We start from the raw sequence: 56,263 nt of genomic DNA, 5'->3' as shown, positions 1-56,263 counted from the left end.
GCCGTACGGCCAACTGGTCGTCGAGCTGGAAGGCGATGTCCGTCAAAACGAAAAAACCATCGAGACGTTGCGTCAGCGTGGCTTGGAAGTAGAGGTGATATAGATGGACTGGACTTTGGAAAATGTGGATTGGTCGGAGATCGCCGAGGGAACAATAGATACGCTGACGATGCTTGGCTTCTCGACACTGTTTACCATCCTGATTGGTTTGCCGCTGGGGATTATTTTGTTCCTGACTTCTCGCGGACAGCTTTTGCAAAACCAGGTGTTTTATGCGATTGCCTCATTCGTTGTCAATATACTGCGTTCTGTACCGTTTATCATTTTGATGATCTTGCTGATTCCTGTGACAAAAGTAATTGTGGGTACTTCACTCGGGGTACTCGGAGCGATTCCGCCGCTCGTCATCGGTGCAGCCCCGTTTTTTGCGCGGCTGGTGGAAACCTCGCTGAGAGAGGTGGATCGAGGAGTCATCGAAGCCGCTCAGTCGATGGGAGCCTCCAACTGGCAAATCATCTGGAACGTGCTGCTTCCTGAATCGCGTCCAGGTCTGGTGGCCGGGATTACGATCACGACAGTTGCCCTTGTCTCTTACACCGCGATGTCCGGCGTAATCGGCGGCGGCGGGCTGGGAGATTTGGCAATCCGCTACGGCTACCAACGCTTCCAGACAGATGTCATGATTGTTACAGTGATTATTTTGCTCGTGTTGGTCCAGATCTTGCAGTCGCTGGGGGATCGCCTGGTTATGCGATTCAGCCGCAAGTAAGGTCTTTCCATATAAGCTTTGCAGAACACAGACCAAAAAATAGGGGGAAATCATTTATGAAAAAATTAGTCGTATCTGTACTTTCTACCGTATTGGCATTTTCCTTGGCAGCGTGCGGAAGCAAAACGGAAACAGCTCCAACTCCAACTGAAGGCGGCGCACAAGGCGGACAACAGCAAGAAGTAACGTTGAAAGTAGGCGCTTCTCCGGTTCCACACGCAGCCATTTTGAAGTTCATCGCTCCAAAGCTGAAAGAACAAGGTGTTAACCTGGAAGTGAAAGAGTTTACCGATTACGTACAACCAAACGTACAGCTGAATGAAAAGCAACTGGACGCAAACTTCTTCCAGCACAAGCCTTACCTGGAAGAGTTCAATAAAGGTCAAAACATGGACTTGCAGCCAGTAATCGCCGTGCACATCGAGCCTTTCGGTGCTTACAGCAAAAAAGTAAAATCCGTTGACGAGCTGGCAGAAGGCGCAACCATTGCTTTGCCAAACGACCCGACCAATAGCGGACGCGCGCTCGCTCTGTTGGAGAAAAACGGCGTGATCAAGCTCAAAGAAGGCGCTGGCATCAGCGGAACGGTAAAAGACGTTGTAGAAAACAAGAAAAACCTGAAGTTCAAAGAAGTAGAAGCTGCTATGCTGCCACGCGTCCTGGAAGAAGTTGACCTGGCGCTGATCAACACCAACTACGCACTCGAAGCAAAACTGGTGCCGACAAAAGACGCTCTCTTCCTTGAAGACAAAGAGTCTCCATATGCGAACTTCCTGGTAGCTCGTCCAGACAACAAAGATTCCGAAGCGATCCAAAAGCTGGCGAAAGAACTGAACAGCCCAGAAGTGAAAAAGTTCATTGAAGATGAATACAAAGGTTCCATCGTTCCTGCATTCTAAGGAACAGCTAATTGATGAATCAACAAATAAACCCAATTTGGCCCGTGTGGCTGGTTGGGTTTATTTTCATTTATAAAAGTATAAATATTCGTAAAATTTAATTAAATCTCACCGAACCCCATTCTCAAGACGATTTTTGTCGAGTATATTGTGGTGGCGATAGAAAAAAATTGATAAGGGGGAAAATTCAGATGAACAAAACATTCAAACTACTTTTCGGCGTGTCGCTTGTGGCTGGAAGTATTTTGGCAGGATGTTCCGGGAACCAGGCCGCCGCTCCGCCTTCTGCACCTGCCGAGCAAAAAGCAGGAGAAGCCAAGCAGACGGCGAGCGCTGGCAAGCCGCAAGTGTTCAGGGCCAACCTGACAAGCGAGCCTTCGACGGCGGACCCTGGGCTTGCCAAGGATGCTACGTCAGGCGCGGTCGTTCGTGCTACTTTTGACGGCTTGACCAGATTAGACAAAGACGCCAAGCCGATGAACTCGGTTGCGTCGGACGTGAAAATATCCGACGACAAACGCGTGTACACGTTTACGATTCGCGACTCGAAGTGGAGTAACGGCGATCCGGTGACAGCGCACGACTTCGAGTATGCCTGGAAGCGTGTGCTCAATCCGAAGCTGGGTGCCGAATATGCGTACCAGCTATACTACATCAAAAATGCGGAAAAGGTGCATACGGGCAAGGCGCAAGCAACCGAGCTGGGGGTAAAAGCTCTTGATGACAAAACGCTTGAAGTCACGCTAGAAAACCCGACACCATTTTTCCTGGAATTGACGGCCTTTTACACCTATTATCCTGTAGACAAAAAAGTGGCAGAAGCCAATCCGAACTGGGCGAATGAAGCAGCAACACACGTTAGCAACGGTCCGTTCAAAATGACGGGCTGGGAGCACAAGAGCAAGATTGTATTGGAAAAGAACGAAAACTACTGGGATAAAGATGCTGTCAAACTCGACCGAATCGAATTTGCCATGATCGAGGATGACAATACAGCGCTGTCCATGTTCGACAACAACGAGCTGGACTGGGCTGGTCAACCGCTTGGCGGTTTGCCGACTGATGCGATCCCGTCTTTGAAGGAAGCCGGCAAGCTGGTCGTTCATCCGAAAGCGACGATGTATTGGTACAAAATCAATACGACCAAAGGGCCGCTGAAAAATGCGAAAATCCGCAAAGCGTTGGCCTATGCGGTCGATCGCCAAAGCATCGTGGACAACATCACGCAGGTTGGACAAGTGCCGACGATGGGAATGCTGCCTCAATCGATGATTATCAAACCGGAAGGCTACTTCCGCGACAACGATGTCGAGACAGCGAAAAAGCTGTTGGCGGAAGGCATGCAAGAGCTGGGTGTGACCACCTTGCCCACGATTACGATGTCCTACAACCCGACAGACAGACACAAAAAAATCGCGGAAGCCATGCAGGATCAGTGGAAACGCAATCTCGGCATCGACGTGAAGCTGGCGATCAAAGAATTTAAGGTTCACTTGCAAGATTTGCATGAACTGAATTACGAGATTGGCCGCTTGGGCTGGAATGCCGATTTCAACGATCCGATCAACTATTTGGAAATGTTCCGCGACGCGAAGACCGGAAACAACGATACGGGCTGGGAAGACGAGCGCTACAAAGAGCTTTTGAAACAGTCCGCCTTGGAGAGTGACCCGGAGAAGCGCAAGCAGCTGTTTGCGGAAGCCGAGCAAATTTTCATGGATGCCATGCCAGTCATTCCGCTCTTTACGGATGTCGACGTGTGGGTGCAAAGCGACAAGGTAAAAGGCGTACAGGTAGACGGATTGGGCTTTATCGATCTGAAGTGGGCAGAGATGGTCGAGTAGCAGGCCAAAAACCCCGGTAGCGAGAGTGCCAAGGCATGCCGCTTCCGGGGTTTCCTTTTCAAATTGTCCGGCTTAGTAGCCGAAATCCAACGTTTTTCCTGTTTCTGCATACGTCTTGATGTTGGAGAGAATCATCGGCCAATCTTGACTCGCGTTGGCGTTGGAAGGATGATTTTCGGTCCATTGGTCGTTGATCAAGGTCAGTCGTGTACATCCGCCGACAGGCTCCAGCTTGAAGGTCACGCGGCTCTGCAGTTCAGCGTGGTTGGGCCGGTAAGACGGGCCAGGATGCTCCAGGAAGCTGAAGACTTGCTGCGGCTCGAATGCCAGAACCTTTCCGTACACATGGACTGTCTCAGGGCCATCATTTCCTGGCCCGACATAAGCCAGATCGTCACCGACTTGAAAAGTGGAGCGGATGACGGAGTTGAAAAACGTGCTTTTGACTCCCTCTTCCGAAGTGAGAACGTGCCATACGCGTTCCGGGGTAGCTCCGATGTAAAAATTGAAAATATGATCCATGTCGTGCCTCCTGTTATCAATAAATTTTGAAATTGTAATCCCCAGCTGCAACTACTACTCTTAGTATAGACAGACAAAACAGGGGTGTATTGTAAAAACGCGACAGGAGGCGGACTAAATGGAAAAAAATCCGGATATGCTGCGGTAAAATACATTGATGCTTACGATGAGTTGTATGGTAGAAATTTATAATCGGTGGCCACAACTATCAAAATGAAAATGGAAGCAAATCGAAGCTAACGTAAGATCGAGGAATTTCGAGGGAAAGGCTGTTTTGTCCATGAGTGGTGGACAAATGACGGGTGTCAGTTTTGTGCTAATCGCTGAAAATGGCGAAAAACGCCCGAATTTGGACTTTCGGACGCTTGTTTACATAAAACACATTATCGGGACCCAATTTAATACAAGCAACATTTTATTGATAAATGCGTCTTATACTAATAAGGACTAATAAGGAGGGATTTAAAATGCCAATGTGGGTCTTCCTGTTAATCATCTTTGGAGGCATATTGCTTTTTGGAGTTGTGTATGATCGTATAACGAAAAGAAAAATAACAGCAAAAGATATACAAACAGGTATCAAAAACTCAAGCGCTTCTAATATGGTGTACAAGGAAACTTTTTTAAATGAACAACGAAATGACATTCACGATAACCAACAGTATTAAATTTAAGAAGCCCCTATAAGGGGCTTCTTAAATTTAATTAATAGATTCAGCAAACTTCAATACCTCTTCTTTTGTTAATTTGTCAGTAGTTTTAGCTACCATCCAGTAACTAACTTTATTGGCTTTCCAGGACAAGGTAATGTACTCATCACTTTCCTGAATTTCACCTTTTCTACCGTTGATTTCGATTTCTTCGCTTTCTCCCAATATTCCATTACCACCTTTGGTAATCATCAAATTAATAAACGAGTCATCAACTGTACTTTTATATCTAATTTCCCATTGGTTAAGTTTATCTTTTAATTTTTCATCTTCGATGACTGATGGTGGCTCAATCATTATTACATCATCGCTAACGGTCATAAACTCTGGGACATATTGAGGTTCAGCATAGTTTATGCTTTTTTTGACTTCTTTCATATTCACTTTTTTTGCTTTTGTATGTTCTTCTATTACTTCATATGTCTGAGATTCGTCCGAGGAAGATTTTGATTTGGATAGAGTTGAGGGGGCTTTATAGATCCACGTATCATACACATAATTATTTTGCCCTCCAGCACATCCACTAGGGTCTGCACATACTAGAGCACGAGTCATAGCTGCTTTTGTAGGGGTAGAATAAAGAGTTACGCCTGTTGTCAAGGTAAAACCAGATGCTACTGACTTTCCAAGATATTGAGTCTTTGTGCCTGCTCCGTTTCCATAAACATCAACGACTTGGTAGTTATAAAATTCAGAACCAGATGGACTGGAGGAACCAGCATAAGCTTCTGCCCTTTCAAATTTAATCTTATTAGATCCGTATTCATAAATTTTATCACTATGCATGTAGCTGTAATCTGCAGCATAGCTGCTGTCACTCACCGTACTATGGTAAGTAGTAGAGGTTCCAGCAATACCAGAAAGGGTATGCTCAACTGAATCAGCAAACGCTGATGTACCTCCTGCTAACGAAAGAGTGAGCAAAGTAAAAATAGTCTTTTTAAAGTGTTTCAAGAATTACAACTCCCTTATTAAATATTTTTCCAATCTAGTAATATAATATCGCAATCCCTTATGGATGGAACTGTCCATAAGACCTAAAAATTACCAAAATTTTGGGCGAAAATGGTATAATAGTTTGAAGGGGACCCAACCAACATCCTATTCAGGACGCTCAGGAAGCTCTGTAATCCACTCTATGATCTTGTCTGTGAGTCCCTCCGCGTCACCGTAAACCAGCGGACGTTCCAGCGATTTGCGTAGCCTTTCCATCCAGCGCTTCAAGCTCTGCTGAGCTGTTCGCGCCTTCCTCGTCTGGAATGATTGTACTCCCACTCTAATTCTGGAATAGCGACGAGATCGGCTTTCCCTACTCGTTCGATGTAAACAACCAGACGCACATTGTTCGTGACTCCCAGGGTTATCTCTCTGGTTTTCATGTTCGTTCCCGCCTCCAAGCGATTTTATCAATTACTTTAAATGGACAGTCTGATCGGAAGCATAGTAAAATATTGGACAAGTACATGACACGGCTTCTCTCAGGGTGGTCTGCTCATCTTCCCATGTCGCAAACAGGGGGAGGTGAGAATATGGCAATTACGCACGAAACACTGACCTTTTTGATTCAGTTTGGTGGATTTATTGTCACTTCGCTGAGTCTCGTCGTCACAATCGTCATTGCCTTGACCCCAAAAAAGAAGTGACCGCCCTGTGAGTTGGTAGCTCTGGCGGTCACTTCTGCCAAAAGGCGTGCTGCATGCCGTGCTCGGCGGCAAAAAGTTTTCGCTACAACGGTATGAGCCAAGCAAGGAAATCGGATACTTTGTTCAGCACTATTGGGTAGTCAGATGGGATTTGCGCGGACAAGCTCCTTATTCGCAAACAGTGTTGGCCCACCCCAACGTCAATCTCGTTTTTGAACAGGGGGCATCGGGAATTTTCGGAGTCGCTCCGTCCACGTCCTCCCATATGCTTGCGGGTCAAGGTCATGTATTCGGTGTAAAATTCAAGCCAGGGGGATTCTTTCCGTTTTGGCAAAAACCTGTTTCGGAGCTATACGGTACATCTACTACTATAGAAGAAGTGTTCCAGGTGGACACGGCTGCACTGGAAGCAGAAATACTCCAGTTGCCGGACGATCAGGCAATGGTTGACCGATTCGAGCAGTTTCTGATTGAACGGCTGCCCCAGCAAGATCCGAATGTAGAAAAAATTTCTCAGTTGGTCGCAAGGATTCAGGCGGATCGGAATGTGCTGAAGGTAGAGGATGCTGTTCGACTGTCCGACATGACGTTGCGGACGATGCAGCGACTGTTTGACCGTTATGTTGGCGTCAGCCCGAAATCAGTGATTCAGCGGTATCGGCTGCACGAAGCGGCGCAACTGATTGATCAGGGAGTAGTGAGCGACTGGTTGGAGATGTCCATAGCGCTTGGCTATTACGACCACTCGCATTTCATCCGGGACTTCCGTTCCATTGTCGGAGTATCTCCACAACAATATCGACAAATCCAAAGTTTATAATTTTGAAGAAAGCCTTCCCGGCGTCGTTTGCCAAGACGGGAAGGCTTCTTTGTTTTTGCATGGGAAGAATGGCGAAAATTCCGCGGTTCGCATAGTTTTTCCGTCGCGAGGCATACTTCATTTAATGAAGAATGTGAATTTATTTCCGTTAATACAATTTGATCTTTGAATAAAACATAATTAAACTTGCTTAAAATGTCTTCAATATTACTAAAAATGCAGTATATTTGTTGAAGTAGCTTTTCCATGAGTGTTACACATACAAAAGGGGGTCAACACCAATGAAAAAAAGCGTATTCGCAGCGATGAGTTCCATCCTGGTTCTGAGTGCGGCGCTGGCTGGCTGTGGCGGCGGCGAGAAAGCAGCAGAGCAAGGAAATTCTGCTAATAGTGAAAAAACAAGCGGTCCAAAAGTTCTGCGCATGAACATGAAGAGTGAGCCACCAACGGCTGACCCTGGCCTGGCTGAGGATTCCACTTCCGGTGCTGTTTTGCGTGCGACCTTTGACGGTTTGACTCGTATTGGTGAAGATGGCAAACCACATGAATCCGTAGCGGAAAAAATTGACGTTTCTGAAGATGGACTTACTTATACATTCCACCTGCGTGACAGCAAATGGAGCAACGGCGATGCTGTTACAGCAAAAGACTTTGAATACGCTTGGAAGCGAGCGCTCGATCCGAAACTCGGTTCTACCTACGCTTACCAACTGTACTACCTGAAAAACGCGGAAGAGTACAACACAGGCAAAGCGAAAGCTGAAGACGTGGGCGTAAAAGCAAGTGACGACAAAACACTTGTTGTTACTTTGAAAAACCCGACTCCGTTCTTCCTGGAGCTGACAGCTTTCTACACGTACTTCCCAGTGAACCAAAAAGTGGTTGAAGGAACGCAAAACTGGGCAGGCGACGCGAAAACTCACGTAGGTAACGGTCCGTTCAAGATCGATACTTGGGAGCACAAAAGCAAGCTGATTCTCGCGAAAAACGAGAACTACTGGGATAAAGATGCTGTAAAACTGGACAAGATCGATTTCTCCATGGTTGAGGATGAAAACACGGAGCTGTCCATGTTTGACAACGGCGATCTGGATTGGGCAGGTGCTCCAACTTCCGCACTGCCAACAGACGCGATTCCGGCTCTGAAAGACTCCGGAAAAATGCAAACGCATGCGATTGCGGGCACGTACCTGTACAAATTCAATACAGAGAAACCGCCGTTCAACAATGCGAAAATCCGTAAAGCGTTCGCTTATGCGATCGACCGTCAAACAATCATCGACAACGTAACACAAGCAAACCAAGAACCGGCAATGGGTCTGGTGCCTCCAACGATGGCAGTAGCATCTAGCCCGTACTTCAAAGATAACGATGTAGAAACAGCGAAAAAATTGCTGGAAGAAGGTATGAAAGAGGAAGGCATCACCAAGCTGCCAACTCTGACTCTTTCCTATAATACATCCGAAGGTCACAAGAAAATTGCCGAAGCAATCCAGGACCAATGGAAAAAAGCTCTTGGCGTAGAAGTGAAGCTGGAGAACAAAGAGTGGAAAGTATTCCTGGATGACCTGCACCAAGGTAAATTCCAAATCGCTCGTTCCAGCTGGACTGGCGACTACAACGATCCGTACACATTCCTGGATCTGTTCAAGCTGAAAAAAGGCAGCAACAACGATACCAACTGGGAAAGTCCGAAGTATCAAGAGCTGCTGAACAAATCTGCGGTTGAAAAAGACCCTGAGAAGCGCAAACAAATCTTGGCAGAAGCAGAAGCATTGTTCATGGACGAAATGCCAGCTGCGCCAATCTACTACTACACTCATTCCTACGTGAAGAGCGACAAGGTAAAAGGTGTTGTTCTGGACGGTCTGGGCTTCGTAGACTGGAAATGGGCAGACATTCAATAATAGCAAAGAATGAAAGAGGAGCGATCAGCTCCTCTTTTTTTGTTGAATGCGGAGGGAAATCGCCGTCAAAGCTTGTCGAGTTTGTTCATCCATAAAGAAAACAGAATAGAGGGCAATGAGAAAAATAAAAATTTGTAAAATTCCAAATAAAAAATGAGTTTGATAGCGACACGCATCAATAAGCCATTTTGGGCAGGATCGCCAAGAGTGTTGTGAGAAGAAGTGCGACAAAACCGCGCCAAATCAACGTTTTCCAGATGAGAATAAAGACGTCGAGCACTTGCTATTATATTTTTCCAATAAATTATTTTTTATAAAAGATTAAACATCTTTATAAATAAATAAAAATTTATTAAATCATTCTAAAACATATTTAAAAATAATATAAAACCATGTATATTGATAAAAGATTTAGAAAAGGGGGATTACTTGTATGAAAAAGAATGTTTTCGTAGCAATGAGTTCTATCCTCGTTCTTGGTGCGGCACTTGCAGGATGCGGTGGCGGTAACCAAGCAGCGCCAGCAGATAATAATGCAGCAGCAGGTAACAAAACGGAAACTCCTGCTCCAGCAGCTGGACCAAAAGTACTGAAATTGAACCTGCACTCCGAGCCGCCAACAGCTGACCCTGGTATTGCGGAAGATACAACTTCCAGCACGATCATCACAGCTACTTTTGAAGGTTTGACTCGTGTAGGTAAAGATAACAAAGTACATGAAGCAGCAGCTGAAAAAATTGAGATTTCTCCAGACGGTAAAAAATATACATTCAAAATCCGCGATGCTAAATGGAGCAACGGCGATGCCGTATCCGCAAAAGACTTCGAATTTGCTTGGAAACGCGCGCTCGATCCGAAAACAGCTTCCAACTACGCTTACCAACTGTACTATGTGAAGGGTGCTGAAGCCTTCAACAAAGGTACTGGTAAAGTAGAAGATGTAGGCGTAAAAGCAATTGATGACAAAACACTGGAAGTTGAACTGACTAACCCAACTCCATTCTTCCTGGAACTGGTAGCGTTCAAAACATACTTCCCAGTTCACCAAAAAACAGTTGAAGGCAACGACAAATGGGCTACTGACGCGAAAACAATCGTTGGTAACGGTCCATTCAAAATGGAAACTTGGGAACACAAGAGCAAACTGGTTGTTGTGAAAAACGACAACTACTGGGATAAAGACAACGTAAAACTGGACAAAATCGAGTTCTCCATGGTAGAAGATGAGAACACTGAGCTGTCCATGTATGAAAATGGCGAACTGGATTGGGCAGGTGCTCCAACTTCCGCATTGCCAACAGACGCAATTCCGGCTCTGAAAGATTCCGGAAAAATGACAACTCAACCGATCGCAGGTACTTATTTCTACCGTTTCAACACAGAAAAAGCACCTTTCAACAACGTGAAAATCCGTAAAGCGTTTGCTTACGCGATCGATCGTCAAAGCCTGATCGACAACATCCTGCAAGCTGGTCAATTGCCAGCAACAGGCTACGTGCCACCGAGCATGGCTCTGAACAAAGACGGCTACTTCAAGGACAAAGACCTCGATGCAGCGAAAAAATTGCTGGAAGAAGGTATGAAGGAAGCAGGCATCAGCAAACTGCCAACCCTGACACTTTCCTACAACACTTCCGAAGGTCACAAAAAGATCGCAGAAGCGATTCAAGACCAATGGAAGAAAAACCTCGGCGTAGACGTGAAACTCGAAAACAAAGAGTGGAAAGTATACCTGGATGATGTACACCAAGGTAAATACCAAGTAGCTCGCGCTGGTTGGCTGGGTGACTTCAACGATCCAATCAACTTCCTGGAAATGTTCAAAGAAAAAGACGGCGGAAACAACGATACTCGTTGGGAAAATCCGAAGTACAAAGAGCTGCTGAACCAATCCGCTCTGGAACAAGATCCAGAAAAACGTAAAGCAATCTTGGCAGAAGCTGAGCAAATCCTGATGGATGAAATGCCAATCATGCCAATCTACTACTACACTCAATCTTGGGTTAAAAACGACAAGGTTGACGGCGTAATCATCGACGGTCTGGGTGCTGTTGACTACAAATACGCTGACATCAAGTAATCATTGAAGAGATGCAACTGATATAAGGAAGAGAGGCGTTTTTAACGCTTCTCTTCTTTTTTTTGCGGCAAGCGGTCGGCGAGCATGGCGCAATCCTTTTATTAGAAAAATCACCCAAAAAATCCCTCTCGCTTGTATACTGATGGTAGAAGTCCATATAAAAAAATAAGGAGTTTTGATCGTGAAAAAAAGCGTAGTAGCAGTTACAAGCGCAATGCTGATTGTTGGGGGAAGCTTGGCAGGGTATGCGGATGCCGGACAAGCGGCGGAGCCGAAGGTGCTCAGGATGAATATGAACTCGAACCCGCCGACTGTGGACCCGGGGATCGCGGAAGATTCAACGTCAGGAGCAGTAACTAGGGCAATTTTCGAGGGATTGACCCGTGTAGGCAAAGATGGAAAAATCCATGAAGCAGCAGCGGAGAGTTATACCATTTCTGCTGACGGCAAAACGTATACATTCAAAATCCGTCCATCTAAGTGGAGCAATGGCGATCCGGTAACTGCTCATGACTTCGAATATGCTTGGAAACGCGCGCTGAACCCTGAGACAGCATCGAATTATGCTTACCAGCTATACTATTTGAAAGGCGCGGAAGCTTACAATCAAGGTAACGGAAAAGCGGAGGAAGTAGGAGTCAAAGCCATAGATGCGACAACCTTGGCCGTGGAGCTAACCGCTCCAGCCCCGTTCTTCACGGAACTGACAACTTTCTACACCTATTACCCCGTAAATAAAAAAGTAGTGGAAGCAAACGCACGATGGGCGCTTGACCCCAAAACGATTGTAGGGAACGGCCCTTTTCAAATCGAGACTTGGAAGCCCCAGCACCAGATGATTCTGGCGAAAAACCAGAACTACTGGGATAAAGGGAACGTAAAATTGGACAAGATTCATTTTTCCATGATAGAAGACGAACTGGTAGAGCTGACGATGTTTCGCAACGGAGATCTAGATTGGGCAGGAGCTCCTTTGTCCCAAATCCCACTTGATCTCGAGTTGGATTTGGGATCACCTCCGATACTTAACACTCAAGCGATAGCAGGCACTTATTTTTATCGCTTCAACACCAAGCAAGCTCCTTTTAATAATGTCAAAATCCGTAAAGCTTTTGCTTATGCGCTGGATCGGCAGGGGTTGATAGAAGCAATGTGGATGAATGTCCTTCCCGCCACAGGTTATGTGCCGTCGAGCATGGGGCTTAAAGCTGAGGGTTACTTCAAAGACAATGACATAGAAACAGCGAAACAGCTTCTCCAAGAAGGAATGAAAGAAGCAGGAATCAGCAAACTCCCTCCCATCACCATTTCCTACAACACATCCCAAAGTCATAAAAAAATTGCAGAAGTGATCCAATATCAATGGAAAAACAATCTTGGCGTAGAGGTGAAGTTGGAAAACACCGAATGGAAAAAATTTCTGGAAGATGTCCACCAAAGCAAATATCAAATATCCCGCTTTGGCTGGCTCGCCGACTTCAACGATCCGATCAACTTTTTGGAGATGTTCAAGGACAAAGACGGTGGGAACAATGACACTGGTTGGGAAAATCCGCAGTATAAAGAACTGCTGAACCAGTCGGCAAAAGAGCAGGACCCGCAAAAACGCAAAGCGATTCTCGCCAAGGCCGAGCAAATCCTCATGGACGAAATGCCGATCATGCCGATCTATTATTATTCACAAAATTGGCTGCAAAGCAAAAAGGTCGATGGAGTGGTTATGGACGGCTTGGGAATGATCGACTTCAAATACGCAGATATCAAGCCTTAATCTGCGGATGCCCTTCTTTCTTTTTTTCCAACGCATGGACAAATGACCAATCCATTGTGCTCCTGGCTACATAGAGTAAAAAGGAACAAACTGCAACCAGGGGGGATCGCTGTGGATATTGGCAAATTGCTCAGCATTGTAAGGTCAATTCCCAAAGACAAGCTGAAAACGGACGCAGGCTTGAAAGAGGTCATTCGCGATTTGGGCAAAAAAGCGGGCAAAAACTTCTCAGACAAGGAACTGAACGGATATGTGGCGCAGTTTCGGCAAATGTCCAAGACCGAAAACGTCGGGAGCCTGCTGAATAAGCTGTCCAAAAAAGGCGTTAATTCCAAAGACATCGACAACCTGAAAAAGCGCTTTAAATAAAGGGGGGGCTTATCTAGGAGGGAGGTGGGATTATCGCTGCCAAGACCCGAAGGAAAAAGAAGCAGGCCGTCTCCCAGGGCCAACTGTTAGAGACGATGCACAGGCTGGCTGATGCGCATGATGTGAGCAATGCCCAGGTGATGCGCGAGATGAACCAGATGAAGCAAGAGTTGCAGGATATGAAGGACACGCTTGGAAGACTGAAGGCTACGCCCAGTCTGGGACCGCGGCGTAGCATCTTGTTCGGTGGACGCCAGCGTCCGGTTCCTGTACAGTCCGCCCCGGAGAAACCGAAGCCTGCGATCTCGATTGAAGATTTGCTGCCGTTATTGCCGCACTTGAGCGGGGCTATTCCCCAACTGAAGAACCCGAAAGTAGCGGATTCAATCAAAGTCCTGTCAAATCCGGCTGTCATGTCCATGATTCAGCAGTTTATTGCCAGCGGGGGCTTGAATATGCTGAAAGGGCAGGGACCCGTTCAGGAAGTAAGCAGAAGAGAAAGGCGCGGCTTGTCGCGCTTCCTTCGATAGAACAAGCAGGATCAGACACGATTCTCTTTCAAAAGACTGCCTCTTTGTCAAAAAAGAGCAGTCTTTTGTCTTTTTGGTACGAAAAGACTATAAACTTTACAGATTCACTAGCGTCTAATAGAATGGTGAACGTTGCACAATGGGCTAACGCCACATAACAAATCAGACATCACGGAGGAGGTCAGGATGAAAAGACGATTTTACCCTCTGCTTCTGGCGCTGCTGCTGGTCCTGCTGCTTATCCCCGGTTGGGCGGCTGCGGCAAGTAGTGCAACTGAGGAGACCGTCAGCTTAATGATTGGTGGACAAGCAGTTACCCCGGATGTACCGCCATTGATCAAAAGCGGGCGGACATTGGTTCCCGTCCGTGTCATCGCAGAAGGTCTGGGCGCAGATGTCGCCTGGAATGAAGCGACCCGGACAGCTGTTATTACGAAGGGATCTCAGCAGCTTTCCCTCACGCTGGACTCGCGTACAGCGCAACTGAACGGAAAACAGGTCAAGCTGGATACAGCCCCTGTCATTTCCCAGAAACGCATGCTGCTGCCTTTGCGATTTGTCGGGGAATCGCTTGGAATCACAGTAGGTTGGGACAGCAGTTCCCGTACCGTCATTGCCAATGAGACGCCGCAAGTGACATTGAACGGACGCGCTCCTGAAAAAGCGATCAAGCTGTACCAGGTGTCTGACACGATGTATGTGGCTGCCGATGCAGTGGCAGAACAAGTCGGGCAAAAAGGCTTTGCCTGGAGTCGCCCAGAGCGCGGCATGACGATCGACAGCCAGCTGGTTCTCCCGTTGAAGCAAGTGGAAGACGAACTGGGCGGGTCGATTGACTGGAACCAGAAAAAGAACTTGGTCGAGATTGAAAGACTTAATCATCTGACAGGTGTTGAGCAAGATGGGGATCGCGTACATATTAATATGAAGCTGCCTGTACAGGCGAACGCTTTTGTACTGACAGGCCCCCATCGCATTGTGCTGGATCTTCCCCAAACGGCTTTGACAGATGATTTGGTGGAAGAGTTGAAGCAAAAGGAACAAGCAGCGAGCACGGGAGCATCTGAGGATCGCCAGCAGGCTGCTTCCGCAGATGACGAGGACGAACAGAGTGCAGAAGACTCCGATTCTTATAACGATGAGCAGCAGGCAGCTGCGAGTGTGCCGGAGGAAGAGCCGCTCATCGCCAGCCTTCGCTACAGCCAGTACAGTGCTTCTCCCGAGACGGTTCGCGTCGTCATTGAGTTGAACCAGAAGAGCGCGTATAATCTGGCGTATACGAAAGACGGTATCGAAGTGAAGCTTACCCCAAAACCTAAAAAGACAGGCTACCTCATCGTAGTCGATGCTGGTCATGGGGGAAAAGACCCTGGAACGTTGGGCGTGGCAGGCAACCACGAAAAAGATTACAATCTGGCTGTCGCAAACAAGCTAATAGCCTTGTTGAAACAATATCCGGAGTTTCAGGTAGTTCCGGTGCGTACGACAGATGTATTCTATGAGCTGTCAGAGCGGGTGGCGATTGCCAACGAGATGGATGCGGATCTGTTCCTGTCCATCCACGCCAACGCATTCCCGAAACCGACGACAGGCGGAACGGAAACGTTCTATTACAATGCAAACAGCAAAACATTTGCGCAAGTCGTTCACAAGTATTTGCAAGGTGCTACGCAGTTCCCGGATCGGGGCGTCAAGGCAAGTGGCTTTTACGTCATCAAAAACACCAAAATGCCGGCTGTCCTGACAGAGACAGGCTTCCTGTCCAACCCGCAAGAGAATGCGTTGCTTACCTCATCGGAATTTCAGGACAAAATCGCGAAAGCCCTTGCTGCGGCTATTCGTGAATACTATCAGTCTTATCAGTAAGGGAGGCTTTCACGATGAAAAAAAGTCTGATGATCGGGGTGGCAGCTTTTGCTGTGTTGCTTCTGGCTGGTTGCGGACAAAATGCAACGCCTGCACCGCAGCCGACAACACCTGTTGAACAGCCATCCGGCAATAAAACAGACCCATCGACTACAGAGCCGACACTGAAAAAACAGCTCGTGACCGTCTACTACTCCGACAGCGATCTGATGGAACTGCAAAAAGAAGAACAGGAAATCTCGTTTGCAGAAGACATCGAGAAGTACAAGAAAACACTCGCGCTGCTGGGGAAGCCAGTGAAGGCAGATGCTCATTTTCCGCTCTGGAAAGACTTCCAGTACCATTCGTTGACGTTTGCTGACGGCACGTTGACGATTGATGCGGATAGCAAAAACCAGTACAACCTCGGTTCCAGCGGCGAAGGAATGGCAGTGGACTCGCTGAAAGAAACCTTTTTTCAATTCCCGGAAGTAAAACAAATCGTCATCCTGGAAGACGGCAAGAAAACGGAATCGTTGATGGGGCATGTCGATATATCGCAGCCTTTGACCCGCAACAAATAAATAGTTAACCGCAAGCGAAAGGCGGCACAACCTGATTGAACAGGATGTGCCGCCTTTTATACATTTGCCCGACCATCTTTAAAAAAGCTTAACAATGGCATCACAATCCTACAACATTCGACCTGTATAGTTTGTACTTGTAAGAGAGAAAAAAACAAACCGAACCTTTTAAGGAGGATTTTCATCCAATGAAAAAACTCAGCAAAATGTTAATGGCGCTGACATTTGTAGGAGCATTGCTCGCAGGTTGTGGAAGCAACAATGCGGCTCCAGCACCACAGCAACCAGCGCAACAACCGGCGCAGCAACCAGCTACTCCGGCTCCGGAACAAAACAACTCTGGTTCGACAACAACTACATCGGGTGAACCGATCACTGCAGTTGGTTCTACCGCTTTGCAGCCTCTGGTCGAGCAAACGGCCAAAGACTTTATGGCAAAAAATCAAGGTGTGCAAATCCAAGTTCAAGGCGGAGGAAGCGGTACAGGTCTGAGCCAAGTAGCAAGCGGCGCAGCAACAATCGGTAACTCCGACATCTTCGCAGAAGAGAAAAAAGGCATTCCGGCAAACGAACTGGTTGACCATAGAGTAGCAGTTGTTGGTATGGCAGCAGCGGTTAGCCCGAAAGTAAAAGTAGACAACCTGACCAAGCAACAACTGATCGACATCTTCACTGGCAAAATCACCAACTGGAAAGATGTTGGCGGCGACGATATGAAGATCACGCTGGTAAACCGTCCGAAGTCTTCCGGAACCCGTGCAACATTCAGCAAATTCGCACTGGACGGAAAAGAAGAAGCAGAAGGCATCACAGAGGATTCCTCGGGTACCGTTCGCAAAATCATCGCGGAAACTCCTGGCGCAATCGGCTACCTGGCTCTGTCCTACTTCAATGACTCCGTAAAAGCATTGAAACTCGACGATGTAGAAGCAAACGCAGAAAACATTGCATCGAACAAATACCCAGTGTGGGCATATGAGCACATGTATACAAAAGGCGAGCCAACTGGCAACGCAAAAGCTTTCCTGGAGTTCATCCTGTCTGAAGAAGTACAAAAGAAAACTATTACTGAACTGGGCTTCCTGCCAATCACAGACATGAAAGTAGAACGTGATGCAGAAGGCAAAGTAACGCAAAAATAAGACACTCACGGGTCAACAGCAAAATAGAGGGGTGGGGGGGCCTTACCCCTCATTTTGCTTGCTCGAAAGCCGTTTTCTTTCTAGGAGGGAGAACATGAACCATCGTATTGAAGGGGTAGGGACAAATCGCCAATCACTGATTGCGCGAAAAATGCTGACATACAATAAACGCCAATTTACAGAGAATATGACCGGGCGAACAATCGCCATGGTATGTGCGGCTTTGCTGGTCATCGTCGTCTTGTCGATTACGTACTTCATCGCTTCCAAAGGGTTGTCCACCTTTTTTGTTGACGGTGTCAGTATCAGTGAATTTTTGACTCAGGTGAAATGGGACCCAGAGGGCGAGCCTGCACTCTACGGTGTGTTTCCTTTCATCCTCGGATCGTTTTTGGTAACGGCTCTCGCTGCATTGATCGCGGCACCGCTCGGAATTGGCGCAGCGATTTTCATGACGGAAATCTTCCCGGGCTTCGGGAAAAAAGTGTTGAAACCAGTTATTGAGCTTTTGGTTGGGATTCCATCCGTTGTATACGGATATGTAGGTCTTACTTTATTGGTTCCGTTTATTCGCGAACAGTTCGATGTGTTGGGCTTCAGTCTGTTGGCTGGGGGACTCGTACTCGCTTTGATGATTTTGCCTACGATCACCAGTGTGGCGACAGATGCGATCGAGGCTGTGCCTCAAGATTTGCGGAACGCATCGCTTGCTCTGGGTGCGACGCGTTGGCAGACGATTTGGAATGTCGTGCTGCATTCTTCCCTGCCGGGTTGCTTGACGGCGGTCGTATTGGGGATGGCGCGCGCATTTGGCGAAGCGCTTGCGGTACAAATGGTGATCGGTAACACGACGAAGCTTCCAGGCAGCTTGCTTGATCCAATCAGCACGCTGACGAGCGGAATTACGCTTAACATGGGAAATACGATTCAGGGAACGCCTTACAACAATGCGCTCTGGTCCATGGCTCTTCTGCTGCTTCTGATGTCGTTCGTTTTCATTATGATCTTGCGCTTTTTGGGCAGAAAAAGGCTGGTGAAGTAAATGAGAGCGAGATTGATGGACCGTATTGCGACTGTTGTGCTGACTCTGATTGCCGCTCTGATTATCGGTACGCTTATCGGCTTGCTCGGCTTCATTTTGACGCAAGGCTGGCATAAGCTGAACCTGGACTTTTTGACTTCTCCGCCTGATATCGTCAACGCAGGAGGCGGGATCGGACCGCAACTGTTCAACTCGTTTTACTTGCTGGTTCTGACCATGCTGATTGCTTTGCCGCTTGGCATCGGAGCAGGAATTTATATGGCTGAATATGCGCCGGATAACAAGTTCACACAGTTTATCCGCATGAGTATAGAAGTGCTTTCTTCGTTGCCGTCTATCGTTGTTGGTCTGTTTGGCTTGCTCGTCTTCGTAAACATGACGGGCTGGGGGTATACCTTGTTCTCCGGTGCCCTGGCTTTGACCGTCTTCAACCTTCCGTTGCTCGTACGCGTAACAGAGGATGCGCTGCGCAACGTGCCGCGCAGTCAAAAAGAAGCAAGCCTGGCGCTTGGCATCACCAAATGGCGGACGATCGTTTCCGTCATTCTTCCGGCCGCGCTCCCGGGCATTCTCACCGGGGCGATCCTCGCTTCCGGCCGCGTCTTCGGGGAAGCGGCTGCGCTCTTGTTCACGGCAGGGATGTCTTCGCCGAACCTGAACTTTGCTGATTTCTCCTTGAACAGCCCGACCTCTCCGCTGAATCCGTTCCGCCCGGCTGAAACATTGGCCGTGCATATTTGGAAAGTAAACAGCGAGGGGCTGACGCCAGACGCTCGCGATGTGGCAGACGGTGCGGCAGCTGTTCTGATCATTGCTGTGTTGCTCTTTAACCTCTCGGCCCGTTGGTTTGGTACTTGGGTGTACAAAAAGATGACTTCAGGGTCCAACTAAGGAGAGATGACGGGGATGTCCATACTCACCATGCAGGATACGATTATTTCGACAAACAATGTCTCGGTTTATTACGGCGAGAAGCAAGCCGTCAAAAATATCTCGATGGAAGTCGAGCGCAACTCGGTGACGGCTTTTATCGGGCCGTCCGGCTGTGGAAAATCGACGCTTTTGCGCAGCCTGAACAGGATGAACGATCTCGTTCCTTCGTGCCGCGTGACAGGCTCGATTGTCGTGGATGGAATCAACATCAACAGTGAGGAAGTCAACATCGAGAGCTTGCGCCAGGTCGTCGGAATGGTGTTCCAGAGGGCCAACCCTTTTTTCAAATCGATCTATGAAAATATCGCGTTCGCCCCGCGTTTTCACGGATTGACGGATCGCCGCAAGCTGGACGAACTGGTCGAGACGAGCTTGCGCAAAGCGGCTTTGTGGGACGAAGTAAAAGACCGTCTGCGCGATTCCGCCCTGTCTCTGTCAGGCGGACAGCAGCAGCGTCTGTGCATCGCACGCGCCATTGCCATGCAGCCGACCATTTTGCTGCTGGATGAGCCGGCTTCTGCGCTCGACCCGATTTCTACGATGAAAATCGAAGAGTTGGTCATGCAACTGAAGGAAGAGTACACAATCGTGATCGTGACGCACAACTTGCACCAGGCGGCGCGTATCTCGGATAAGACGGCGTTCTTTTTGCTCGGCGAACTGGTCGAGATGGATGAAACGGGAAAAATTTTCACCTCGCCAGAAAACGACAAGACAGAGGCGTACATCAGCGGTCGCTTTGGCTGAATCGCGAAGGAAAAGGAAAAGGCTCTCCTGGCAGCATGCTTGCGCAGGAGGGCCTTTTCTTGTACAGTCTCGGGGCAAGGGCAAGGGCAAGGGCAAGGGCAAGGGCAAGGGCAAGGGCAAGGGCAAGGGCAAGGGCAAGGGCAACGCCGGAGCCAGAGCCACGGCCACGAAATGCAGCATGACTCCCCAAGCATTGATGATGACTGCTGCGCCGTGCGACGAGTCCGCTAGACAGCAAAACAAGCAACAAAAAAAGCCTTCTATGCAGAAGGCTTTTCTACTGCCCGGAAAAACCGGATTTCGTGCTCCAAATCTTCTACGATGCCAGCCAGTCGCTCTGAATCGTGCAGGAACTGCTCAGACAGCGAGAGACTTTCCTGATTGGCGGCGACGGCTTGCTGGGTGCCGGCAACCACTTCCTGAGCGGAATCCGCGAGGCTGTCGACGCGCCGGAAAATGACCTGGCTTTGACTGGAGATCGTTTCGGCCAACTGCCTGATCGCTTCAAACTGCGTCGTCAAAACTTCGCTGATCGAGATCGTCTGCTGGAAAATATCTGTCGCCTGATGCAATGTGTGAATCCCGTCGACGGTCGCGTGATCGGTAGTTGCCAGACAAGCTTCTACGCGCTCCATCCGGTTCTCGCCGGACGTGATGACGTGTTGGATGCGAGTAGTGGCCTCCTCGGTTTGCTCCGACAACAGGCGGATTTCGTCAGCCACGATGCCGAAGCCGAGTCCAGCCTGACCAGCTCGCGATGCTTCAATCCGGGCGTTGAAAGACAACAGTCTGGTGCGCTGCGAGATGGAGGAAATCCAGCCGAGAATGTCCCGAATGTCATCCATGCTTTCTCGCATCGAACCCATCGCCTGAAGGGATGCTTTCATATCCGTCGAGATTTTTTGCATGTTGTCTTTTAACAGGGCGATTGAGGTTGCGGCTTTGGCGCTTTGTTCCCGCGATTTCTGATTTTGCATGATCGCTGTTTCCATCGATTGGGTGACGCGGCCCAACTCTTGCGTGATGTCTGCCATAGTTTGGTGAATATCATCGATTTGGGCTTGCTGGTTGTCCATTTCCAGGGCGAGCCGCTCCGTGACGGAGACGACCTCTGTCTGCATGGCGTGGGAGTGTCGCGAGCCTGTTCCGACATGCTCGGCCACCTGTTTGACATCGGAAATGACGTACTGGATTTTGCCGATGATCGTTCTGATCTGTCCGCTCATCCGGTTGAAGCTGTCGGCGAGCTGTCTGATTTCATCATTGGTTTGGACGTGCATCGTCTGGAACAAGTCGCCTTCGCTGAAAGCCGTCATTTTTTGCTGGACTTCTTTGACGGGCTTGATAATTTTGCGAACGTACAAATAGAGCAGCAAAGCCAGTGAAATCAGACCGACGAGCGAGACGACCAGAATCGTCAGTTGCAAGCGGCGGACCTCCTGCTTGACCTCTGATACGGATTGAACGACGATCATTCCCCATTTGAGCGCCGGGTCGAACTTGTAGGCGGCGAACGCATCCATGCCGTTTATATGGAACGAATCAAAGCCTGACTTGCCTGCGATCACATTGGAGACGACGGGCAGCTCCGTGAGCAGGGGGCGCTGCAAGGCGTACGTTTTATCCGGGTGAGCGAGCAGCTTCCCTTGCTGATCGACAATCATCGCGTACCCGGTATTTCCCAGCTTGATTTGTCCAATCGACTCGCTGAGCTTTGGCACGGAGACGAACGCTACGACTACCCCGACAGGTTCTTCCTCGTCGTTGCGCAAAGCCATCGACACGGCGATTTTGGGAAACTCGGTTGCGGAAAATTGAAACACGTCCGAAACAAAAGCGGTTGGCTTGTCCCACGCTCCTTTGTACCAGTCTGCTGCTCGCGGATCATAAGAGCTGTCCAGCGGGGAGCCTGGGAAGGTCAAGTAACGCCCATCTGCTGTAACGACCTGAATTTCCGAAATCGTCGGATTGCTGTTAACCATGTCGGTAAAGATGCCGAAGCTCTGACTGTTTGTGATTTTGCTGTTTTTGTAAGTAGAAGCATAGGAGGAAAGAGCGGTGATGATCGACTGTACGCGGCTGTTCACTTCCTGCAAGGCAGACCCGGATGCATCGAAGAGCTGCTGTTTCGTTTTTTCATTGAGTGTGCTTTCCGATTGATAACTGATAAAGAATGCGGCAATGGCCATCATGCTGACTACCATAGTCAAAATCCCGAAAAACAATCTGGTAAAAATCGATCGGTAATGAAACGACGCGTTGCCCAATATACGTTTTTTTCTCGGCATTACATGCTCTCCCCTTATTCGACAAAACGTTCAGCTTTATTGTAGGGTGTACTATTGGGGGCGTATATGGTTTGCAAGAAACATTTACCATAACTTTACCTAGCTTTAAAACTTTATGGAAACTTAATATAGTCCTCATCAAAGCATAACATTGGCGAGCTATAGTGGTTGAGTAATCAGATGCTACAACCGCGAAGGAGCGAAGGAAAGCATGAGTGTTATTTCGGTAAGAGAGTTAAATCTCTTCTACGGTAACAAACAAGCCCTCTATCATATAAATCTTGATGTTGAGCCAAATTCCATTACAGCTTTGATCGGGCCGTCCGGCTGCGGGAAGTCTACGTTTTTGCGCACGTTGAACCGGATGAACGACTCTGTTCCGAACACCAAAATCACCGGGGTTGTAAAGGTGTTTGATGAAGACATTTACAGTTCCAGCGTGGAAGTCGAGCGGTTGCGTAAAAATATCGGAATGGTGTTCCAGCATCCGAATCCGTTTCCGAAAAGCATTTACGACAATGTCACCTACGGACCGAGACTTCACGGCATGATGGATCGCCACAAGCTCGACGAGATCGTGGAGAACAGTCTCAAGGCCGCTGCTTTGTGGGACGAAGTCAAGGACGTGTTGAAAAAGCCTGCTACCGGACTGTCTGGCGGACAACAGCAACGTCTCTGTATTGCACGCGCGCTGGCTGTCCAGCCGCAAGTCATTTTGATGGATGAGCCTACTTCTGCGCTGGACCCGATCTCCACGGCGAAAATCGAGGAGCTGCTGGAAGAGCTGAAAGATACGTATACGATCGTCATCGTGACGCATAACATGCAGCAAGCAGCGCGTATTTCTGACAAAACGGCGTTCTTCCTCAACGGGGAGCTTGTGGAATTTGACCAGACGCCAACGATTTTCCAAAACCCGCGCGACAAACGGACAGAGGACTACATTACTGGCCGTTTCGGATAAAGCAAGTTTGTAGTAAGGTAGAGGAGCGGACCGATTGCGGGTTCGCTCTTTTTGGCGTGGAGGGGAGACATACGCGGTGGTCTGGATTTCATTGTTGATTTTTATCGTTACGCTGACATTGGTTATTTGGCAGCCAAAAGGTTTGTCGATCGGCTATCCGGCGGTAGGGGGAGCTGTGTTGGCTCTTGTGACAGGGGTAGTGTCACTCGCTGATGTGGCGGAAGTGACGTCGATCGTCTGGAATGCCACGTTTGCCCTGGTTGGCATTATCATCATTTCGCTCATTTTGGATGAGATCGGCTTTTTTGAATGGGCCGCCCTGCATATGGCGCGATTGGCAAAAGGAAATGGACGCTTGATGTTCACCTACGTCATTTTGCTCGGGACGCTGGTGTCTGCTTTGTTTACGAATGACGGAACAGCGCTGATCCTGACGCCGATCGTACTTGCCCAGGTTCGCGCACTGAAGCTCGACGGCGGGATGGTTTTGGCATTTGTCATGGCGAGCGGTTTCATCGCTGATACGAGTTCCTTGCCTTTTGTGGTCAGCAACTTGGTCAACATCGTTTCCGCTGACTATTTCGACATCGGCTTTGCCGAATACGCGCTGAAAATGGTTTTGCCCACCTTGTTTTCTGTCGGCGGCAGCCTGCTGGTTTTGTTTCTGTACTATCGCAAAAGCATCCCGCGTCACGTAGATTTGTCCCAGCTTCGGCGGCCGGGAGAGGCTATTCGCGACCAGCGACTGTTTCGCCTGGCGTGGCCGATTCTCGGCGTGCTGTTGCTCGGCTTTTTTCTAAGCGAGTCGATCCATGTGCCTGTTTCGTTCATCATCGCGCTCGCCGCTCTCGTGTTTTGCCTCGTTTCGCGAAAAAGCAAGGCGATTGCCATGGGCAGGATCATGAAGGAAGCGCCGTGGGTGGTCGTCATTTTTTCCATCGGCATGTATGTGGTGGTCTGGGGGCTGCACAATGCGCAGCTTACGGATTTGGTGAAAGCGGCGCTCGTTGCGCTCATGGATTGCGGCTTGCTTGCAACCACGCTAGGCACAGGGCTGATTTCCGCCATTTTGTCTTCGATCATGAACAACTTGCCGACCGTCATGTTCAACGCTTTGGCGATTGGCAGCACGCAAGCAGAAGGCGTCTTCCGCGAAGCGATGATCTACGCCAACGTCATCGGGAGCGATCTCGGACCCAAAATAACGCCGATTGGCTCGCTCGCCACTTTGCTGTGGCTGCACGTACTGGGCCGCAAAGGCGTGAAAATTACGTGGGGTCAATATTTTCGCACAGGGGTTGTGCTGACGGTGCCAACTCTCATCATTACTTTGCTGGGGTTGTACCTGACACTGATCCTTTAAAAGAAACGGATAAAGCAAGTCTGCTGACGATTGGACCAGCAGGCTTGTTTTTTTATGGACGCGAAGAGGGCTGTTTTCCGAAAATAGCTTTTTTACTCGAATAGGACAGCAGAAGCAAAGGGAAAAATAGGCGCAACATACAGCAAAAGGAGGATGTTTCCATGTGGCAGGGCTGGCCGATCGAGCGTGTGCTTATTTTGTTTGCGGGACTGTCGTTCATTTTGATTGCCGTTCAAGTCACTCTGTTTCATTCCAGACAAAACTTTCGGCATTGGGCGATGTGGGTGCCTGTGATTGAACTGCCGATTTTTGCGGTTGCCGCTATTGTGTTGTCGTTCGTGAATGCAGGATGGCTCAGGTGGGTGTTTGCCTTGATGATGTTCGTCGGCATGGGGGGAGGCGTGTACGGGGCTTATCTGCACGCCGCAGGAGTCAAACAGCGCGTAGGCGGATTTTCGCAATCGCAAAATTTTTTGGTCGGCCCTCCGGTTATTCTTCCTCTGCTCATTACGGCGATTTCTGCTTTGGGGCTATTGGCCCTGTTCTGGGGGTGAGGGCAGATGGCAAAGTACAGACGTTACCCTGCCTATGATGTGTGGGAAGAGCACGCCAATTGGGATGGTCACACGCGACAAATTGTTGGAGCCAGGAAAATGCCGCAGGTCGCCCACAGCTACTTGCTGCCTGCCGAGGCCCTTTTGCTGCAAGCGATTGTGAGTGTGCTTGTAGACGACCACAGGCTGGAGGTGCTGACTTTTGTCGTGGCGCATATCGATGAGTCGCTCGCGAGTCCCGTCGGAGAATCGCAGCGCAAGGTCGGTGTTCCGGAGAAAAAACAGCTGTATCGTCTCGGCCTGGCAGGTGTGGAAGCTGAGAGTCACGCAGAGTTCGGTTGCGAGTTTGGCGCGCTCTCCGCTGGCGATCAGGAGCAGGTGTTGAAGCGGATTTCTGGCGGCAGCGTGAAGGAGCAAGAGGCGTGGACGCATGCTGCGGCCGTCGATTTTTTCAAAAAGCTGCTGCACGATACCGTGCAAGCCTATTATTCGCACCCGCTCGTCTGGTCGGATATCGGTTACGGCGGGCCAGCTTATCCCCGCGGTTATGTGCGGGTGGAAAAAGGATTGACAGACCCATGGGAGGCGAAGGCAAATGGCGAATAACGACGAGAAGCGGCATCCCAACGAAGCGGATCGGGCACGTTCCTCCCAGGATGGCCTGGTACGAAAATACGCGGAAGAAGCAGATGTATGCATCGTCGGAGCAGGCGCGGCAGGAGGGGTGCTGGCGTACGAATTGGCGAAAGCAGGACTGCGCGTGGTCGTGCTGGAAGCAGGGCCGTTCTGGGACCCGCAGCGCGACTTTGCCAGCGACGAGTTGAGCATGCAGCGGCTTGCCTGGCAGGAGACGAGGCTGGTTGCGGGAAACGACCCTTTGCGGCTGGGTCATAACAACTCCGGGCGGGGAATCGGCGGAGGCACCGTTCATTTTACAGGGGTATTTTTACGATTTCACGAAAGCGATTTTATGACCCGGACAGCAGATGGGGTCGGGGAAGACTGGCCGATCACCTATCATGACCTGGCTCCGTATTACGACAAGATCGAGCGGGAAATTGCCGTGTCAGGCCCGCATCATTTTCCGTGGGGAGCTTTTCAGGGGCCGTATCCTTACCCGGTTCGCGAACCGATCAGCGCCAACGCCCAATTGTTCCGGGAAGGCTGCGACAAGCTGGGGATCGAAAGCGTAGTTGCCCCCCTCGCGATTTTATCGGCTCCGTTTGACGGACGTCCGCCCTGTATCAACCGCGGCTTTTGCAACCAGGGCTGTATGCCGAATGCCAAGTACAGTGGTCTGATTCATCATATTCCAAAGGCGATCGCAGAAGGAGCGGAAGTATTGTCTGACTGCACGGTCACGGAAATATTGATGGCGGGCGACCGAGTCAGCGGAGTGTTGTTTTCCCATCAGGGGCTGATGCATCGGCAGATGGCGCGGGTCGTTATTCTCGCCGGTTTTGTTGTGGAAACGCCACGCTTGCTGTTGAACTCGGCGACATCGCGGTTCCCCCAAGGATTGGCCAATTCCAGCGGCTGGGTAGGCAAAGCGATCATGCCTCATTCAAGTCATGACGTCTACGGGCGGCTCCCGGAAGAAGTGCGCCTGTACAAAGGAACGCCAGTGCTTGCCTTGACCCAGCACTTTTATGAGACGGAGCGGGAGCGCGGCTTCGCCAGAGGGTACACGCTGAGTGCGCATGGATCAAGACCAGTCGGCATGGCGGGAGCAATCGCGACGGAGCGGGAAGACAAAACCTTTTTGTGGGGCAAACAACTGCGGGAAACGATGCTTGATTACAACATGTATGCGCGAATTACGCTGGTAGGGGAAGTGCTCCCTCATCCTGACAATGCCGTTACGCTTAGCGGGGAAAAAGATGAAAACGGGATGCCGATACCGAAAGTCACTTTCAGCTATCAGGAAAACGACCGCAAGCTGTACCAGCATGCCATCGGGCAGATGAACCGGATCATGGAAGCGATGGGCGGAAAGCCGGAGCATGTCGTCTCGGATACCGCTCATTTGATGGGGGGCTGCCGAATGGGGAATAACCCCGAGCAGTCGGTTGTGAACGAGTTTGGGCAATCTCATGACATTCCCAATCTTTTCATAGCGGGTGCTTCCACATTCGTTACATCGAGTGGCAGCAACCCGACAAACACAGTAATGGCGCTGGCTGCGCGCACAGCGGACAAGCTGATCGAAGCGATGCAGCAGCGAGATGTTTAAGAAGTGTTCAAGGAACTTTTACGTTCATATCTTCCCCATCATATAAGCCATATAGTATACTGGGAAACAGATATGCAAGGCAAAGGTGGGTTCGTATGGAAACGGATTTGATGCAGGTATTGTTTTTATCCGAAGTTTACAAGCTGCTTGGTGACAAGACGCGCTTGACGATCATGGCTCTTTTGCAAGTCCAATCACTGTGTGTCCGTGATCTCGTGGAGATTCTGCAAACTTCCCAACCCTCTGTTTCCCAGCACTTAGCTAAGCTAAAGACACATGGTTTGGTCAAAGAGCGTCGCAAGGGACCATGGGTATTTTACTCTGTTAATACAGAATGCTCTCCTGCCGTTAAGCAAATTTTGTCTCACTTGCCAGATATGTCACCGATTGTCAAACAAAAATCAGCCGATGAACCTTCGTTCGGCTGATCAGTCTTAGGAAGCGTTGGATCAGATGAGATCCAGCGCTTTTTTTAATTCTTCCTTGTCGAAGCCGTGAATGACAAACTGTTCGCCGCCTTCCTTTTCGATGAAAGTAACGGGAGTCATGCTGGCTCCGAGGTTGATGGCTTCCTGGAAAAAGGCGTCGTTTTTGCGGATATCTCTATCTTCAAAAGCGATGTTTTGGGATGTCAGCCACATTTTTTCTTCCTGGCAAGGGCCGCATGTCGTCTGGGTGTAAACAATAACGGTTTGAGCCATGTAAAACGCTCCTCTCAAGTGGTAGTCGATCACTTAATTCGCGCTTGCTTACGGATTTCCTGCGCGGTATTGCACTTATAGGATACCCCGGTTCGCTGGTGAAAACAGGACAGAAGCAATCGGAGCGAGTTTGTACGGTCTGGAAAAATTAGGATGGATATGAGCGAGGGGGGCGGTACAAATTATATTCAGTGACGTCGAGGAGGTGAATGGAACGATGCCTAAACAAAACAAGCAAGCAGGAATGAACAAAGCTAACCAAGCGGCTCAGGCGCAAAACACTGCTACTGAATTTGCTAGCGAAACAAACGTAGCGGAAGTTCGTCGTCAAAACCAACAATCCGCTCAAAAATCCGGCCAACAAGCAGGTCAAGCTACTGAGTAGTAGCTGTAGACAACAACCCTCGCATCTTGCGGGGGTTTTTTCGTTTGGCTTGCAAAAAGGGCGGAGAGGATGGTACTGTGACAGCAGAATCTACAAGCTGGGAGGGCTTTTGCCCATGATTGTCGGTATTGGCGTGGATATAGTAGAGATTGAACGAGTTGCAACATTGATCGGGCGAAGGGAAAATGCGATCAACCGTTTTCTCACCGATGAAGAAAAGCTGCTGTTGACGGGAAAATCGGCGCACAGGCAGGCGGAGATGGTGGCTGGCAGGTTCGCGGCCAAAGAAGCCGGGGCAAAAGCACTCGGGACGGGGATCGGACAGGCACTCAGCTTTCTCGATATGGCAATCACTCCGAGCGAAACGGGCAAGCCGTTGATGCAGATCAATCCGGATGTACTGACCCGACTGGGGCTGGAACCGGCGCGCATTCGTGTACACGTAAGCATTTCGCACAGTCAGACGCACGCTATGGCACAGGTGGTTGTGGAAGAGCTGTAAACTTGTCTGCATATTGGGACGAGGATGGACATACATTTATATCGCGTAGATCAGGAGGGACTACCTGCTCTGACACAGGAAGGGTAAGTCTTCAGCCGATCAAGCGATATCGCGTCCTTTGTACCCCGTACAGCTTTTTGACACGATGAGCGCTGCAAGAGGCGAAAGACTGACAGATTTCCCAGGAAATAGACAGGGGTGCCCTTCTTTGTCGAAAAAGTTGACAAGGAGGAGTTCATTGAATGAAAAGGGCAGCTTTACCACTGGTGTTATTGTTGGTCTTTACGTTGATGCTCGGCGGTTGCTTCGGTCAGAAAACACCAGAAGATGTGGTGAGTGACCTGAACGGAGCACTGGGGAAAATGAGCGGATACAAGTCTCAGGCGGTTTTGACTATGCAGACGGGCTCTACACCTATGGAGTATGACGTCCAGGTCTGGTATGAGAAGCCCACGAATTATCGGGTGGCGCTCACCTCCAAGCAGCGTGGAATTACCCAGATCATTCTGCGCAATAACGAAGGAGTTTTTGTCCTGACTCCGCACCTGAACAAAAGCTTCCGCTTCCAGAGCGGTTGGCCGGAGAACAATGGCCCACTCTATTTGTATGAGACGCTGGCGAAGAGCATTATTGACGATGCGGAGCGTCAAATGAAGATGGAGGAAAAGCAGTACGTCTTTGAAGTGAAAGCAAACTACAGCGGCAATCGCTCGCTCACCAAGCAAAAGATTTGGCTGACAGAAGACTTCAAGCCAACTCATGCGGAGATTATGGATTCGAGCATGAAGCCACTGGTGCGAATCGACTTTACCGAATTTTCGTTCAACCCTACCTTTGACAAGGATGCGTTTGACAGAGATCGCAACATGAGCACAAGCTCTTTGCCAGCAATTCCAACGATGGCAGGCGCAAACGGACAGGTCGCCAAGCTTCCGAACAGCCAGTTCGGTGTGATCGTGCCGACTTACGTGCCTGAGGGAGTCAAGCAGGGCGATATCGAGCCAGTGACGCGTGATGGCGTGCGGACAGTCATCCTCAACTACAAAGGGGCGTATAACTACAAGCTGATCGAAGCCCGTCCGACAGAAGCTTCCGTATCTTATGAACAAGGCATGCCTGTCAATCTCGGCTTCACAGTCGGGGTGCTGGCACAAACGGGTGAAAAAACACGACTGCTCACTTGGGAGCTGGACGGTGTCGAATTTACAATCGCCGGAGATTTGCCAGAAGAAGAGATGGTCAATGTCGCTCAGTCGACTTACGGTCTCGGCGGGAAATAAAAATAGGGAGAGGGGACGGCTTATGACCGTCCTCTTTTTGTTGTGTCCAGACGAAGCTTTGTCTCTTACCAATCCTCCTTTACTTTCCCGCAACTTTTCCATTTTTCTCAAAAGGGAATCTAAAATAGCCTGTGTAGACTGAGCATGTACCCGGAAGAAGCGGTACATAACTACACCGAGTGAAAGGGTTGAGCAAATATGTTTAGCAAAGCAAAATTGGGAATGCTTTTGGGCACGATGGCAGCAGTTCTGAGTATTGGGAGCTTGGGCAGCGCCTTTGCAGCAGATACAACACAAACACAGGCGCAAGCGCAAAAATTGGAGAAACCGTCAGAGGTGAAATTCGCTTTCGGCGGCAAAATGAATCATCACGGCGGGGGCATCAAAGGCGTTTCCTTCAAAGAAAACACAGAGCTGCTCTCCTTGCTGAAGCTGGATGCAGACAAGCTGGCTGAAGAACTGAAAGCAGGCAAATCGCTGGCAGCAGTAGCAGAAGCGCAAGGCGTGTCGGTAGACGACCTCGTATCTTTGCTGGTTGAACAACAAGAAGCGAAGCTGAAAGAAGCCGTAACAGCAGGCAAGTTGACGCAAGAACAAGTCGACAAAATGAACGAAAACGCAGCGGAGCGCGTCAAAGAAATGGTGCAAAACACGCATCAGGACAGAGGCCCGGGCAAAGGCTTTGGTTTCGGCGGCGGATTCGACAAAAACGAAGAACTGCTCTCCTTGCTGAAACTGGATGCAGACAAGCTGGCTGAAGAACTGAAAGCAGGCAAGTCGCTGGCAGCAGTAGCAGAAGCGCAAGGCGTGTCGGTAGACGACCTCGTATCTTTGCTGGTTGAACAACAAGAAGCGAAGCTGAAAGAAGCGGTCACAGCAGGCAAGCTGACGCAAGAACAAGCTGACAAAATGAACGAAAACGCAGCGGAGCGCGTCAAAGAAATGGTGCAAAACACGCATCAGGACAGAGGACCGGGCAAAGGCTTTGGTTTCGGTTTCGGCGGCGGCTTCGACAAAAACGAAGAGCTGCTCTCCTTGCTGAAACTGGATGCAGACAAGCTGGGCGAAGAACTGAAAGCAGGCAAATCGCTGGCAGCAGTAGCAGAAGCGCAAGGCGTGTCGGTAGACGACCTCGTATCTTTGCTGGTTGAGCAACAAGAAGCGAAGCTGAAAGAAGCGGTCACAGCAGGCAAGCTGACGCAAGAGCAAGCTGACAAAATGAACGAAAACGCAGCAGATCGCGTGCAAAAAATGGTGGAAGGCAGCTTCACAAAAGGGGCATTCCGAGGACACGGCGAGAAAAAGGCAGAACAGGACAAAGCGGGCGAACAATAGTCCGCAAACGAACGCACAAAAGAGCAGGCGAATCTTCTCGCCTGCTTTTTTCCGTAGCCGAGCAGTCCGCCAACAACACTGGGATAGGCCGCAGTTAGCCGCATGGCGGCGGTAATTGCGTGCACGCATGAGGTAAAAGGACAAACCCTGAATTGACACGCACCGGGAAAACACGATACATTCAAGGTAACTTATACCGTAATGAGGTGGCATGCAGCAAGATGAAAAAATCGTCTACCGATGTATTGTACCAAGAAGAGTCGACCTACAAGGACATGCTGTTGCGCAAAAGCTGGAGCATGCGGATTGCCGAGACCATCACCTTCGTTTTGGGGATGATGATTCTCGCACAAATTTTTCCGAGGAATGACGCGACCTTCAAAGTGTTGGCTATTGCGATTGCCATAGCAGTCGTCGGTCTTGCTCCATTCCTGTACAAGTCGATTATGCGTCCTGTGTACAAGCTGACGAAGACTCACCTGATCGTCAGCATCTCCGGAAAAGAAACGAGCTATCCTTTGTCAGAAGTGGAGCAGGTTTACGAAGGCCGCCATTTCTATCGCTTGGGAGGCAAAAAAGAATCGTTGATGGTTTCCAGGCAGTTTCTCAATCAGTTGAATGAGCGCTTGAGTTACTATAATAAAGGGAACAAGAGGAGATAGGAATGAAACCGTTTTGTCGTGACACTTGGGTTGAGGTTGATTTGGACGCCATCCGGACCAATGTTGAGACGTTCCGCGGCCATTTGCCGAAAAACACGGGCATTATGGCTGTCGTCAAGGCAGACGGTTACGGACACGGCGCTGTGCACGTAGCCAGGGAGGCGCTTGCGAGCGGTGCCGACACTCTGGCGGTGGCGATGCTCGATGAAGCGATTATTCTGCGACAGGCAGGAATCGAAGCGCCGATTTTGGTGCTCGGGTATACGCCGACTGATTCGCTCGAAAGTGCCAGCAGACTGAATGTTGAACTGACGACATGCAGCACGGACTGGATTCGGGCAGCGAACCGACTGCTCGAACAAAAGGGCCTCGATCCCGTCCGCGTGCATGTAAAAACGGACACAGGCATGGGGCGTTTGGGCGTCCAGACAGCAGAGGCGTTGCTCGAGGTGGTAGGCGCTCTCGAAGACAGCCCCAAGCTGGAATGGACAGGCATTTTCACCCACTTTGCCTGCGCGGACGAACCGGACACGACCCATGTGCGACGACAACACGAGACGTTTCAATCCTTTTTGCAAGCACTGCGCGCAGCGGGAAAGCAGTTGCCCACAGTACACTGCTGCAATACAGCTGCCGCCATCGCTTTTCCCGATTGGGGGTATGATACGATCCGTTTAGGCATAGGTTTATACGGATTGTATCCTTCACCGTACATGAAAGAGCGTGCGGACGTGACTCTTGTCCCTGCCCTTTCCCTGAAAACCAAAATTGCCCATGCAAAAACAGCAGTGGAGCCGTTTACGGTCAGCTATGGCGCGACTTATACGGCAGAACCAGGTGAGCGAATCGCCACTGTGCCCATTGGATACGCCGATGGGTATTCCCGCCTCTTGTCCAATCGGGGAGAAGTGTTGTACAATGGTTCCCGCTATCCAATCGTAGGGCGAGTCTGCATGGATCAAACCATGATCAGACTGGAACCGGAGGCTGGGCAGGTCGGCGATGAAATCGTTCTATACGGCAAACAGGGGGATGAGGAAATCTCTCTGGATGAGGTTGCTCAGTTGCTTGGAACGATTAATTATGAAGTCCCCTGCATGCTGAATTACCGGATTCCGCGCGTCTATGTCCGCAACAAGGAAATCACTGAGGTGTTTCATCCGCTGGCGATGAAGCATGTGCCTGTAAAAAGTGTAAATAACTAGCAAGCAAAAATCAGCAGGAGTTTTCTAGTGGAGCGCGAATATTAGTTAAGCGCAAATGCGGGCTTTTTTGCCTGAAACGCTTACGGATAGGTATATTTTTGCAATGGTTTCGACATAATGGTATTGTTCATACTGGCTGTTCTTTCAAGAACTGGCATGGTAGATGGAAGTTACGGTCATGGTTGGAGGTGGATTTGTCTTGTCGAAGTCAAACACGAAACGCATCATGATCAGTTTGCCGCAACACTTGCTACAGGAAGTGGATGGCGTCATTCAAAAGGAGAAATCCAATCGCAGCGAGTTTATTCGTCAGGCGATGCATTTGTATTTGAAGGAGCGTAAAAAACGTACGATCCGGGAGACAATGCAAAAAGGGTATATGGAGATGGCGAAGATTAATCTGAAAATGGCATCGGAGGCTTTTGGCGCTGAGGAAGAGGCTGACCATACTCTTGTCCGCTTAGTTAGCGGGGTGTGACCTGTGATTGTCAAACGTGGCGATGTGTTTTTCGCGGACCTGTCACCGGTCGTTGGCTCTGAGCAAGGAGGCGTGCGGCCTGTTTTAGTCATTCAGAACGACATTGGAAATCGATTTAGTCCGACGGTCATCGTCGCAGCCATTACGGCGCAAATTCAGAAGGCAAAGCTGCCTACGCATGTGGAAATTGACGCAAAAACATATGGATTTGATCGTGACTCCGTCATTTTGTTGGAACAAATACGAACCATTGACAAACAAAGGCTGACCGATAAGATTACCCATCTCGATGACGAGATGATGGATCGGGTCAATGAGTCTTTACAAATCAGCTTGGGCCTCATTGATTTCTAAAAAATGAATCAAGCGCTGGGAGAGGAAAAGCCACTTGGGTGAAGCAAGTGGTTTTTTTGCTGTGGGGGCAGGGAATTGCCATGTCTGTAGCGAATGTGTTTGTTGTGAATAGTAGACAAAAAGTGACACGATTTGCTATTACTTCCGAGGTAGAGAAAAAACTTCGATCGCATTCATTTTCATTTATTTCTACCTATTAAGTGAGGGCGGAAGGGGTTTTTTGATTGTGGCAGAGCTGTAGTCCTGAGACAATCAAGATCAAACAAGAAACAGACATCGTAACAGCGAGACAAGTGGGGCGAAATATGTCGAGACAGCTCGGCTTCGGTACAATCATGCAGTCCCGAATCGCCACGTCCATCTCCGAATTGGCCCGTAACATTTATTTGTACGCAGGTAGCGGGACAATCACGATTGAGCCGATTGAAAAAAACGGTGTGATTGGCTTGCAAATGACCGCAATAGATGCGGGACCGGGAATCCCCGATATCCGCAAAGCTTTGGAAGACGGCTATTCGACTTCCGGCGCACTCGGGGCAGGGTTGCCAGGAGTCAGGCGCATGATGGATGAATTTGAAATCCACAGCTCCCGAGAAGAAGGAACTCGAGTGGTCGTCGTGAAGTGGAACAGCCCGCTGGAGGAGGGGAGAGACAAATGGTAATCCGAAGCTTGGAGGAAGAGTATGTAAAGCTTCTTCGGGATTACCTGAACGGCCCTGGCGAGGATCAGCTGTACGTAGCCCAGCAGATGGGCAAGTGGCTGCTCGCCCGCAATATTTCGCCGGAAGAATTGACAGATATGCATGGGCGGGCATTGGAAAAGCTGGGCGATGTCCCGGAATTTGTGCGTGCGTCCTTTTCCATCCTGACCGAAGTAATGATTGAATACGGCAACGAACATCGGTCCGTACATAGCTGGCGGAGCAGGCATCAACAGTTGGAAGCGGAGATGGCAGTGGCCCAGGCGATGCAGCAGACGCTTTTGCCTGGAGAAATACCCGCTTATCCCGGTTTGGAGATCGGCCTTGTCAGCATAGCAGCGAAGCAAATGTCCGGAGACTATTACGACTTTATTTGTCAGGACGAAGAGCGCTTTTGCCTGAGCGTTGCGGATATTACGGGAAAAGGAATTTCCGCAGCGATGTGCATGTCCATGCTCAAGTACGCGATTGACAGCTTGCGAGAGATGCCGCTTGGTCCTGACGAGATGCTGCACCATCTCAACCGGATCGTCGGTCGAAACATCGATCCGAGCATGTTTGTAACGATGCTCTACGGAGCGTACGATACGCGGCTCCATTCATTCCGCTATGCTGTGGCGGGGCATGAGCCTGGCTTTTTGTATCGGGCTTCAGAAAAAAAGTTTGCCGATTTGGAAGGACAAGGCTCAGCACTGGGGCTATGCCCGAGTAGCGAATACGAAGTGCGGGAAGTTCGCCTGGAACCGGGAGATGTTCTGATTCTTCTGACAGATGGTGTAACAGAATGCAAAAAAAACCGATACTATTTGCAAAGGGATGAGTTAATTCTCCACATGCAAGCCGAAGTGGGCGTCCATGCCCAAAAAATGGCGAACGCCCTGTACAACAGGCTGCTTACGCTCTCCCAATTTGAACTGCTGGATGACTACACCATGATTGTACTTCGAAGAACATGAAGCAATGCAAGGGAGGGAGATGGCGATGGATCTGTTCATGAACACCACTAGCCAGGAGGCAGAGCATCTGGTGGTCCTTGGGGGAGATATTGACGCCCATACAGGACCAAAAGTAAAGGAGACACTCATGTCTCTCGCAAATCAGCCTGGCGCCAGCCGCATTTTGGTCGATTTGGAAGCGGTCGAGTATATGGACAGCACAGGAATCGGAATTTTCATCGCGGCCATGAAAGCGTGCAAGCAAAACGGATGCGCGTTTGAGGTTCAAAAATTGTCTCCACGCGTGGAAAGGCTGTTTCGCATCACAGGCTTGTACGAACATATTGCCGTCCGCAAAGGAGAGAGCGAGTAATGGCTCAACAAAAACCTCTGGCTGACAGGATTCGGTTGACTTTGCCAAATCAAACGGATTACCTGGGCGTGGCGAGGCTTACTGTGTCGGGGATAGCGAATCGCATGGGCTTTTCCTATGAGGAGATTGAGGATATCAAGCTTGCAGTAGGGGAAGCGTGCACGAATGCAGTAAAACACGCGTACAAGGATAAAGAAGAAGCTGGTTTTATCCATATAGAATGTCAGGTTTGCTCCGATCGTCTGTGCATCGAGGTGAGCGATCAGGGCGTAGGATTTGCCGAAGAGCTGTTGCCAGAACAACTGACACCGATTTATGCAGGAAGAAACCTTGAGGATCTGGATGAAGGAGGTCTTGGCCTTTATCTCATCCACACACTGATGGACGAGGTAGTGATTCGCTCCGAATCAGGAGTGATGGTCTCCATGACCAAGTATGTTCGGCGGGATGGGGTGGCTGGCGATGACTGGACAATCTCGGAAACGGAAGTATAGTCCGGAGGAGCTCCGGCAGCTCATTCAACTGTATGGGCAGACAAGGGACGAAAGCCTGCAGGAGCAGTTGGTGACCGCCTATACTCCGCTAGTTGAAACGTTGGCCAAAAAGTTTGTGCGTGGACAAGTCATGTATGAAGACCTTGTCCAGGTGGGGATGATCGGGCTGCTTGCGTCCCTGCGCCGATTTGACCCTTCTTTTGACAGAACGTTTGAAAGCTTTGCGATCCCGACGATTGTCGGAGAAATCAAGCGATACATCCGGGACAAGACGTGGAGTGTGCACGTGCCGCGCCGTGTAAAAGAATTGAGCCCGAAGATCAAGCGCGTTGTGGATGAGCTGACAGCCAAGCTGCAACGTTCGCCGAAAATATCCGATATTGCGAACTGCCTGGGCGTAACGGAAGAAGCCGTATTGGAGACGCTCGAAATGGGGCGGAGCTACCATTCCCTTTCCATGGACAGCGAGCTGGAAGCAGACAACGACGGCAACACGATCACACTGCTGGATCTCGTCGGCCAGCAAGAAGTGGGCTACGGACAAGTCGAACAAAACTTGATGCTCGACCGGGCGCTGCACGTTCTGGACAAGCGGGAAAAAGAAATCATTCATTTAACCTTTTATCAAAATTTGAGCCAGAAGCAGGCCGGAGACATCATGGGCATGTCCCAGATGCATATTTCCCGCTTGCAGCGTCGTGCATTGGGCAAGTTGAGAGAGGCTTTGCGGGTAGAACAGCTGGAAACGGCGAGAACAGCAACCTAACAGGGAAGCTTGGGAGGAGGGGCATGTGCACCTCTTTTTTTTGCCCGTTTCCAGACGTTGCTAGCAAATATGGTACAATAAACGGCGAAGTACGAGCGCAGGAGGAATGTATGGAGCTTACATTGATGATCCAGACAATCGCCCAGGATACGGGCGTCAAACCTCATCAGGTGGAACGCACGGTTGCCCTTTTGGATGAAGGCAATACCGTTCCTTTCATTGCCCGCTACCGAAAGGAAATGACCGGGCAGTTGGATGAAACGCAAATTCGGGCGATCGAGGAACGCGTGCGTTATTTGCGCAACCTGTCAGTACGCAAGGAAGAAGTAGTCCGGCTCATCGAGGAGCAGGGCAAGCTGACGGATGAATTGAAGGCGGCAATTGAGCGGGCCACGAAGCTGCAAGAAGTGGAAGACCTTTACCGACCGTACAGGCAAAAGCGCCGCACGCGAGCGACGATGGCCAAAGAAAAGGGATTGGAGCCGCTCGCCACGTACTTGTTGAGCCTGCCGAAAAAAGGTGATCCGCAAGAGGAAGCACAAAAATACGTGGATGCCGAAAAAGGCGTGGAAACGATCGAGCAAGCTTTGCAAGGGGCGATGGATATCGTTGCCGAGCACATTTCCGACGATCCGGACATCCGCCAGTGGGTTCGCCAGCGCACCGTGCAAAAAGGGCTGCTGGTGACCGAGCAAAAGGCAGAAGAAGCAGACGAGAAAAACGTATACCAGATGTATTACGCATACAGCGAGCCTTTGAAAAAGGTTGTGCCCCATCGTGTGCTCGCCATCAACCGGGGAGAGAGCGAAGGCATCCTGAAGGTGACCGTAGAAGCGCCAGTCGCCGAGATTTTGGCCTGGGTGCAAAGGCGGATGGTTCCCGGCGAGACGGTCGTTCGCTCACTCATGGAGCAGACGGTCGAGGACGCGTACAAGCGCTTGATTGCGCCGTCGATCGAGCGGGAGGTGCGCGCCGAGCTGACAGAGGCGGCAGAAGAGCGGGCCATCCACATTTTCGCGGAGAACTTGCGCAATCTGCTGTTGCAGCCTCCGGTAAAAGGCAAAGTCGTTCTCGGGGTCGACCCGGCATTCCGGACTGGCTGTAAATTAGCTGTAGTCGATGAGACGGGCAAGCTATTGGAAGTAGCGGTCGTCTACCCTACTCCTCCGGTAAACAAAGTGGCAGAAGCAGCGGCAAAAGTTCGCCAGTTGATCGAGACGTACGATGTCAGTGTCATCGCGATCGGCAACGGTACGGCATCGCGTGAGACGGAGCAATTTATTGCCAATCTGCTCAAGGAACTCAAGCGCCAGGTCATGTACATTATCGTGAATGAAGCGGGGGCGTCGGTGTACTCGGCTTCACCTTTGGCGAAAGAAGAGTTTCCAGACCTCGATGTAGCGGAGCGCAGTGCTGCCTCGATCGCCCGGCGTTTGCAGGACCCGCTTGCCGAACTGGTCAAGATCGACCCGAAATCGGTTGGCGTGGGCCAATACCAGCATGACGTGTCCCAGTCGAGATTGGCGGACAGCTTGCAATTTGTCGTCGAATCGGCGGTAAACCACGTCGGGGTGGACGTCAACACAGCATCCTCGTCGCTGTTGCAGTACGTATCGGGAATCAGCAAGCAAGTGGCGGGCAACATCGTGAAAAAGCGGGAAGAGATCGGCATGTTCTCGTCTCGCAGCCAGTTGAAGGAAGTTCCTCGACTGGGAGCCAAGACGTACGAGCAGTGCATCGGCTTTTTGCGCATCACAGGAGGAAGCGATCCGCTGGACAAGACCCCGATTCACCCGGAATCGTACGCGGCTACGCACAAGCTTTTGGCGATGATCGAAATTGCGCCGAGCGAAATCGGCAGCGAGCGCTGCAAAGAGCGCCTGCAATCGCTCGATATCGAGAAGACAGCCGAGCGGCTTGGCATCGGGGTTCCGACGCTCACGGATATTGTCGAGAGTCTGTTGCGTCCGGGACGCGACCCCCGCGATGAGCTGCCGAAGCCGCTCTTGCGCAGTGACGTGCTGCAACTGTCCGATCTCGGAGTAGGGATGAAGCTGCAAGGAACGGTTCGCAATGTGGTAGACTTCGGGGCGTTTGTGGATATCGGTCTGAAAAACGATGGGCTTGTTCACATTTCCCGGTTGAAAAAAGGCTTCGTCAAGCATCCGCTCGACGTTGTGACCGTAGGAGACATCGTGGATGTGTGGGTTGTCGAAATCGATGAAAAGCGCCAGCGCGTGGGCTTGACCATGATCGCCCCGGGCGAAGCGTAAACATAAAAAGGCGGCCTCCTGCTACTCGGGACGGCCGCCATGTTTTTCCCAATATAAGAACCAGCAACTGTTCAGCAAACGAATTTGTCGAATGTCCTTCCCGTTGAAGGCACGCTGCAACTGCTTACGCATCCATTGGGGCATGTAGGTACCTCCTGGAATTATTCGCCTATTGGCAATGTATGCACAAAGACGATCAGGAGGTACTTATTTTCCAAAAAACTTACTCTTCGTCGCGCAAAAATTCAAGTTGGGCCTGTAAAGCGCGAATCTCGGTCAACAAGGAGATCAGTGGATACTGACTCTCGGGGAGTGCGGCAAAGCGTTCTTCCAGACTGCTGACGTAATCGAGTCCATCCACAACGGCGAGTCCGCTTCCCAAAAGCTCCAGGTCAGCGCATTCCGCAAGCACGGTCGGCAGCTGTGGCCGATCCTCGATGGTTAGCTTGTCGATTTCCTTGTACAGTCGCTTGAACAGGGCAACAAGCTGATACATATGCGTTTCAGGCAGCGCAACGAACGTCAACCCGTCTTTTTCCTGCAAGATCAAATAGCGCATAAGCTCCTCCAAACCAATCTACTTTTCTTCCACCCAGTGTAGCCTATCTGTCTGGCACTTTTCAACAGGAACTGCTATGGTGAAAAGGAGAGAGGAGCGTTAGAGAGGACATGACCGATACCGAATTGCAAGAGCTGGTGGAGCAAATCTCCACTCAATTTTTCGCCAAGCCATTTCGCCATCGGGCTCGCTTCAACAGCAGATTGCGCACGACAGGCGGACGGTATTTGCTGCGCTCCCACGACATTGAATTGAATCCCAAACATCTGGCGGAGCATGGAGAAGGCGAGCTGATTGCGATCATCAAGCATGAGCTGTGTCACTATCACTTGCATCTGGAGAAGAAAGGCTATCGCCACATAGACCAGGACTTTCGCAGACTGCTTGCCCAGGTCGGCGGCAGCCGGTATTGCCAGCAGGTAGGAAGCGGACGAGCGGTGATGCCTTATCGCTACGAGCTTGCCTGCCATTCGTGCGGGATGACGTATAAACGAAAAAGGCGAATGGACCCTTCCCGCTACCGCTGCGGACGATGCCGGGGAACGTTGCAGCTGAGAGAACTGAAGTAGCAAGCGAGACGCGGCTTTCTTGCGTGCATTTTGACACGAGAGGTATAATGGACTGACTATGCAAAAAAGGAGCGCTTGAGGTGGCACATGACGAATTTTCCCTGATCCGGCAATGGACGAGCCGTTCGGACGGACAGGAAGGAGACGGCTTGACTGTCGGGCTGGGGGATGATGCCGCCGTTTTTTCTCCTTCGCCAGAGATGGAAATTGTGGCCTGCTGTGACGCGATGGTCGAGACCGTTCACTTTTTAAAAGAAACGATGCGGCCGAGTGACATCGGCTACAAAGCCGTTACGAGCAATGTAAGCGACGTCGCGGCGATGGGCGGATACGCCCGCTATGCGTTGGTCAGCATCGCAGTGGCACCGCACTGGACGCCGGAAGAGTGCCAGGGCATATACGATGGAATTTACGCGGCATGTGACATGTACGGCGTGAAAGTCATCGGCGGGGATACGGTATCCGCACCGGATGCGTTGCACTTGTCTGTCACCGTGCTTGGCGAGGTGGAAAAAGGACGCGCCATTCGGCGTTCGCACGCCCGCGCGGGGCAAGCTGTTTTTGTAACAGGACATGTGGGCAGCTCTGCCGCCGGTTTGCATGTGTTGCTACAAGATCGGCAAGAACAGCAGTCTGTGACTGAATGGTCAGGGCGTTGGGCGAAACTGATAGCAGCTCACCAGCGCCCGGTCGCTCAGGTAAAAGCTGGGCGTCTGCTCCTGGAATCCGGTGTCTGCGGGGCGTTGAACGATGTCAGTGACGGCTTGGCTTCTGAGCTGTGGGAAATCGCGGAGGCAAGCTCGGTCAGCATTTGTGTAGACGCTGCCCTGATCCCGATCGAAGAAGAGGCGCGGGCCTGCGCCTTGCAGTTCGGAAAAGACCCGGTGGAGTGGGCATTTTACGGCGGAGAGGACTACCAGCTCGTCGGAACAATCGAAGCGAGCGAGGTTGATGCCGTCCGCGAACGTTTTGCGGCAGCGGGCATCCTGTTCTCTGTAATCGGTGCGGTGGAAGCCGAGCAGACTGCTGCACCCAAGCTGTCGCTGCGGACTGGCGAAAGCCGAACGGCTCTGCCGAAAGCAGGCTACAATCATTTCAAGCGGCGCGAGTAAGCGAGGAGTGGATAAAATGGGCTATATCTGGAAGCTTGCAGGCGCGCAGGAAACGCAGCGTTTTGCAGAGCAACTGGCACAGTGTCTGGCCCCGAGTGACTTTTTGGCGCTGGAAGGCGATCTGGGGGCCGGAAAGACGACGTTTACCCAAGGGCTTGCACGAGGGCTTGGCGTTCGCCAAGTAGTGAACAGTCCGACGTTTACGATCATAAAAGAATATCAGGGGCGCTTGCCGCTTTATCATATGGACGTCTACCGGGTAGGGGATGATCCTGATTCGCTTGGGCTGGACGATTACTTTTTTGGCGAGGGAGTCTGTGTCGTCGAGTGGGCCTCCTTGCTTGAGGATTACTTGCCGGCGGATCGGCTGACGGTTTTCCTGCGAACATCTGGCGAGGATGAGCGAAGCATCGAGCTGTGTCCCAAGGGAGAGCGTTACGTGAAATTGTGTGAGGAGTTTGATTTTGATGCGCGTACTGGCGATTGATACATCCAATCTGGTGTTAAGTGTAGCGGTGGTGGAGGAAGAACGCGTCCTTGCCGAAATGACGACGAATCAGCAAAAAAACCATTCGATTCGGCTGATGGACTGCGTAAGCGAGTTGCTGGATGCGACCGGAACCTCTCCTGAGCAGCTTGGCGGCTTTGGAGTAGCGAATGGACCAGGCTCCTATACGGGAGTGCGCATTGGAGTGGCTACGGCCAAAAGCATGGCATGGTCGTTGAACGTGCCAGTCATCGGCGTGTCCAGCCTGGAAGTAGTGGCTATGAATGCCTTGGGCTTTCCCGGGTTGATCGTACCGTTGTTCGACGCTCGCCGGGGACAGGTGTACACAGGCTGCTACCGCGCGAACGGTCTGGACGCGGTTGACGTGCAGGGGGATGAAAAAATCATCTTGCTCCAGGACTGGTTGCCCCAGCTCAGGGATATGGCTCAAGGACAGCCGATTCTTTTTCTGGGCGAAGATGTGCGGATTCACCGGGAAGCGATTGCACAAGAACTGGGAGAGCAGGCCCGCTTTGCGTCTCCCGCATCCAATCACCCTCGTGCCGCTCATATCGGATACGTGGCATTGCGCCGACTGCAGCAAGCGGGCAGTGCGCACGAGCTAGTGCCCGAGTATTTGCAACTGGCGGAAGCCGAAGCGAAGTGGCTTGCCCAAAAGCAGGCGGGGGCCGTAAAGGAGTAGAAGGATGAGCCAACCAATCGATTTGGAATATCGTTTCATGACGATGCAGGATGTCGGGGCTGTGGCTGAATTGGAGCGACTGTCGTTTTCCACTCCTTGGCCGCACGACGCATTCGTCAATGAGCTGACGAAGAACCCGAACGCCCGTTATGTCGTCGTTGTCCACCAGAACCGGATCGTCGCTTACTGCGGCATGTGGATCGTGCTCGACGAGGCCCATATTACCAATGTGGCCGTCCATCCATTGTTCCGCGGGAAAAAAATCGGGCTGGGTCTCATGATCAAAATGATGGGAGTCGCGAGGATGTTTGGGGCGAAAAGCATGACGCTGGAAGTCCGTCCATCCAACCTTGTGGCGCGGAACATGTACACCAAGCTCGGTTTTCGCGAGCATGGCGTGCGCAAAAGATACTATTCAGATAACAATGAGGACGCAATCATTATGTGGGTGACTTTGTAATGAACAAGACGACTACATCGCGCTACGAGATGCGCGTACGAGAAGCATATGAGGCGCATAAAAAGTCTGGCGCGCCCGTGTATATTTTAGGAATCGAGACTAGCTGCGACGAGACATCGGCATCTGTCGTGCGCGATGGCCGCGAGGTGCTGTCCAATGTCATCGCTTCACAAGCAGACATCCACAAACGCTTTGGTGGCGTGGTGCCGGAGGTCGCATCCCGCAGACATGTGGAGAACATTACGCTGACCATTGAGCAAGCTTTGGCTGAGGCAGACAAGAAGCTGGAGGACATTTCCGCCATTGCGGTAACGTATGGGCCCGGTCTTGTAGGCGCCCTGCTGGTCGGGGTAGCGGCGGCAAAAGCTATTTCGCTGGCAAGGGGAATCCCGCTTATCGGTGTCCATCATATCGCAGGACATATTTACGCCAACCGGCTTGTCGAGGAGATGGACTTTCCGTTGATCGCTCTCGTTGTTTCCGGCGGTCATACGGAGCTTGTCTGGATGAAGGGGCACGGACAGTTCGAAATTTTGGGCGAGACGCGAGACGACGCTGCCGGAGAGGCGTATGACAAGGTAGCGCGGGCGCTGAACATGCCGTATCCGGGTGGACCGCACATTGACCGACTCGCGCATGAAGGGGAACCGAACGTCCCGTTGCCGCGTTCCTGGCTGGAACCGGACTCCTACGATTTCAGCTTTAGCGGTCTGAAATCAGCCGTGCTCAACACGTTGCACAACGCAGCGCAACGGGGAGAGACGATTGAACCCGCGAATTTGGCCGCGAGCTTCCAGGACTCGGTGACCGAAGTGCTGGTGGAAAAAACGATTCGCGCCGTCCGCGCTTGCCAGGCGAAGCAAGTGCTTTTGGCAGGCGGCGTAGCTGCGAACCGCGGCCTGCGGGAACGTTTGCAGGCACGTTGCGAATCTGAGGGAATCCCGCTTGTCATCCCGCCTCTCTCGCTTTGCACGGACAACGCTGCCATGATCGCGGCAGCAGGCTATATCAAGTATGAAAAAGGGCAGTTTGCCGCTCTCGATCTGAACGGCGTCCCTGGTTTGTCCCTGAATGAAAACGAACAGTAAACGATTTAAAACGAAAAGTCCATTCCCGGGAATGGGCTTTTTTTCGTCCCTCGTACTCCCAGAAATCGAGCTTTTTCGACATTATCCACAAGTTCAGGATAACTTTCCGGGTTGTTCTCACAGCCCCCTGTGAATACTGGTGATAACACGAGAAAATGACCGGGAAATTCACGTATAGCCTGTGGATTATTTTGTGGAATATGTGGATAAAAATTTCCGGTTATCAACAGGAGGAACCCGATGAAGTCCAAAATCGTGCTGCTCTTTTTGCTCATCCTGATATTGTTTGCGCATACAAATCCCGGAAAAACGCTGGCAGTTCAAGAAAAACCGCAAGTCATCCTGTTGTTTGTGGAAGGGATGTCTTTTGCCGATCTGGAAAAGCTCAAAAGCTTGCCGCTTGTGGATAAGTGGATCGGCCAAGCGGGGGCAGCAGCTCTTTCTTTGCGCACGCCAGGGCCGCGAACGGCTGCGAATGGCTACTTGCTGATGGGGAGCGGAGGACAGGCTCTGTACACAGAGCGAAGCGGTACAGCCTATCACTCTGCGGAAATTTTTTCGCCGCGCGAGACGGCAGGAGAGCGGATGCAGGAGTTGGGAGGCTATCGGGCGCACGACTTGGCGCGCTCAGCGATCCTTTTTCCCGGTATATTCCGTCTGCATGAGGACAACCGCGACAAGCCGTATACTTCCCGCCTTGGACTGTTGGGCACGACACTGGCAGCATACAAGATTCGGATCGCCTCCTACGGCAATGGAGACTTTGAGGAAACCAGGCAAAGGCAGGCTGTGCTTTTCGCCATGGATCAGGAAGGGAGAGTTCCTGCCGGAGACGTATCGGAAGCAAACTCGCTGTCTGTCAGAGGATACCCGTACGGAGTGAAAACGAATACGGCCTACTTGCTCGATCGGATTCGCGCAGACCGTTCATCCGGGTTGATTGCGGTACAGCTTTCTGATTTGTCCCGCCTGTATCAGCTGGGGCCGGACATGGAGCCGGGGCAGTTTGCGAGACAATATCAGCGCGTCCAGAACGATTTGGCGCAGTTTCTCGACCAGTTGCTTTCCTTGCGCAGAGCTAACCAGATGATCATGCTGGTATCGCCCGCCGTCAATTCCGTGGCGGCAAAAGACAAGGCGCTGCTCTCGCCGCTTTTGCTGTGGTCGGATCAGTCTTCCGGGCTGCTGACTTCTGCAACGACGCGCCAGAACGGTCTCGTGAGCGGGCTGGATGTGTTGCCGACAGTGCTGACCTGGCTGGACGTGCCTGTCCCTAAAGGGTTGACGGGTCATTCCATTTACCGGACAGAAGGCGACCTGTCGCAACTGCTCAGCCAAGTGGAACAGATTCATCATACGTACGCGACAAGGCCGTCTGTCCTGTACACTTACGTGATGCTGCAAATTGTGACGGTAGGCTGCGCAGCGCTGCTGTGGATGTGGGGGAGAAGAAGAGAAGGAGTGGGGCTGTCGCGCGTGCGCAGAGGAGTTCGCCTGGCGCTTCTGGCGTTGCTCTGGTTCCCTGCGTTGCTTTTGCTGGAAGCGGCGCTGGATTGGAAGGTGCACGGCTCGCTGATACTGGGAGTATTGATCATGGCTGCTCTGGCGATTGCCTTTTGGCAGGAGAATCAATCGCTCGCAAAAATAACGCTGGGTGTCAGTGCGGTCACGGTGGCAGTTGTATGTCTCGACGGGTGGACGGGAGCAACGTTGATGCGGCAGTCTTTTCTCGGCTATGATCCGGTGATCGGGGCGCGGTTTTACGGATTGGGCAATGAATACGAGGGAGTGATCATCGGAGGAACGGTCATGCTTGTCGCTTCCTTGTACCAGCTGTATCGGGAGCGGACGAGAGTGCTCCCTGTGGCTGGCTTGGCACTGCCCGGCGGTTCCTTGCTCGTCTGTGCGGTTGTGCTCTACTACATGGTCGCGCCGAACCTGGGGACAGATGCGGGCGGCTTTCTGGCAGGCTTGATCGGGCTTTTTGTCGCGTTTGCCCGGCTGCATGACCTGCGAATCGGAAAAAAAGGCCTCCTGCTGTTAACAGGCGGCCTCGTTCTCGGGGTAATCGGGTTGATGGCGACGAGTCTGTTGTCCGACCAGCCGCTCACCCATGTAGGGAGAGTCTCGCAGCAAATACTCGCAGGTGAATGGGGCGAGGTCGGACAGATGATTGAGCGAAAGCTGGCGATGAACGTGCGGCTGATTCGCGTCTCGATCTGGAGCAAAGTCTTCGCCGTCTCGCTCATTGCACTGGGCGTGCTCTCTTTGAAAAATGACCGCTTTCTCCGGCATCTGGCGCAAGACACGCCTTATTTGGTAAAAGGCTTCGCCGGAGTCATCGCCGGATCGCTCGCAGGTCTTGCGCTGAACGACTCCGGGATCGTGACGGCTGCGACCTGCATTTCGTTTCTGATCGTTCCAGCGCTTTACGCGGCTTTGGAGGAGCCTGAGCAAAAGCGCTGCTCCACGTAGACGGAGCGTTTGCCTCGCTTATTCCTCGGACAGCGAGCTCCACTCATCATACAGCTGCTCCAGCTCCTGTTTGGCGGCCTGGATCAGATCGTTGCGCTCTTTGGCCTGCATATGATCGCTGTAGATTTCCGGGAGGCACAGTTCTTCCTCCCACTTGACGATATCGGCTTCCCGCTTTTGGATCGTTGCCTCAATCTCTTCCAGACGGCGCTGGCGCTGGCGCTCGCGCCGTTTTGCTTCTTTGTCCAGCTCGTAGGACGATTTTTCCGCCTGGGCGGCTGTAGTCGTTCCCTGCTTTTTCGCTGGCTGCGCGGCTTGCTCGGCGGCCAGCTCCTCCAGTTCCTGCTTCTTTTCCACGTAGTAGTCGTAGTTGCCCAGATAGCTTGTCACGCCATTGCCTGTCAGCTCCAGCACGCGGCTGGCGATTTTGTTCAGGAAGTAGCGGTCATGGGAGACGAACAAAATAGTGCCCGGATAGTCGTAGAGCGCGTTTTCCAGCACTTCTTTGCTGAAAATGTCCAGATGGTTCGTCGGCTCGTCGAAAATGAGGAAGTTGGCTTGCTTCAGCATCAGTTTGGCCAGGGAGACACGCGCGCGCTCGCCGCCTGACAGATCGCTGATTTTCTTTTGGACATCGTCGCCGCTGAACAAGAAATTGCCGAGCAGCGTCCGCACGTCTTTTTCCAGCATGTTCGGATACTCGTCCCAGATTTCCCCCAGCACAGTGTTGCGCTCGTTCAGGTTGCGGTGTTCCTGGTCGTAGTAGCCGATTGTGACGTTGCTTCCGAAGTGTACGTCTCCGGCAAGAGCTTGCAACTGTCCGACAATCGTTTTCAGCAAAGTAGATTTGCCGATCCCGTTTGGCCCGACCAGTGCGACGCGTTCCTCGCGCTCGATTTCAAAAGTCAAGCCGCGGGAGAGAACGGCATCCGGGTAGCCGACAGACAGGTTGCTCGCTTTCATGACGATGGTTCCGCTCATTTTGGCTACTTCAAAGGAAAAATTCACCGACTTGTTGTTCATGATTGGCTTGTCCAGACGGTCCATTTTCTCCAATGTTTTGCGTCTGCTCTGCGCCCGTTTGGTTGTCGTGGCGCGAGCGATGTTGCGGGCGATGAAATCTTCCAGCTTGGCGATTTCCTCCTGCTGCTTCTCGAACCGCTTCAAATCCTGCTCCAGCCGGGCAGCCTTTTCATCGAGGAAGCGGCTGTAGTTGCCGACATAGCGCGTAGCGCGAGTCCGTTCGATTTCGTAGACGACAGTCACCAGCTTGTCGAGGAAGTAGCGGTCATGGGATACGACCAGGATCGCTCCCTGATAGTTTTGCAAATACGTTTCCAGCCAGGTGAGCGTCTCGATATCGAGGTAGTTGGTCGGCTCGTCCAATAGCAAAATCGTCGGAGATTGCAGCAGCAGCTTGGCAAGCGCCAGCCGCGTTTTCTGCCCGCCGCTCAATGTCTTGATCGGAGTCTGGTAGTCCATGTCCGCGAAGCGCAAGCCGTGCAGGACGCCGCGAATGGCCCCTTCGTAGCTGTAACCGCCTTTTTCCTTGAAAGCTTCCGAGCGCAGCGAGTAGTTCTCCAAAATTTGCTGGTATCGTTTTTCATCTGCCAGCACGGCCGGGTCGCCCATTTTGGCTTCCAGCTCGCGCAATTCTTTTTCCTCCGCCCGCAAGTGGTCGAACACGCTCAGCAGCTCATCCCAAATACATCGTTCCGATTCGAGGCCGCCATTTTGGGCCAGGTAACCGACCGTTACGTCTTTCGGGATGCGAACCAGCCCGCTGTCATAGCTCAACTCGCCCGCAAGTATTTTCATCAGGGTAGATTTGCCCGCGCCGTTTACGCCGACCAGTCCGACCCGTTCTCCTGTTTGTATTTGCAGAGAGATGTCCTGTAGAATGGTTTCGATGCCATACGTTTTTTCTATATGTTCAGCCTGTAGCAAAATCATCTGATTCACCTCTTTATATAGTAATGCAAGTGTAGCCTAGAGAGAGCGCACGGGACAAGCCTTCAGGACGCGGTCCTTGTGCGAAAGGAGAGGGGACAAGCCGCCATGGACCAAAAAACGAATAAAAAGCAGCTGCGAAGCCATATTTTGGAGAGGCGAAAAGCGCTTCCGGCAAGTGAGCGAGAGCAGTATTCTGCGCACATATGCCGTCACCTTCTGGAGAATGAGCGGATTGCCAGTGCCAGGGCGATTTTTGCCTTTCATCCGTTTGGCGACGAAGTAGACATCTTGCCTTTCATTCGGGAAGCGATGAACAGAGGCCAGGAAGTTTGGCTGCCGCTTGCTTTGATCGAGCAGCGCCGATTAATCCCTTACCGATTTACCGGAGAACACATGTTGAAGCAGGGCGTGTACGGAATTATGGAGCCGGACCCGGAAAAGGCAGAGGAAGCGGATGTGTCACTGTTGGAGGCCGTAGTTGTGCCAGGTGTCGCTTTTGACAGGCATGGCGGCAGAATGGGCTACGGCGGCGGGTTTTACGATCGCTTTTTGGCTGGACTGGACAGACTGCCGTTTTTAGTAGGGGTTGGCTTCTCCATGCAGGTCGTGGAGCATGTCCCGCTGGAGCCTCACGACATCCGGCTTGACGGGATTGTAACGGAAAAAGGCTATTTTCAATCGTGAAGGTTTTGTGTCAGGCGCTTCCTTTTTCGCGCTATTCTCTCTACACTATGGACAAAAAAGTGTACAATATGAACGAATGAGAAAACGGAGGAATGAACTGTGGGTAAATGGAAGGTAGGCGTTATCTCGGCGAGTGATTCGATTGCCAGAGGAGATCGGGCAGATGATCGGATTCCCATCATCCGCAATCTGACAAGGGATTGGCTGGACGTAGATGTTGCTGTCTACCGTGCCGTTACTGATGATATGGAAGACTTGCAGGAGCATATGATTGAGCTGGTGGATCGTGAAAAATGCGACCTGCTGATCGTCACTGGCGGGACAGGGCTCAGCCCGCGCGATGTTACGCCGGAAGTGACAGAATGGGTCATCGACCGGCCTGTACCGGGGCTGGCGGAAGAAATGCGCCGTGCCGGCTTGCAGCAATCCCGCCGTGCGATGCTGACGCGCGCTGTTGCGGGTACGCGCGGCAACTCGCTCATCATTAACCTCCCTGGAAACCCTAAAGGGGTCGAAATCTGTTTTAATGCGATCGGCGACATGCTCGCGGACGCTTTGCACATTTTGCAAGGAACAGGGGAAGCCAACGAAGATTGGGGAGGATTGGGTTGGTAGAAAAACCGAAAATGCGGGAAGTTCCAGTGCGGGAAGCCATCGGCATGATGCTGCCGCACGACATGACGCAAATTTTGCCTGGCGAGTTTAAAGGCCGCCTGTTTAAAAAAGGACATGTCGTGACCGAAGCGGATATTGAGCCGCTTTTGTCCATCGGCAAGGAGCACATTTACGTGCTGGAAATGCCTGAGGGCTTCATTCATGAAGAAGAGGCAGGCATTCGGATTGCCAAGGCCGTATCCGGGCAAGGCTTGACGCTGACGCCTCCGTACGAGGGCAAAGTATCGATGAAAGCATCGCGGACTGGCCTTGCCAAGATCAACGAAGAAGCGGTGCATGCCTTGAACACGCTGGAGGGAATTGCCTTTTCCACCATGTACGGTGATCAAATCGTGCATCCGGGGCATACTTTGGCTGCCACGAGAATTATTCCCCTGATCATCGAGGAGACGCGCATCATTGAACTGGAACAGTTGGTCAAGCAGTTTGACGGCCCGATTATTCAGGTGAAGTCGTTTGAGGAGAAGCGAGTCGGTCTCGTTACGACCGGAGGGGAAGTATTTTCCGGCAAAATTGCTGACAAGTTCGGCCCGGTGATTCGGAACAAAGTGGAAGCGCTCGGCTCTACTGTTGTGGACCAACGCTTTGCTCCTGACGACAAAGAAGCGATTGAACAGCAAATTCACTCGTTTCTCGACGAAGGCGTTGATTTGGTGCTCGTCACGGGCGGTATGTCCGTCGATCCGGATGACAGGACGCCGGGAGCGATCGCAGGTGTAGGAGCGGAAGTGGTTCGATACGGAACGCCGATGCTGCCTGGCTCCATGCTGATGGTTGCCTATAAAGGGGAAGTTCCGATTCTCGGTCTGCCTGGGGCTGTGATGCATGAGCCGTTCACTTCATTTGATGTGTTTTTGCCGCGGATTCTTGCAGGAGAACGAATTGTTGCTTCTGACATGACGAGACTCGGTTATGGCGGTTTACGGAAGTGTTAGCTGGTTAGACTGGCACATAACAGGAAAAAGGAGTGAAGAAAATGAGTTCGATTGGGATTCCTGGATTGATTCTGATTCTCGTGTTGGCGTTGGTGCTGTTCGGCCCGAAAAAACTCCCGGAGCTTGGACGCGCCGTGGGACACACGCTGAAAGAGTTTAAAAACGCTACGCGCAGTTTGACTAGCGATGACGATGAGGACGACGAAGCGAAGAAAAAGGAGCTGGCTGCCAAAGAAGCTCCGGCGAAAGCGGCAGTCGTGACCGAGAAGGACGCTTTTGATCGTGAAAAAATCGAGCGTGAAGTTCGCGAACGTCTGGAGCGCGAGCGCTTGGAAAAGGAAATTCGTGAAAAGCTGGAATTGGAACGCCTTCAGATGGAGAAAGAGCAGCAGAAGGCATAATCAGGTAAGGTGGTTGCCATGAGAGATCGTGAAATGACAGTGGTTGAACACCTGACGGAGTTGCGCAGGCGCATCATATGGGTGCTGGCGGTGTTTGTCGTCGCGCTGATAGCCGGTTTTTACTTTGCCGGTCCGTTGATTGAATACTTGAAGCAAGAGCCGATTGCCGATGGAGTGCCGATTATTTCCCTGCATCCATCCGATGCTCTTCGCGTGTACATGCAGTTTGCCTTTTTGATTGGTGCGGTGGCGGCGCTGCCTGTCGCCTTGTTCCATCTTTGGCGCTTCGTTTCGCCAGGTTTGGAGGAACGTGAGCGACGCGGTTCGCTTTACTTTATTCCGGCGGCCTGTTTGCTTTTTATCGTAGGTATTTTGTTTGGTTATTACGTCGTATTTCCGATGATCATGCAGTTCATGACCGGCATGACTGCGACGATCGGGGCTGACCCCAATTACGGAATCGCCGAGTATTTTGGCTTCCTGTTCAACATGGTCATCCCGTTCGGCATTTTGTTCCAACTGCCGATCATCGTGATGTTCCTCACCCGTCTGCGCATCCTCAACCCGATGAGGTTGGCAAAAGTAAGGCGGTTCGCCTATTTCGGACTGGCTGTAGTCGGGATTACGCTGACGCCACCTGAGATTGTCAGCGACATCATGGTGACGATTCCGCTTTTGCTGCTGTACGAGATGAGCATTTGGCTGTCGCGCATCGTGTACCGCAAGCAGCTGCGCGAAGAAGCCGAGTGGGAAAAAGAATACGGCAGCTTCGAAACGGACGAGCTGGTACGATAACTTATACGAAAGAAGACCCGTGCTATGGAATGGATAGCAGCGGGTCTTTTTTATTGCCAAGCGGTTGGCATGACTTTGCAAACAGGTGGGAGATACTAGAAAAGTTAATAAGGGAGGTGCTTGCAAACCATGTGGCTGATTTTATGTTTGACTCTGTTCTTTTCGTCCGGTTCCGCAGTTGGTGCAGAGCAGGTAGAGTTGTTCGATTCCGACAAGCAGCAGGTTGTCGCCACGTTTGCCAATTCAGACGTGTTTCAAAAAGAAGCGGAGCAGCTGCTTGCGACAGTGAGTGGGCGAGTGCAGGAACTGAACCCGTCTTTGGACCATGTGATGATTGTGAAAATACCGTTGGCTCCTCCCAAGCGGTTGAAGCTTGCCTCGGCTAGTTTGGATACCGACATTGCCGAGATGTTCGTCATCATGCCCAAAAAAGGCGGAAGACGTCCTTGGCTGATTTTGCACACGAAAGAGTACGAGACGGTCGTGGTCGAGTTTACAGGCGCGGTGGATCAGTTGCGGGCGAACGTTCAATTGCGCTGAGGAAGGATCACTTGTTGGGAGTAAGGAACGCTTGGGTGAAATAATCAGTGATGACCCCGACACCTAGCTGGGTGAAGTCCTTTTCCAGGATGTTTTTCCTGTGCCCGGGACTGTTCATCCAGCTTTCGTGCGCTTCAATGGCGTCGGGGTAACCTGCCGCAATATTTTCCCCCGCCATGCTGTAGGTGATATTCGCTTGCTTCAGACGGTCAAAAGGACTGCTTCCGGTCGTCGGGGAGATGTGGTCGAAGTAATCGTTTGTTTCCATATCAAGGCTGTGCCCTCTGGCAACCTGGGCGGCTTCCTCGTTCCATTGCAGGGGAGGCAGCTTGTAGCGGTAGCGGGTGACGTTGACGAGATCGATGGTCTGCCGTTCGTTGGCGAGGTTGACTTGTTCCCGTTGGCCTACATTCAGGACTGGAGGATCGAAGTCAGGCGCTTGCCCTTGGTAGGACCATTTCGTCTCGTAAAATCCGCCGCGCAAAAGCATTTGCGTGTCGATCATGCGCAACCCGGTCACTTTGTTGCCATTTTGCTTGTCCAAATAAAAAATGTGCGGGACTCCGTCTTTCATGACGAGCGGGCGCTGCTGCTTTTGATTGGTGATCTGGATGTTCGCTCCCATATAGGAAAAGGTGATTGTATTTTGCAGAGGGTACTGGCGCTCCAATGCTTGCAGGCTGCTGCCCACGCCGATGTTGCCAAGTGCTGCATCCGGGGCGAGAGAGTAGAGATCGACGACTTTGCCGCTTGCGATGCCCACCTGCACGAACTTGGCCGGATCGCGATTGTACACCCACCATTCATAGCCGAGACTGCTCGGGTCTTTGCGAGCCGGTTCGCCCAACAGCTTTTTGACCTCATCGGAGGACATGCCGATTGTCATGCCAAAAAGCGTAGCAGATGATTTCATTGAAGCATCTCCCGAATCGGCCGTTTTTGCCGGAGCGTTTTGAGCTGGCGCGGTAGCGGGTATGGCGTCCTCCGCTTTGGGAGACGATGGAGCAGGGGAGCCGCTGACTTCTGACGACAGCTCGGTCGGGACTGTCGGAGGCTGACCAACCCAGGCAAAATGCGAGGATTCGTCCCAGCCGACAGGTTTGTTGAGATGCCGCCCGATCATGGAAAGAGGGACGTAAAGCGTTCCGCGATATTCCAGGGAAGCGGGCAACTCCTGGCCTCTCTCTACATAATACCCTTGCGCATTGCCTGTGGCGATTTTGCGTCCGTCCCAGTAGATGTCGGCAGGGTAGATATTTACCCGTATAAAGGAAGTGGTGTCCGATGAGAACAAACGGCTGATCCCCAGCACACCGAGGGCAATCAAGCCGATCCAGAGCCATTTTTGCATGGAACATTTCCCTCCTTGGCAGGCTTGTCTGATCGTATGTTTGATTTATATGAGACAGACTGATTGCTAGAACCGTCTGCTAGAAAAAGTCATCTAGTAGAAGAACGGCAAATCGAGACGAGCGGTTGGGAAAAAATGAGGGAAACTACTTGCAAAGTACATAGCGATTCATTATTATAGGAATTGGGTGTTAGCACTCAACTGTTATGAGTGCTAACAACAGAAACTTTGTTTACCTACATTTTTTGAGGAGGGTGTTTTTAGTGCTTAAGCCATTGGGTGACCGTGTGGTAATCGAAGCTATCTCCAAAGACGAAACGACTGCAAGCGGTATCGTTTTGCCTGATTCTGCAAAGGAAAAACCGCAAGAAGGCCGAGTAATCGCAGTTGGTTCTGGCCGTGTTGCTGACAACGGCGAGCGCATCGCTCTGGAAGTAAAAGAAGGCGATAAAGTAATCTTCTCCAAATACGCTGGTACTGAAGTTAAGGTAGACAATAAAGAATACCTCGTGCTGCGCGAATCCGATATCCTCGCGATCATCGGTTAAGGCTCTTGACATAGGAAGTCGAACGACAAAACACATATCAGGAGGTAGAGATTAGATGGCAAAACAAGTCAAATTCTCTGAAGACGCTCGCCGCTCCATGCTCCGCGGTGTGGAAACTTTGGCAAATGCGGTTAAAGTAACCCTCGGTCCAAAAGGCCGTAACGTGGTTCTGGAGAAAAAATTCGGTTCTCCACTCATTACAAACGACGGCGTAACCATCGCGAAAGAAATCGAGCTGGAAGACGCTTACGAAAACATGGGTGCGCAACTGGTTAAAGAAGTTGCTACCAAAACAAACGACATCGCGGGTGACGGTACAACCACTGCAACTGTTCTGGCTGCAGCTATGATCCGTGAAGGTTTGAAAAACGTAACAGCGGGCGCTAACCCGATGGTAATCCGTCGCGGTATGGAAAAAGCTGTTCGCGCTGCTGTGGAAGAAATCAAATCCATCGCGAAACCAGTTGAAAACAAATCTTCTATCGCACAAGTAGCTGCGATTTCCGCTGACGATCAAGAAGTTGGTAACCTGATCGCTGAAGCTATGGAAAAAGTGGGTAAAGACGGCGTTATTACTGTTGAAGAATCCAAAGGTTTCGTAACGGAACTGGAAGTAGTAGAAGGTATGCAATTTGACCGCGGCTACGCTTCCCCTTACATGATCACTGACACTGACAAGATGGAAGCGGTTCTGAACAACCCTTACATCCTGATCACTGACAAAAAAATCTCCAACATCCAGGAAGTTCTGCCTGTACTGGAGCAAGTAGTACAAAGCGGCAAACCACTCCTGATCATCGCTGAAGATGTGGAAGGCGAAGCGCTGGCTACTCTCGTAGTGAACAAACTGCGTGGTACCTTCACAGCTGTAGCGGTAAAAGCTCCTGGCTTCGGCGATCGCCGCAAAGCTATGCTGCAAGACATC

62 protein-coding genes (2 of these 62 cut by a window edge) are annotated in these 56,263 nt (G+C 51.1%); 53 read left to right on the top strand and 9 right to left on the bottom strand.

Going from position 1 to position 56,263, the window contains the following annotated elements:
* The 4 genes from IRJ17_RS01780 to IRJ17_RS01765 all read left to right on the top strand — a co-directional run.
* Positions 1-103 carry the final stretch of a methionine ABC transporter ATP-binding protein gene (locus IRJ17_RS01780; protein ID WP_122966698.1) on the top strand. Its footprint begins 911 nt before the window's first position, so only the last 103 of its 1,014 coding nucleotides appear in the window; the start codon falls outside the window, past its left edge; it ends in the stop codon at positions 101-103.
* On the top strand, positions 104-769 hold the full coding sequence (locus IRJ17_RS01775) for a methionine ABC transporter permease (RefSeq protein WP_063229431.1): 666 nt from the start codon (positions 104-106) through the stop codon (positions 767-769).
* A 56-nt stretch (positions 770-825) separates the two neighbouring features.
* Positions 826-1,668, top strand: coding sequence for a MetQ/NlpA family ABC transporter substrate-binding protein (locus tag IRJ17_RS01770; protein ID WP_122966599.1), 843 nt, complete (start codon positions 826-828; stop codon positions 1,666-1,668).
* A gap of 191 nt (positions 1,669-1,859) precedes the next feature.
* On the top strand, positions 1,860-3,512 hold the full coding sequence (locus IRJ17_RS01765; RefSeq protein WP_173598092.1) for a peptide ABC transporter substrate-binding protein: 1,653 nt from the start codon (positions 1,860-1,862) through the stop codon (positions 3,510-3,512).
* A gap of 72 nt (positions 3,513-3,584) precedes the next feature.
* Here IRJ17_RS01765 and IRJ17_RS01760 read toward each other — a convergent pair whose 3' ends face one another.
* Complete coding sequence (locus IRJ17_RS01760) at positions 3,585-4,034, bottom strand: SRPBCC family protein (RefSeq protein ID WP_122966597.1); 450 nt, start codon at positions 4,032-4,034, stop codon at positions 3,585-3,587.
* Between the two features lie 467 nt (positions 4,035-4,501).
* Here IRJ17_RS01760 and IRJ17_RS01755 point away from each other — a divergent pair, with 467 nt between their 5' ends.
* A complete protein-coding gene (locus tag IRJ17_RS01755; RefSeq protein ID WP_242772927.1) occupies positions 4,502-4,702 on the top strand; it encodes a hypothetical protein in 201 nt (66 codons plus the stop codon).
* A 33-nt stretch (positions 4,703-4,735) separates the two neighbouring features.
* Here the strand turns inward: IRJ17_RS01755 and IRJ17_RS01750 are convergent, their stop codons facing one another.
* The gene (locus IRJ17_RS01750; protein ID WP_242772925.1) at positions 4,736-5,698 is read right to left on the bottom strand and encodes a DUF4367 domain-containing protein; all 963 of its coding nucleotides are present in this window, start codon (positions 5,696-5,698) and stop codon (positions 4,736-4,738) included.
* A 266-nt stretch (positions 5,699-5,964) separates the two neighbouring features.
* On the bottom strand, positions 5,965-6,123 hold the full coding sequence (locus IRJ17_RS01745) for a hypothetical protein (RefSeq protein WP_242772923.1): 159 nt from the start codon (positions 6,121-6,123) through the stop codon (positions 5,965-5,967).
* Between the two features lie 150 nt (positions 6,124-6,273).
* Here IRJ17_RS01745 and IRJ17_RS01740 point away from each other — a divergent pair, with 150 nt between their 5' ends.
* The 13 genes from IRJ17_RS01740 to pstB (IRJ17_RS01680) all read left to right on the top strand — a co-directional run bounded on the left by IRJ17_RS01740 (position 6,274) and on the right by pstB (IRJ17_RS01680) (position 20,157).
* Entirely contained in the window at positions 6,274-6,387 is a 114-nt protein-coding gene (locus tag IRJ17_RS01740; protein WP_242772921.1) for a putative holin-like toxin, read from the top strand.
* A gap of 58 nt (positions 6,388-6,445) precedes the next feature.
* Positions 6,446-7,207 carry a helix-turn-helix transcriptional regulator gene (locus IRJ17_RS01735; RefSeq protein ID WP_242772919.1) on the top strand — a complete coding sequence of 254 codons (762 nt, stop codon included), beginning with the start codon at positions 6,446-6,448 and terminating at the stop codon, positions 7,205-7,207.
* Positions 7,208-7,488: 281 nt separating this feature from the next.
* A complete protein-coding gene (locus IRJ17_RS01730; protein WP_122966595.1) occupies positions 7,489-9,114 on the top strand; it encodes a peptide ABC transporter substrate-binding protein in 1,626 nt (541 codons plus the stop codon).
* Between the two features lie 433 nt (positions 9,115-9,547).
* On the top strand, positions 9,548-11,194 hold the full coding sequence (locus IRJ17_RS01725) for a peptide ABC transporter substrate-binding protein (RefSeq protein ID WP_122966594.1): 1,647 nt from the start codon (positions 9,548-9,550) through the stop codon (positions 11,192-11,194).
* A 181-nt stretch (positions 11,195-11,375) separates the two neighbouring features.
* Complete coding sequence (locus IRJ17_RS01720) at positions 11,376-12,965, top strand: peptide ABC transporter substrate-binding protein (protein WP_242772917.1); 1,590 nt, start codon at positions 11,376-11,378, stop codon at positions 12,963-12,965.
* A 111-nt stretch (positions 12,966-13,076) separates the two neighbouring features.
* Positions 13,077-13,334 carry a hypothetical protein gene (locus tag IRJ17_RS01715; RefSeq protein ID WP_063229439.1) on the top strand — a complete coding sequence of 86 codons (258 nt, stop codon included), beginning with the start codon at positions 13,077-13,079 and terminating at the stop codon, positions 13,332-13,334.
* 149 nt (positions 13,335-13,483) lie between these two features.
* The gene (locus IRJ17_RS01710; RefSeq protein WP_229049802.1) at positions 13,484-13,864 is read left to right on the top strand and encodes a hypothetical protein; all 381 of its coding nucleotides are present in this window, start codon (positions 13,484-13,486) and stop codon (positions 13,862-13,864) included.
* Between the two features lie 186 nt (positions 13,865-14,050).
* Positions 14,051-15,730 carry an N-acetylmuramoyl-L-alanine amidase gene (locus IRJ17_RS01705; protein ID WP_242772914.1) on the top strand — a complete coding sequence of 560 codons (1,680 nt, stop codon included), beginning with the start codon at positions 14,051-14,053 and terminating at the stop codon, positions 15,728-15,730.
* A 14-nt stretch (positions 15,731-15,744) separates the two neighbouring features.
* The gene (locus IRJ17_RS01700) at positions 15,745-16,293 is read left to right on the top strand and encodes a GerMN domain-containing protein (protein ID WP_173599863.1); all 549 of its coding nucleotides are present in this window, start codon (positions 15,745-15,747) and stop codon (positions 16,291-16,293) included.
* Between the two features lie 188 nt (positions 16,294-16,481).
* Positions 16,482-17,435 carry a phosphate ABC transporter substrate-binding protein gene (locus IRJ17_RS01695; RefSeq protein WP_122966590.1) on the top strand — a complete coding sequence of 318 codons (954 nt, stop codon included), beginning with the start codon at positions 16,482-16,484 and terminating at the stop codon, positions 17,433-17,435.
* A gap of 94 nt (positions 17,436-17,529) precedes the next feature.
* A complete protein-coding gene (pstC, locus tag IRJ17_RS01690) occupies positions 17,530-18,477 on the top strand; it encodes a phosphate ABC transporter permease subunit PstC (protein WP_122966589.1) in 948 nt (315 codons plus the stop codon).
* Positions 18,478-19,368, top strand: coding sequence for a phosphate ABC transporter permease PstA (pstA, locus tag IRJ17_RS01685; protein WP_122966588.1), 891 nt, complete (start codon positions 18,478-18,480; stop codon positions 19,366-19,368).
* Positions 19,369-19,383: 15 nt separating this feature from the next.
* Complete coding sequence (pstB, locus tag IRJ17_RS01680; protein WP_063229446.1) at positions 19,384-20,157, top strand: phosphate ABC transporter ATP-binding protein PstB; 774 nt, start codon at positions 19,384-19,386, stop codon at positions 20,155-20,157.
* Positions 20,158-20,417: 260 nt separating this feature from the next.
* On the opposite strand, the gene IRJ17_RS01675 is transcribed toward pstB (IRJ17_RS01680), so the two are convergent.
* On the bottom strand, positions 20,418-22,445 hold the full coding sequence (locus IRJ17_RS01675; RefSeq protein ID WP_173598099.1) for a methyl-accepting chemotaxis protein: 2,028 nt from the start codon (positions 22,443-22,445) through the stop codon (positions 20,418-20,420).
* Between the two features lie 211 nt (positions 22,446-22,656).
* On the opposite strand from IRJ17_RS01675, the gene pstB (IRJ17_RS01670) reads away from it, so the two are divergent.
* The 6 genes from pstB (IRJ17_RS01670) to IRJ17_RS01645 all read left to right on the top strand — a co-directional run bounded on the left by pstB (IRJ17_RS01670) (position 22,657) and on the right by IRJ17_RS01645 (position 27,987).
* Positions 22,657-23,409 carry a phosphate ABC transporter ATP-binding protein PstB gene (gene pstB / locus IRJ17_RS01670; RefSeq protein WP_122966586.1) on the top strand — a complete coding sequence of 251 codons (753 nt, stop codon included), beginning with the start codon at positions 22,657-22,659 and terminating at the stop codon, positions 23,407-23,409.
* Positions 23,410-23,485: 76 nt separating this feature from the next.
* Entirely contained in the window at positions 23,486-24,772 is a 1,287-nt protein-coding gene (locus tag IRJ17_RS01665) for an arsenic transporter (protein ID WP_122966585.1), read from the top strand.
* Positions 24,773-24,933: 161 nt separating this feature from the next.
* A complete protein-coding gene (locus IRJ17_RS01660; protein WP_063229449.1) occupies positions 24,934-25,326 on the top strand; it encodes a hypothetical protein in 393 nt (130 codons plus the stop codon).
* A gap of 6 nt (positions 25,327-25,332) precedes the next feature.
* On the top strand, positions 25,333-25,932 hold the full coding sequence (locus IRJ17_RS01655; RefSeq protein WP_242772911.1) for a gluconate 2-dehydrogenase subunit 3 family protein: 600 nt from the start codon (positions 25,333-25,335) through the stop codon (positions 25,930-25,932).
* A complete protein-coding gene (locus IRJ17_RS01650) occupies positions 25,922-27,559 on the top strand; it encodes a GMC family oxidoreductase (RefSeq protein ID WP_229049803.1) in 1,638 nt (545 codons plus the stop codon). Before IRJ17_RS01655 ends, IRJ17_RS01650 begins: the two co-directional genes overlap by 11 nt.
* Before the next feature lie 95 nt (positions 27,560-27,654).
* Positions 27,655-27,987: an ArsR/SmtB family transcription factor gene (locus IRJ17_RS01645; RefSeq protein WP_063229451.1), complete on the top strand. Its 333-nt coding sequence runs from the start codon at positions 27,655-27,657 to the stop codon at positions 27,985-27,987.
* 21 nt (positions 27,988-28,008) lie between these two features.
* Here IRJ17_RS01645 and IRJ17_RS01640 read toward each other — a convergent pair whose 3' ends face one another.
* Positions 28,009-28,260, bottom strand: coding sequence for a glutaredoxin family protein (locus tag IRJ17_RS01640; RefSeq protein WP_122966583.1), 252 nt, complete (start codon positions 28,258-28,260; stop codon positions 28,009-28,011).
* 217 nt (positions 28,261-28,477) lie between these two features.
* Here IRJ17_RS01640 and IRJ17_RS01635 point away from each other — a divergent pair, with 217 nt between their 5' ends.
* The 14 genes from IRJ17_RS01635 to IRJ17_RS01570 all read left to right on the top strand — a co-directional run bounded on the left by IRJ17_RS01635 (position 28,478) and on the right by IRJ17_RS01570 (position 40,003).
* Positions 28,478-28,645, top strand: coding sequence for a gamma-type small acid-soluble spore protein (locus IRJ17_RS01635; protein ID WP_063229453.1), 168 nt, complete (start codon positions 28,478-28,480; stop codon positions 28,643-28,645).
* 115 nt (positions 28,646-28,760) lie between these two features.
* The gene (acpS, locus tag IRJ17_RS01630) at positions 28,761-29,147 is read left to right on the top strand and encodes a holo-ACP synthase (RefSeq protein WP_173599861.1); all 387 of its coding nucleotides are present in this window, start codon (positions 28,761-28,763) and stop codon (positions 29,145-29,147) included.
* 242 nt (positions 29,148-29,389) lie between these two features.
* Complete coding sequence (locus IRJ17_RS01625) at positions 29,390-30,427, top strand: outer membrane lipoprotein-sorting protein (RefSeq protein ID WP_122966581.1); 1,038 nt, start codon at positions 29,390-29,392, stop codon at positions 30,425-30,427.
* A 198-nt stretch (positions 30,428-30,625) separates the two neighbouring features.
* Positions 30,626-31,762, top strand: a complete 1,137-nt coding sequence (locus IRJ17_RS01620) for a coiled-coil domain-containing protein (RefSeq protein WP_242772909.1) — start codon at positions 30,626-30,628, stop codon at positions 31,760-31,762.
* Positions 31,763-31,983: 221 nt separating this feature from the next.
* Positions 31,984-32,424, top strand: coding sequence for a hypothetical protein (locus tag IRJ17_RS01615; protein ID WP_122966579.1), 441 nt, complete (start codon positions 31,984-31,986; stop codon positions 32,422-32,424).
* A 2-nt stretch (positions 32,425-32,426) separates the two neighbouring features.
* Positions 32,427-33,629: an alanine racemase gene (gene alr, locus IRJ17_RS01610; RefSeq protein ID WP_242772907.1), complete on the top strand. Its 1,203-nt coding sequence runs from the start codon at positions 32,427-32,429 to the stop codon at positions 33,627-33,629.
* Positions 33,630-33,807: 178 nt separating this feature from the next.
* Positions 33,808-34,107 (top strand): CopG family ribbon-helix-helix protein, encoded by a 300-nt coding sequence (locus IRJ17_RS01605; RefSeq protein ID WP_025845698.1) that lies wholly within the window; start codon positions 33,808-33,810, stop codon positions 34,105-34,107.
* Between the two features lie 3 nt (positions 34,108-34,110).
* Complete coding sequence (locus IRJ17_RS01600) at positions 34,111-34,461, top strand: type II toxin-antitoxin system PemK/MazF family toxin (RefSeq protein ID WP_005830205.1); 351 nt, start codon at positions 34,111-34,113, stop codon at positions 34,459-34,461.
* Between the two features lie 305 nt (positions 34,462-34,766).
* A complete protein-coding gene (locus IRJ17_RS01595; RefSeq protein ID WP_229049930.1) occupies positions 34,767-35,123 on the top strand; it encodes an anti-sigma regulatory factor in 357 nt (118 codons plus the stop codon).
* On the top strand, positions 35,117-36,118 hold the full coding sequence (locus tag IRJ17_RS01590) for a PP2C family protein-serine/threonine phosphatase (RefSeq protein WP_122966576.1): 1,002 nt from the start codon (positions 35,117-35,119) through the stop codon (positions 36,116-36,118). Before IRJ17_RS01595 ends, IRJ17_RS01590 begins: the two co-directional genes overlap by 7 nt.
* Before the next feature lie 25 nt (positions 36,119-36,143).
* Entirely contained in the window at positions 36,144-36,470 is a 327-nt protein-coding gene (locus tag IRJ17_RS01585) for an anti-sigma factor antagonist (protein WP_063229461.1), read from the top strand.
* Positions 36,470-36,964 (top strand): anti-sigma B factor RsbW, encoded by a 495-nt coding sequence (rsbW, locus tag IRJ17_RS01580; RefSeq protein ID WP_122966575.1) that lies wholly within the window; start codon positions 36,470-36,472, stop codon positions 36,962-36,964. Before IRJ17_RS01585 ends, rsbW begins: the two co-directional genes overlap by 1 nt.
* Complete coding sequence (gene sigB / locus IRJ17_RS01575) at positions 36,933-37,730, top strand: RNA polymerase sigma factor SigB (RefSeq protein ID WP_122966574.1); 798 nt, start codon at positions 36,933-36,935, stop codon at positions 37,728-37,730. Before rsbW ends, sigB begins: the two co-directional genes overlap by 32 nt.
* Before the next feature lie 110 nt (positions 37,731-37,840).
* Positions 37,841-40,003, top strand: a complete 2,163-nt coding sequence (locus IRJ17_RS01570) for a Tex family protein (protein WP_122966573.1) — start codon at positions 37,841-37,843, stop codon at positions 40,001-40,003.
* A gap of 21 nt (positions 40,004-40,024) precedes the next feature.
* Here the strand turns inward: IRJ17_RS01570 and cmpA are convergent, their stop codons facing one another.
* Together cmpA and IRJ17_RS01560 are read right to left on the bottom strand one after the other, a co-directional pair.
* Positions 40,025-40,147, bottom strand: a complete 123-nt coding sequence (gene cmpA / locus IRJ17_RS01565) for a cortex morphogenetic protein CmpA (RefSeq protein ID WP_122966572.1) — start codon at positions 40,145-40,147, stop codon at positions 40,025-40,027.
* A gap of 79 nt (positions 40,148-40,226) precedes the next feature.
* Complete coding sequence (locus IRJ17_RS01560) at positions 40,227-40,562, bottom strand: hydrolase/acyltransferase (protein WP_122966571.1); 336 nt, start codon at positions 40,560-40,562, stop codon at positions 40,227-40,229.
* Positions 40,563-40,672: 110 nt separating this feature from the next.
* Between IRJ17_RS01560 and IRJ17_RS01555 the strand changes: the two genes are divergently transcribed.
* The 7 genes from IRJ17_RS01555 (at position 40,673) to IRJ17_RS01525 (ending at position 47,456) form a co-directional block, all read left to right on the top strand.
* Entirely contained in the window at positions 40,673-41,131 is a 459-nt protein-coding gene (locus IRJ17_RS01555) for a SprT family protein (RefSeq protein ID WP_122966570.1), read from the top strand.
* A gap of 80 nt (positions 41,132-41,211) precedes the next feature.
* A complete protein-coding gene (thiL, locus tag IRJ17_RS01550) occupies positions 41,212-42,243 on the top strand; it encodes a thiamine-phosphate kinase (protein ID WP_173598106.1) in 1,032 nt (343 codons plus the stop codon).
* 16 nt (positions 42,244-42,259) lie between these two features.
* Positions 42,260-42,730, top strand: coding sequence for a tRNA (adenosine(37)-N6)-threonylcarbamoyltransferase complex ATPase subunit type 1 TsaE (gene tsaE / locus IRJ17_RS01545; protein ID WP_122966568.1), 471 nt, complete (start codon positions 42,260-42,262; stop codon positions 42,728-42,730).
* Entirely contained in the window at positions 42,711-43,433 is a 723-nt protein-coding gene (tsaB, locus tag IRJ17_RS01540) for a tRNA (adenosine(37)-N6)-threonylcarbamoyltransferase complex dimerization subunit type 1 TsaB (RefSeq protein ID WP_122966567.1), read from the top strand. The genes tsaE and tsaB overlap by 20 nt, the downstream gene beginning before the upstream one ends.
* Positions 43,434-43,437: 4 nt before the next feature.
* Positions 43,438-43,893 (top strand): ribosomal protein S18-alanine N-acetyltransferase, encoded by a 456-nt coding sequence (gene rimI / locus IRJ17_RS01535; protein WP_122966566.1) that lies wholly within the window; start codon positions 43,438-43,440, stop codon positions 43,891-43,893.
* On the top strand, positions 43,893-44,981 hold the full coding sequence (tsaD, locus tag IRJ17_RS01530) for a tRNA (adenosine(37)-N6)-threonylcarbamoyltransferase complex transferase subunit TsaD (RefSeq protein ID WP_122966565.1): 1,089 nt from the start codon (positions 43,893-43,895) through the stop codon (positions 44,979-44,981). The genes rimI and tsaD overlap by 1 nt, the downstream gene beginning before the upstream one ends.
* A gap of 240 nt (positions 44,982-45,221) precedes the next feature.
* Positions 45,222-47,456, top strand: a complete 2,235-nt coding sequence (locus IRJ17_RS01525; RefSeq protein ID WP_242772895.1) for a hypothetical protein — start codon at positions 45,222-45,224, stop codon at positions 47,454-47,456.
* An 18-nt stretch (positions 47,457-47,474) separates the two neighbouring features.
* Here the strand turns inward: IRJ17_RS01525 and IRJ17_RS01520 are convergent, their stop codons facing one another.
* Complete coding sequence (locus tag IRJ17_RS01520; protein WP_122966563.1) at positions 47,475-49,409, bottom strand: ABC-F family ATP-binding cassette domain-containing protein; 1,935 nt, start codon at positions 49,407-49,409, stop codon at positions 47,475-47,477.
* A gap of 105 nt (positions 49,410-49,514) precedes the next feature.
* Between IRJ17_RS01520 and IRJ17_RS01515 the strand changes: the two genes are divergently transcribed.
* The 6 genes from IRJ17_RS01515 (at position 49,515) to IRJ17_RS01490 (ending at position 53,439) form a co-directional block, all read left to right on the top strand.
* Entirely contained in the window at positions 49,515-50,093 is a 579-nt protein-coding gene (locus IRJ17_RS01515; RefSeq protein ID WP_173599856.1) for a 5-formyltetrahydrofolate cyclo-ligase, read from the top strand.
* Between the two features lie 99 nt (positions 50,094-50,192).
* Positions 50,193-50,708, top strand: a complete 516-nt coding sequence (locus IRJ17_RS01510; protein ID WP_122966561.1) for a MogA/MoaB family molybdenum cofactor biosynthesis protein — start codon at positions 50,193-50,195, stop codon at positions 50,706-50,708.
* Positions 50,702-51,703: a molybdopterin-binding protein gene (locus IRJ17_RS01505; protein WP_173599855.1), complete on the top strand. Its 1,002-nt coding sequence runs from the start codon at positions 50,702-50,704 to the stop codon at positions 51,701-51,703. Before IRJ17_RS01510 ends, IRJ17_RS01505 begins: the two co-directional genes overlap by 7 nt.
* A gap of 41 nt (positions 51,704-51,744) precedes the next feature.
* Positions 51,745-52,104, top strand: coding sequence for a twin-arginine translocase TatA/TatE family subunit (tatA, locus tag IRJ17_RS01500; protein ID WP_063229477.1), 360 nt, complete (start codon positions 51,745-51,747; stop codon positions 52,102-52,104).
* Between the two features lie 18 nt (positions 52,105-52,122).
* The gene (tatC, locus tag IRJ17_RS01495) at positions 52,123-52,899 is read left to right on the top strand and encodes a twin-arginine translocase subunit TatC (RefSeq protein WP_242772893.1); all 777 of its coding nucleotides are present in this window, start codon (positions 52,123-52,125) and stop codon (positions 52,897-52,899) included.
* A 129-nt stretch (positions 52,900-53,028) separates the two neighbouring features.
* Complete coding sequence (locus IRJ17_RS01490; protein WP_122966558.1) at positions 53,029-53,439, top strand: hypothetical protein; 411 nt, start codon at positions 53,029-53,031, stop codon at positions 53,437-53,439.
* 7 nt (positions 53,440-53,446) lie between these two features.
* Here IRJ17_RS01490 and IRJ17_RS01485 read toward each other — a convergent pair whose 3' ends face one another.
* Complete coding sequence (locus IRJ17_RS01485; RefSeq protein ID WP_173599854.1) at positions 53,447-54,790, bottom strand: CAP domain-containing protein; 1,344 nt, start codon at positions 54,788-54,790, stop codon at positions 53,447-53,449.
* 263 nt (positions 54,791-55,053) lie between these two features.
* Between IRJ17_RS01485 and groES the strand changes: the two genes are divergently transcribed.
* Positions 55,054-55,338, top strand: coding sequence for a co-chaperone GroES (gene groES, locus IRJ17_RS01480; protein ID WP_007721023.1), 285 nt, complete (start codon positions 55,054-55,056; stop codon positions 55,336-55,338).
* A 55-nt stretch (positions 55,339-55,393) separates the two neighbouring features.
* Positions 55,394-56,263: the 5' portion of a chaperonin GroEL gene (gene groL / locus IRJ17_RS01475; protein ID WP_063229481.1), read on the top strand. Its footprint extends 762 nt past the window's final position; the window shows 870 of its 1,632 coding nt (coding positions 1-870); its start codon is at positions 55,394-55,396; its stop codon lies off the right edge, out of view.

Source organism: Brevibacillus parabrevis (assembly GCF_022701015.1).
Classification (GTDB): Bacteria; Bacillota; Bacilli; order Brevibacillales; family Brevibacillaceae; genus Brevibacillus; species Brevibacillus parabrevis.
Note: the sequence above shows the minus strand (reverse complement) of the source record. Positions and strands in the feature narration are given on the sequence as shown.

Bases quoted from the DNA above. Each gene is read 5' to 3' on its own strand.
- IRJ17_RS01745 (WP_242772923.1), bottom strand. From the start codon at position 6,123: ATGAAAACCAGAGAGATAACCCTGGGAGTCACGAACAATGTGCGTCTG.
- IRJ17_RS01765 (WP_173598092.1), top strand. From the start codon at position 1,860: ATGAACAAAACATTCAAACTACTTTTCGGCGTGTCGCTTGTGGCTGGA.
- IRJ17_RS01770 (WP_122966599.1), top strand. From the start codon at position 826: ATGAAAAAATTAGTCGTATCTGTACTTTCTACCGTATTGGCATTTTCC.
- pstB (WP_122966586.1), top strand. From the start codon at position 22,657: ATGAGTGTTATTTCGGTAAGAGAGTTAAATCTCTTCTACGGTAACAAA.
- tatA (WP_063229477.1), top strand. From the start codon at position 51,745: ATGAGTTCGATTGGGATTCCTGGATTGATTCTGATTCTCGTGTTGGCG.
- IRJ17_RS01740 (WP_242772921.1), top strand. From the start codon at position 6,274: ATGGCAATTACGCACGAAACACTGACCTTTTTGATTCAGTTTGGTGGA.
- IRJ17_RS01695 (WP_122966590.1), top strand. From the start codon at position 16,482: ATGAAAAAACTCAGCAAAATGTTAATGGCGCTGACATTTGTAGGAGCA.
- rsbW (WP_122966575.1), top strand. From the start codon at position 36,470: ATGGCTCAACAAAAACCTCTGGCTGACAGGATTCGGTTGACTTTGCCA.
- sigB (WP_122966574.1), top strand. From the start codon at position 36,933: ATGACTGGACAATCTCGGAAACGGAAGTATAGTCCGGAGGAGCTCCGG.
- IRJ17_RS01650 (WP_229049803.1), top strand. From the start codon at position 25,922: ATGGCGAATAACGACGAGAAGCGGCATCCCAACGAAGCGGATCGGGCA.
- IRJ17_RS01725 (WP_122966594.1), top strand. From the start codon at position 9,548: ATGAAAAAGAATGTTTTCGTAGCAATGAGTTCTATCCTCGTTCTTGGT.
- IRJ17_RS01635 (WP_063229453.1), top strand. From the start codon at position 28,478: ATGCCTAAACAAAACAAGCAAGCAGGAATGAACAAAGCTAACCAAGCG.
- rimI (WP_122966566.1), top strand. From the start codon at position 43,438: ATGAGCCAACCAATCGATTTGGAATATCGTTTCATGACGATGCAGGAT.
- IRJ17_RS01560 (WP_122966571.1), bottom strand. From the start codon at position 40,562: ATGCGCTATTTGATCTTGCAGGAAAAAGACGGGTTGACGTTCGTTGCG.
- alr (WP_242772907.1), top strand. From the start codon at position 32,427: ATGAAACCGTTTTGTCGTGACACTTGGGTTGAGGTTGATTTGGACGCC.
- IRJ17_RS01775 (WP_063229431.1), top strand. From the start codon at position 104: ATGGACTGGACTTTGGAAAATGTGGATTGGTCGGAGATCGCCGAGGGA.
- IRJ17_RS01585 (WP_063229461.1), top strand. From the start codon at position 36,144: ATGGATCTGTTCATGAACACCACTAGCCAGGAGGCAGAGCATCTGGTG.
- IRJ17_RS01730 (WP_122966595.1), top strand. From the start codon at position 7,489: ATGAAAAAAAGCGTATTCGCAGCGATGAGTTCCATCCTGGTTCTGAGT.
- IRJ17_RS01570 (WP_122966573.1), top strand. From the start codon at position 37,841: ATGGAGCTTACATTGATGATCCAGACAATCGCCCAGGATACGGGCGTC.
- pstB (WP_063229446.1), top strand. From the start codon at position 19,384: ATGTCCATACTCACCATGCAGGATACGATTATTTCGACAAACAATGTC.
- IRJ17_RS01645 (WP_063229451.1), top strand. From the start codon at position 27,655: ATGGAAACGGATTTGATGCAGGTATTGTTTTTATCCGAAGTTTACAAG.
- IRJ17_RS01760 (WP_122966597.1), bottom strand. From the start codon at position 4,034: ATGGATCATATTTTCAATTTTTACATCGGAGCTACCCCGGAACGCGTA.
- tsaE (WP_122966568.1), top strand. From the start codon at position 42,260: ATGGGCTATATCTGGAAGCTTGCAGGCGCGCAGGAAACGCAGCGTTTT.
- IRJ17_RS01700 (WP_173599863.1), top strand. From the start codon at position 15,745: ATGAAAAAAAGTCTGATGATCGGGGTGGCAGCTTTTGCTGTGTTGCTT.
- acpS (WP_173599861.1), top strand. From the start codon at position 28,761: ATGATTGTCGGTATTGGCGTGGATATAGTAGAGATTGAACGAGTTGCA.
- pstA (WP_122966588.1), top strand. From the start codon at position 18,478: ATGAGAGCGAGATTGATGGACCGTATTGCGACTGTTGTGCTGACTCTG.
- tsaB (WP_122966567.1), top strand. From the start codon at position 42,711: ATGCGCGTACTGGCGATTGATACATCCAATCTGGTGTTAAGTGTAGCG.
- tatC (WP_242772893.1), top strand. From the start codon at position 52,123: ATGAGAGATCGTGAAATGACAGTGGTTGAACACCTGACGGAGTTGCGC.
- IRJ17_RS01605 (WP_025845698.1), top strand. From the start codon at position 33,808: ATGGTTGGAGGTGGATTTGTCTTGTCGAAGTCAAACACGAAACGCATC.
- IRJ17_RS01525 (WP_242772895.1), top strand. From the start codon at position 45,222: ATGAAGTCCAAAATCGTGCTGCTCTTTTTGCTCATCCTGATATTGTTT.
- IRJ17_RS01490 (WP_122966558.1), top strand. From the start codon at position 53,029: ATGTGGCTGATTTTATGTTTGACTCTGTTCTTTTCGTCCGGTTCCGCA.
- IRJ17_RS01485 (WP_173599854.1), bottom strand. From the start codon at position 54,790: ATGCAAAAATGGCTCTGGATCGGCTTGATTGCCCTCGGTGTGCTGGGG.
- IRJ17_RS01705 (WP_242772914.1), top strand. From the start codon at position 14,051: ATGAAAAGACGATTTTACCCTCTGCTTCTGGCGCTGCTGCTGGTCCTG.
- IRJ17_RS01620 (WP_242772909.1), top strand. From the start codon at position 30,626: ATGTTTAGCAAAGCAAAATTGGGAATGCTTTTGGGCACGATGGCAGCA.
- IRJ17_RS01590 (WP_122966576.1), top strand. From the start codon at position 35,117: ATGGTAATCCGAAGCTTGGAGGAAGAGTATGTAAAGCTTCTTCGGGAT.
- IRJ17_RS01655 (WP_242772911.1), top strand. From the start codon at position 25,333: ATGGCAAAGTACAGACGTTACCCTGCCTATGATGTGTGGGAAGAGCAC.
- IRJ17_RS01640 (WP_122966583.1), bottom strand. From the start codon at position 28,260: ATGGCTCAAACCGTTATTGTTTACACCCAGACGACATGCGGCCCTTGC.
- IRJ17_RS01755 (WP_242772927.1), top strand. From the start codon at position 4,502: ATGCCAATGTGGGTCTTCCTGTTAATCATCTTTGGAGGCATATTGCTT.
- pstC (WP_122966589.1), top strand. From the start codon at position 17,530: ATGAACCATCGTATTGAAGGGGTAGGGACAAATCGCCAATCACTGATT.
- IRJ17_RS01660 (WP_063229449.1), top strand. From the start codon at position 24,934: ATGTGGCAGGGCTGGCCGATCGAGCGTGTGCTTATTTTGTTTGCGGGA.
- cmpA (WP_122966572.1), bottom strand. From the start codon at position 40,147: ATGCCCCAATGGATGCGTAAGCAGTTGCAGCGTGCCTTCAACGGGAAG.
- IRJ17_RS01520 (WP_122966563.1), bottom strand. From the start codon at position 49,409: ATGATTTTGCTACAGGCTGAACATATAGAAAAAACGTATGGCATCGAA.
- IRJ17_RS01710 (WP_229049802.1), top strand. From the start codon at position 13,484: ATGAACCAGATGAAGCAAGAGTTGCAGGATATGAAGGACACGCTTGGA.
- tsaD (WP_122966565.1), top strand. From the start codon at position 43,893: ATGAACAAGACGACTACATCGCGCTACGAGATGCGCGTACGAGAAGCA.
- IRJ17_RS01515 (WP_173599856.1), top strand. From the start codon at position 49,515: ATGGACCAAAAAACGAATAAAAAGCAGCTGCGAAGCCATATTTTGGAG.
- IRJ17_RS01625 (WP_122966581.1), top strand. From the start codon at position 29,390: ATGAAAAGGGCAGCTTTACCACTGGTGTTATTGTTGGTCTTTACGTTG.
- IRJ17_RS01555 (WP_122966570.1), top strand. From the start codon at position 40,673: ATGACCGATACCGAATTGCAAGAGCTGGTGGAGCAAATCTCCACTCAA.
- IRJ17_RS01595 (WP_229049930.1), top strand. From the start codon at position 34,767: ATGTCGAGACAGCTCGGCTTCGGTACAATCATGCAGTCCCGAATCGCC.
- IRJ17_RS01675 (WP_173598099.1), bottom strand. From the start codon at position 22,445: ATGCCGAGAAAAAAACGTATATTGGGCAACGCGTCGTTTCATTACCGA.
- IRJ17_RS01615 (WP_122966579.1), top strand. From the start codon at position 31,984: ATGAAAAAATCGTCTACCGATGTATTGTACCAAGAAGAGTCGACCTAC.